This is a genomic window from Microbacterium sp. T32 (genome assembly GCF_001619615.1).
Taxonomy (GTDB): Bacteria; Actinomycetota; Actinomycetes; order Actinomycetales; family Microbacteriaceae; genus Microbacterium.
Window position 1 is genome coordinate 331,500 of the sequence record NZ_LQQP01000012.1, and the last position, 55,713, is coordinate 387,212.

Here is a 55,713-nt window from a genome sequence, read left to right on the forward strand (position 1 = left end):
GCACGGGCAGAACGAGACGGGCCGCCTTGAGTCGTAAGACCGAGACCGCCGGGCCCAAGGTCGCTGTCATCGGCGCGGGCAGCTGGGGGACGACGTTCGGCAAGATCCTCGCCGACGGCGGTGCCTCCGTCGTGATGTGGGCGCGCCGCCCCGAGCTCGCCGCCGAAATCACCGAGTCCAAGCGCAACAGCCGCTACCTCTCCGGGATCAACCTGCCGCGCACGATGACCGCGACGACGAGTCTCGCCGAGGCGCTCGACGGCGCCCAGCAGGTGTATCTCTCCATCCCGAGCCAGGCGCTGCGCGAGAACCTCGCCGCCGTGAAGCCGCTGGTCGACCGCACGGACGCACCGATCGTGTCCCTCATGAAGGGCGTCGAGAAGTCGTCCGGGCTGCGGATGAGCCAGGTCATCGAGCAGGTGCTGCTGTGCGACCCCGCGCGGATCGCCGTGGCATCCGGCCCGAATCTCGCCCTCGAGATCGCGCGGGAGCAGCCGACGGCCGCGGTCATCAGCTCGCTGAGCCCCGAGACCGCCGAGGCCGTCGCCCGGCGCGCGCGCAACCGCTACTTCCGGTCGTTCGTGAACACCGACGTCATCGGCACCGAGTTCGGCGGCGTGCTGAAGAACCTCATCGCCGTCGCGATCGGGATTGTGGACGGCGTCGGCTACGGCGAGAACACGAAAGCCTCGATCATCACGCGCGGTCTCGTCGAGATGACCGACTTCGCCGTCGCCCAGGGCGCTCAGCCCGAGACGCTCCAGGGCCTCGCGGGCCTCGGCGACCTCATCGCGACGTGCCAGTCGCCGCTGAGCCGCAACAACACGGCCGGACGCCTGCTCGGGCAGGGCTACAGCTACCAGGATGTCGTGAAGCAGATGCAGCAGACCGCGGAGGGACTGGCATCCGTCGCCCCCGTCCTGCAGCTGGCACGCGAGGTCGGCGTCGACATGCCGATCGTGCGACAGGTGAAGATGGTGCTCGACGGCACCATGAATCCGCGCGACATCGCGCCCCATCTCACGACCGACGACGACCAGCCGCAGGGCGAGAGGACGCAGAATGACCAAACCGGCGGTGGCGGTGCTCTTCGGCGGGCGCTCCAGCGAGCATTCGATCAGTTCCGCCACGGCGGGCGGGGTGCTGCGGGCGATCGATCGTGACCGCTTCCGGGTGATCCCCGTCGGGATCACTCGCGACGGCGCCTTCGTGCTCGAAGACGACGACCCCGACAAGTTCGCGCTTCGCCCCGAGGCTCTGCCCGAGGTGCGCGACAACGGCACCCGCGTGCGACTGCCCGATTCGGTGCTGTCGCGCGAATGGACAGTGACGGATGCCGACGGCGAACGGTCGCTCGGCGATGTCGATGTCGTCCTCCCGATCCTGCACGGCCGCTTCGGTGAGGACGGCACGATCCAGGGGCTCCTCGAGCTCCTCGGCATCCCGTACGCCGGCGGCGGAGTGCTCATGTCGGCGATCGGCATGAACAAGAACGTCACCAAGCGCGTCCTGCGTTCGGCGGGGGTGCCGGTGGTGCCGTGGGTCGCGGTGACGCGGGCCGACCTCGCGCGCAACCGCGACCTGTGGGAGCGGCGCATCCGCTCCCTCGACCTGCCCGTGTTCGTGAAGCCGAACGAGGCCGGGTCCAGCGTCGGCGTGACGAAGGTCTCAGCGTGGGAAGACCTGGATGCCGCCCTCGACACGGCCTTCGCGGAGGACCGTCTCGTCCTGGTGGAGCAGGCGGTCGTGGGGCGGGAGCTGGAGGTCGGCGTGCTGCCCGGCCGCGACGGTGGTCCGGTGCGCGTGAGCGTCGCCGGGGAGATCGTCGTGACGGGCCGCGAGTTCTACGACTTCGAGGCGAAGTACATGAACGCTCCCGGTGTCGACCTCGTGTGCCCCGCCGACCTGCGCGACGGCGAGCTCGCCGAGATGCAGCGGATCGCCGCCCAGGCGTTCGAGGCGCTCGGCGGCGAGGGTCTCGCGCGCGTCGACTTCTTCTACACGGGCACCGAGTTCTACGTGAACGAGGTCAACACGATGCCCGGGTTCACGCCGATCTCGATGTTCCCGACGTGCTGGATCGCGTCCGGGCTGTCGTATCCCGAGCTGATCAGCGACCTGCTCGACGCCGCGCTCGACCGCGCCTGACGCGCGGCGGCCCGCTCAGGGGGTCGTGCTGGGCGTAGGCGCCGGGGTCGCGTCGTCGGGGGACGTGCACACCTGGCCTGTCGCGGGCAGGTAGTCGCGAATGAGCGGCGCGAGGGCCGACGCGATGTCGGCGCTGCTCGCCTCGGCGTAGTCGAGGTAGACCTGGACGGCGGGAGTGCGGCCGAACGTCGTCAGCGTGTAGCGGTTCTGATCGGCCTGTGACTCGTCGACCAGCCAGTCCACGCCGTCGAACGGGCGGCAGGGGAGCGTCGACGGCCCGGGGGCCTCGAGCCCGCACGTCAGCAGGATGCTGGCGGGATCGCCCCACGCGCCGGTCGCCTGGGCGTCGGTCCAGCGGCGCTCCTGACCGGAGATCGACTTCGGCAGTCGCGCGATGATCTGCGCGCACGCGGGGTCGTTGGCATCCTTCGCCGGCTGCATCGAGACGGTCGACGTGCACGCGGCGAGCCCCGGAAGAAGAGCGAGGGTGGCGATCAGCGCGAGGGAACGACGGGAGCGGGGCACCCCTCCAGGCTAATAGCGTGGGAGGGTGACCGACGCCGAGACCACCGTGGGGGAGCTGTCCGAGGGGCAGGTGCTCCGCGGCATCCTGGACCGCCTTCCCGCCTCGACCGCCGCCGTGGGGCCGGGGGACGACGCCGCGGTGCTGGCCGTGCCGGACGGACGCGTCGTCGCGACCACGGACACGCTCGTGCACGGCCCCGATTTCCGGCTGGCGTGGTCGTCCGCGGTGGACCTCGGCTACAAGTCGGCGGCGGTCAACCTCGCCGACGTCGCGGCGATGGGCGCGCGGCCGATCGCGCTGCTCGTTGCACTCGCGATGCCGGACGACACACCGCTGTCGTTCGTCCGCGGGCTCGCCGACGGCCTCGCGCAGGCGTGCGCCGAGCTCGCCCCCGGCTGCGCGGTGGAGGGCGGCGATCTCACCGTCTCGGACACGCTGACGATCGCGGTGACGGCGCTCGGCAGCCTGGACGGGCGCGATCCGGTGCGCCGTTCCGGCGCGCGACCCGGGGATGCCGTGCACGTGATCGGCGAGCTGGGCGTGGCGGGGCGCGGACTCGATGTGCTCTTCACCCGCTTCGTCGACGCGTCCGGTGCGCCGATCCCGGTGACTCCCGAGGCGCGCGCAGCCCTCGACGCCGAGGACGCGGAGGGCCTGGACCGGCAGCTGCGGCCGCGACCGCCGATCGCCGACGCACTGCGGGCGGCTGACGCCGGTGCCACCGCGATGATGGACATCTCGGACGGACTGGCCCTGGATGCCGAGCGCCTCGCCGACGCGTCCCGAGTCACGATCGCGTTCGATGCGGGCGCGCTGGGGGATGACCTCGCGCGGGCGCTCGGCGGGGGAGAGGACCATGGATTCCTGGTGACCTACCCCGCGGGGGCGGTCGGCCCCGGGCGCCGCGTCGGCACGGTCGAGGGCCGCGGCGAGGTCGCCGTCACGGTCGACGGGCGCGCGTGGACCGGCCGCACCGGCTGGGATCCCTACCGCGACTGGGACGCCGGCCGCGGCTGACCAGCGCGGCTCAGTCGGCCGGGCGGCCCCACCAGAGGGTCGTGTCGCCATACGCCCGGTCGCGGTCGGCCTCGAGGCCGGCGGCCTCCCAGTCCGGGGCAGGCGACCGCTTCGCGCGCTCGACGATCACCGCGGCATCCGGGCTCAGACGGGGGGTCAGGGCGGCGAGCACGCGGGTGATCTCGTCGTCCGCGACGTCGTAGGGCGGGTCGATGAACACGAGGTCCCACGTCGCGGCGGACGATTCGACGAACGTCGTCGCGTTCGCCCGGTGCACGCGGGCCGCACCGCGGACGCCGGCCGTGCGGAGCCGCTCGGCGTTCTTTCGGATGAGGGTCGCCGCGGGCGCCGACAGCTCGACGAGATCGGCCGACACGGCACCGCGGCTGAGGCTCTCGAGTCCGAGCGCACCCGACCCGGCGTAGAGGTCCAGCACGCGCGCGCCCTCGATCAGGTCGGCCGACTCCAGCGCCCCGAACAGCGACTCGCGCACGCGGTCGCTCGTGGGCCGCGTGCCCTTGGCGGGGACGTCGAGAACCGTGCCGCCCGCGCGGCCGGAGATGATGCGGGTCACCGTTCCACCCTACAAACCGCGTGTCGGAGGGGATGCCTAGACTCGGTGCATGCTCGGTCTGTCCCTGTCGTCGCGACTCGACGGCGCCGTCGGCGGCAAGACCGCCGCGGCTTTCGAGCGCGCGTTCGGCATGAAGACCGTCGGCGAGCTGCTCGAACACTACCCGCGCCGGTACGCCAAGCGCGGCGAGCTGACCCCGATCGCCTCGCTGCCGCTCGGCGAGCCGGTGACGATCGTCGCCGAGGTGGTCAGCGCGACCGAGCGCCGCATGCAGAACCGCCGCGGGTCGCTACTCGAGGTGATCATCAGCGACGGCGACGGACGCATGTCCCTCACGTTCTTCAACCAGTCGTGGCGCCTCAAAGACCTGACGCCCGGCCGCCGCGGCATCTTCTCGGGCAAGGTGGGGGAGTACCGACGGCAGACGCAGCTGACGCACCCCGACTACGAGCTGTTCGACGATCTGGAAGAGGCGCGCGCCGAGGCCGAGGTGAACTCGAAGCGTCCGATCCCGATCTATCCCGCGACGAGCACCGTGCCGAGCACGCTCGTGCAGAAGACGATCGCCCTCGTGCTCGACGGCCTGGGCGCCATCGACGATCCGCTCCCCGACGACCTCCGCGAGCGGCACGGCCTCGTCAGCGCCCGCACCGCGCTGGAGCACATCCACCGCCCGGAGCACGACGACGAGATTCCACCGGCGGTCGCGACGCTGCGGATGCAGGAGGCGTTCGTCCTGCAGACCGCGCTGCTGCAGCAGCGGCAGTTCGTCCGCGCGCTGTCCGCGGCGAAGCGCCCCGCCGCGCCGGGCGGCCTCCTCGAACGCTTCGACGCGGCCCTGCCCTTCGCGCTCACCCCCGACCAAGAGACCGTCGGCGCCCGGATCGCCGCCGACCTCGTCGGCGATTGGCCCATGAACCGCCTGGTGCAGGGCGAGGTCGGATCCGGTAAGACGCTCGTCGCCCTTCGCGCGATGCTGCAGGTCGCCGAGTCGGGCGGGCAATCCGCTCTCATCGCCCCGACCGAGGTGCTCGCGGCACAGCACGTGCGGTCGATCGCGAAGATGCTCGGACCGCAGCTCGCCCCCGAGCTGATGCCGACGCTGCTCACCGGACAGCTCCCGGCTGCCGAGCGTCGCCGCGCGGCCCTGCGGGTGGCATCCGGTCAGGCCCGGATCGTCGTCGGCACCCACGCGCTACTCAGCTCCACGACGACGTTCGCGGATCTCGGTTTCGTGGTGGTCGACGAGCAACACCGCTTCGGGGTGGACCAGCGCGAGGCGCTCCGCTCCAAGGGTGACTCGCCGCACACGCTCGTGCTCACGGCGACGCCGATCCCGCGCACCGTCGCCATGACGGTGTTCGGCGACCTCGACGTCTCGACGATTCGCACCATGCCGGCCGGGCGAGCTGGCATCCAGACCTTCGTCGCCCCGCTCGCCGAGAAGCCGGGATGGTTCGCCCGGGTGTGGGAGCGTGTCGCCGAAGAGGTGGCGAAGACGCACCAGGTGTTCGTCGTGTGCGCCGCGATCGACGCCGAGAAGCTCACAAAGGACGAGGTGGGCGACGAGCCGTCCGACGGTGCCGATACGCGCACGCGCTGGGGCGTCGTTCAGGTGGGGGCGCTGCTCGACACGCTGCCGGCGTTCGCCGACATCCGCGTCGAGATCCTCCACGGCAAGATGCACGCGGACGAGAAGGATGCCGTCATGCAGGCGTTCGCGCGCGGCGACATCGACGTGCTGGTCGCCACGACCGTCATCGAGGTCGGCGTCGACGTCCCGAACGCCTCGACGATGGTGATCCTCGAGGCCGACCGGTTCGGCGTCTCCCAGCTCCACCAGCTGCGCGGGCGCGTCGGCCGAGGCGGACTCCCCGGACTGTGCCTGCTCGTGACCGAAGCGGCGCCGGGAACGTCGTCGCGTTCGCGCGTCGAGGCGGTCGCCCGGACGCTCGACGGCTTCGAGCTCGCCGAGGTCGACCTCGAGCTCCGCGGCGAGGGCGACGTCCTGGGCGGCGCGCAGTCCGGCGTGCGGTCGTCCCTCCGGCTCCTGCGTGTCGTGACGGATGCGGATCTCATCGTCCAAGCGCGGGCCGCGGCCGAGACGGTGCTCGCCGACGATCCCGCACTCGTGCGGCATCCGGGACTCGCCGCTGCTCTCGAGCGACGTGTCGGCGTCGAGGAACGCGCGGCCCTCGCCAAGTCGTGATCGGTAGGCTGGCGGAATGAGTCCGCGGATCGCCGTCGTACCCGGTTCCTTCGATCCCCCGACGCGGGGGCACCTCGATGTGATCCGCCGCGCGGCCGGCCTGTTCGACCAGCTCCACGTGCTCGTCGTCCACAACCCCGGCAAAGAGGCGATGCTGCCGATCGCGCAGCGTCAGGCGCTCCTCGAGCAGTCCATCCAGGACGAGGGCATCGAGGGCGACGTCATCGTCGCCGCGTGGAGCATGGGACTCCTCGTCGACTACGCCACCGACGTGGGCGCGCAGGTGCTCGTCAAAGGCATCCGGTCGCAGGTCGACGTCGCGTACGAGACGCCGATGGCCATCGTGAACCGCGACCTCGCGCACGTCGAAACGGTGTTCCTGCTGCCCGATCCGTCGCACGCGCTCGTCTCCAGCTCGCTGGTGCGGCAGGTCGCCGCGCTCGGCGGCGATGTGTCGCCGTACGTGCCCGCCGCGGTCGCCCGGTTCCTCGACACCGGCGCGCGCGGACTGTAGCGATCGCGGGCGGCCCGGCCCCGGCTCGGCCCTCGCCCGGGGGCGCGCGGGTAGCATGGACGACCGTGAGAACCCACCGACCCGGACCCTTCCAGCTCCCCGTGCGCGACATCGAGCGCCACCCGGGAGAGATGCGCGAGCACGAGCTCGACATCCCCGCGCCCGAGAAGTGGGGCGAGGGGCTCGTCTCGGTCGCCGCCGCCGAACCGCTCGAGATCGACGTGCGTCTGGAGTCCGTCCACGAGGGCATCCTGGTCTCCGGAACCGTCGACACGACGGCCACCGGAGTGTGCGGACGGTGCCTCACCGACATCGCCGAGCCTGTCGAAGTCGAGTTCCAGGAACTTTTCGCGTATCCTGGGGAGGAAGCGAACGACTTCGAAGTTCAAGACGACCACGTGGATCTTGAAAATCTGGTCCGGGATGCCATCGTCCTCTCGCTTCCGTTCCAGCCGGTGTGTCAGCCGGATTGCCTCGGGCTCGACCCGGTCACGGGTGAGAAGCTGACGGAGAGCGCCGGCGACACGGAGCAGACACCCGTCGATCCTCGGTGGGCGGCGCTCCAGCAGTACACCCCAGACGACGGCGATGCGCTCCGCGCCGCCCCCAAGACAGAGAAGAGCTAGTCATGGCAGGTAACCCCCCGAAGCGGAAGGTCTCCCGCTCGAACACCCGCTCGCGTCGCGCGCAGTGGAAGGCCGAAGCCCCCGCGCTGGTCAAGACCATCGAGAACGGCAAGGTCGTCTACAGCCGCCCCCACCAGGCGAAGGTCGTCACCGACTCGCAGGGCACCGAGCTCTTCCTCGAGTACAAGGGCCGCAAGGTCGCCGACGTCTGATCAACGTCCGGTGACGCGAAACACTGCGCTCATCGAGAAGCTCGGGGTCGACATCGACCCCGAGCTTCTTTCTCTTGCGCTGACCCATCGCTCGTTCGCGTACGAGAACGGCGGCATCCCGCACAACGAACGTCTCGAGTTCCTCGGTGACTCGGTGCTCGGGCAGGCGGTGACCGTGCGACTGTACACGGGGCATCCTGAGCTCGACGAAGGAAGCCTCGCCAAGCGGCGTGCGAGTGTCGTCTCGACGGTGGCCCTCGCCGAGGTCGCGCGGGGTATCGGCCTCGGTGACCACGTGCGGCTCGGCCGCGGGGAGATCCTCACCGGTGGCCGCGACAAGGACTCGATCCTCGCCGACACGATGGAAGCCGTCATCGGCGCGACCTACCTGTCCGCTGGACCGGATGCCGCCACGGCGCTCGTGCTGCGTCTGGTCGAGCCCCTGCTCGACGACCCCGATCGCTACGGTGCGGCGATGGATCCGAAGACGAGCCTGCAGGAGATCGCCGCGCGGCAGTCGCTCGCGGCGCCCGTATACGCCGTCGAGGCGACGGGCCCCGACCACGACCGGCGGTTCACCGCCACCGTGACCGTCGGCGACGTCGAGACGCACGGCACCGGCACGAGCAAGAAGCAGGCCGAGATGGCCGCCGCCCTCGCCGCGTGGCGCGAGCTCAACGCCCGTGCCTGAGCTGCCCGAGGTCGAGGTCGTCCGCGCCGGCCTCGAACCGGCGGTGACGGGTGCGCTCATCGCTTCGGTCGACGTCCGGGACGCCCGCGCGCTGACCCGCCACTCCGGAACACCGGAACATTTCGAGGCCCAACTCACCGGTCGCCGCATCGCCGCGGCCGTGCGTCGAGGGAAGTTCCTCTGGATGCCACTCGGCGACGACGAAGCGATCGTGACGCACCTCGGTATGAGCGGACAGATGCTCCTGCGCGTGCCCGGCGCGCCCGAGGAACGACACGAACGCATCCGTATCGAGCTCGAGCATCCCGTCCACGGTGCGCTGTCGGTGGTCTTCGCGGATCAGCGCACGTTCGGCTCGCTCGCGCTCGACGAGCTCGTCGACACCCCGGATGCCGCCCCCGGGGGCCGTGGATCATCGCTGCCGCGCGTGCCGACGCAGGTGGCCCACATCGCCCGCGATCCGCTGGACCCCGCGTTCGACGACGCGCGATTCCGCGCGCGCCTCGCCCGTACGTCGTCAGGGATCAAACGCGTGCTGCTCGATCAGACCGTGGCGAGCGGCATCGGCAACATCTACGCCGACGAATCTCTGTGGGCGGCGCGCATCCACCCCGAGACTCCTGGCTCCGATCTCCCGACCCGCTCGGTGAGCCGGCTGCTGGCCGAGGTCCGCGCGGTGCTCGAGAAGGCTCTCGCGGAGGGCGGCACGAGCTTCGACGCGCAGTACGTCAACGTGAACGGTCAGGCGGGGTACTTCGCGCACTCGCTCAACGCGTACGGTCGCACGGGCCAGCCGTGCCCGCGCTGCGGCCGCCCGATCGTGCGGGTCTCGTTCATGAACCGGTCGAGCCACTTCTGCCCGAGGTGCCAGCACCTGCGCTGACGTCGACTTGACTTCAAGTACTTGAAGTGTGCTGAGGTGGACACATGTCGATGCTCACCATCCAGCAGGCGGCCCGCCGGTCGGGTCTCAGCGAACCCACGCTCCGCTACTACGAGGACGTCGGGCTCATCGGCCCGATCGTGCGCGACGCGAGCAGCGGGCATCGGCGGTATCGCGAGCGCGACCTCGACGACCTGCAGGTGCTCGCGTGCCTCCGCGCGATGGGCGTCGGGATCGAAGACATGCGCACGTATCAGGCGAACCGCCGACGTGGCCGCGAGGCCGCTAGCGAGCAGCGCGACATCCTCCTGCGTCATGCGGAACGCGTGGAGATCGAGATGGCGACGCTGCGCGTGCACCTCGACTACCTCCGTCGCAAGGCTGACCTGTGGGATGCGCGCGATCGCGGCGACACGGACGCGGAAGCGCAGGCGCAGGCGCGCGTCCACGAGATCTACCCCGAGATCGAGATGCTGATCCGCGCTTGACCTCCAGCGCTTGAGGTTTGTTCGACTCGCCCCATGAACACTTCATCTCACACCGTCTTGGTCACCGGGGCCTCCGGCTACCTCGGAACCCGCGTCGTCGCCGACCTCCTCCAGCGGGGCACGTCCGTCCGCGCCGCCGTCCGCTCTCTCGACGCGGGGCCGGCGCTTCGCGACGCGGTACGCCGTGCCGGAGCCGACGACACCGGTCTCGAATTCACCGTGGCATCCCTCACGGAAGACGCCGGTTGGGATGCCGCCGTGGCCGGTGTCACGGGCGTCTACCACCTGGCATCCCCGATGACCCACGCCACGGAGGACGTCGACCTCGTCGTCACTCCGGCACGCGACGGGGCTCTCCGTGTGCTCCGAGCGGCACGGGATGCCGGAGTCGCCCGGGTCGTCCTCACCTCGTCGTTCGCGGCGGTCGGGTATTCGCCGAAACCTCTTAACGCTGACGGGATCCGCGAGTTCGACGAGAACGACTGGACCGACCCGGATGCGCCCGGGCTGCCGGCCTACCCGCGGTCGAAGGCCGTCGCGGAGCGTGCCGCGTGGGACTTCGTCGAGCGCGAGGGGAACGGGCTCGAGCTCGTCGTCCTCAACCCGACGTGGATCGCTGGCCCCACACTGACGGCCGACCCACGCTCGTCGCTGCAGGCGTTCCTCGGGATGCTCGACGGGCACATGCCCCTCGCGCCGCGCCAGCGGTTCGGGATCGCCGACGTGCGGGACGTGTCCACAGCACACCTCGCCGCGATGGACACGCCGGATGCCGCGGGCAAGCGATATCTCCTGCTCGCCGACGGGCCGACGATCTCGTGGTTGGGCGTGGCATCCCTCCTCCGAGAGCACCTCGGCGACCTGGCTGCGGCCGCGCCGACCGAGGAGGTGCCGGGCGACGACCTGCCGCCGCTCGTGATCCACAACGAGCGCGCGAAGGCGCAGCTCGGTTTCGCCCCACGCCCCGCCGAGACCACGATCTTCGAGACGCTGGACGACATGCGCGAGCGCGGGATGATCCGCCAGGGCTGACCCGCGGAGCCCGATGTCTGCCGAGACGACATCCGGCTGACGAAACCCCCGCGGAGCGCGGTAGGGATGTCAGCCGGATGCCGTTTCGGCGACACGATCAGCCGAGCACCTTCTGCCACGCGCCCTCGTAGGCGATGGGGACGAACCCGATCGCCTCGTTGATCGAGAGCATCGGACGGTTCTCTTCCGCGTTGTACGTCATCACGCGGGGGGACTCCGGAACGGCCTCGCGCCACGCCAGGAGCCCCGCGCACTTCACCAGCATGCCGAGCCGGTGGCCACGATGGGATGCCACGACAAGGGTGTCCTCCTGGTGGGTGACCGCCGTCCGGTCCTTGCCGATGGAGAGCTCGTTGAACGCCGCGAGCTCGCCGCTGTCGACGTGCTGCGCGACGGTGACGAGGACGTGCCGGTCGGCGTCGGTGTAGCGACGTTCCCAGTCGGCCACGCGGGCGGCATCCCACACCTCCTCGTCGTAGTCGAGGCCGGCGGCGGGGGCGTCGGTGATCATGCGCGACTTCATGTATGCGAAGGCGTCCACGAACTCCGGCGGCGTGGGGAGCGTCCACTGGATGACGCGGTATCCCGCCGCGGCAGCCTCGGCCTCCGTCAGGAGGGCCTGCAGGTGCGGCTCGGCGCCGGCGAGATCGAGCCGACTCTGCCGCACGATCTGCTCGAGCGTGTATCCGGCGTCGAGGTAGAACCGGGCGGCGCGGTCGAGGGGGATTCGGCCGAAGCCGGTCGGCGCCTCGAGGTGCGGACCGTCCGTGGCCGGATGCTCGGCCCAGGACTGCAGGATCGTCCGACCGTGCTCGCGCGCGGTGCGCTCGATCAGGTCGTGCGCGGCGCGTCCGATGCCGCGACCCCACGCGCTGCGTCGCAGCTCGATGAGCCAGAAGCCCGTGCGAGCACCGTCCTCCTGGGGGAGGTCGAGTCCGACGCGGCCCACGACCTCGCCGTCCCAGAGCGCGATCCACACGAGGCGGATCTGCGCGGCGGTCGGACGGTAGACGGGAAGAAGCTCGTCGGCGGGCATCGAGTGGTCGTCGTGGCCCGCGATCTCGCGGTAGACGAGGTTGCGCACGCGCGCCATCTCGCGGAAGTCGGCGGCATCCGGGGATTCGATGGATGCCGGAATGTGCAGGGGGCGCAGCTCGAGGCCGGCCGGGAGGGTGCTCATGTCAGAACTTTCGGTGGGAGGAAGAGGGAAGGTGGCGGGGCCGGGGATGCCGGCCCCGCCGGATCACAGCGGCGGGCGCGAGAGAAGCGCCTGCCGCTGCCAGTGGGCCTCGCGTCGCGAACGCTCGAGAGCGGCGCGGTTCGTGAGGTCGGCCTCCGCCGTGCGGTGCGCCCGCTGATCGGCGCGCGCTGCCGCGCGTGTCAGCAGCCACAGGCCGAGGCGGAGGGAGAGACGGTCGAGGAGACCGAGGCGGGTCTCGACGACGGGAAGGGACAACGCGGATGCCGTGTGCTGCGGCGCGCGCGTGAGCGAAGTGTTCATGCGGAGGCTCCGATGAGGAAGGACGAGCAGAGAGGCCACGGCCTACGGAAGGCGGGCGGTGGCGGAGGGGTCGGAGACGACCCGGGCGCACGGCATCCGGGAATCGGACGACGGTGCGGGAGCGGAGACGGACGAGCGTCTCAACGCGGCGGCGTCACGCCTGACGGACAGGCATGCCGACGGCGGTGGTCACTCCGCGCAGGGGTGCGGACAGCACGGGGACGGCGGTGAAGCCTGGGGCGGTGAAGCCGGTGGTGTTGCGAATCATGGGAGTGACCTCCTTCCTCAGTCGGTTGCGACCCCCGACGCTAGCGGGGTCGTTCAGCGGATGTCAAGCGAAGTTCCAGAAACGGGCGAGGCCCGGGCGCGTCGAGCGACGGCTCGATCGGCCAGCCACCGCGGGATTCCGCGGGTCGTCGGGTAGCGTGAGGCGGAAGTTCACCGGTCGGGAAGGCGCATCCGCATGCACCTCAAGAGCGTCACGCTCAAGGGCTTCAAGTCCTTCGCGCAGTCGACGACGTTCGCGCTGGAGCCCGGGGTCACGTGCATCGTCGGTCCGAACGGGTCGGGCAAGTCCAACGTCGTCGACGCGCTCGCGTGGGTCATGGGGGAGCAGGGCGCCAAGACGCTCCGCGGCGGCAAGATGGAGGACGTCATCTTCGCCGGCACGTCCACTCGCGGGCCTCTCGGCCGAGCGGAAGTGCAGCTGACGATCGACAACGCCGACGGCGCGCTCCCGATCGAGTACAGCGAGGTGACGATCAGCCGCACGCTGTTCCGGACCGGGGCGAGCGAGTACGCGATCAACGGGCAGACGTGCCGCCTCCTCGACGTGCAGGAACTCCTGAGCGACTCGGGTCTCGGCCGCGAGATGCACGTGATCATCGGCCAGGGGCGCCTCGACACGGTGCTGCAGGCCTCGGCGGAGGAACGGCGCGGGTTCATCGAGGAGGCCGCGGGGATCCTGAAGCACCGTCGCCGCAAGGAGAAGACCGTGCGCAAGCTCGAGGCGATGGAGACCAACCTCACGCGCTTGAGCGACCTCGCCGGCGAGTTGCGCCGCCAGCTCAAGCCGCTCGGCAAGCAGGCCGAGATCGCGCGGGAGGCGGCCACGATCGCCGCGGTCGTCCGCGACGCGAAGGCGCGGCTCTTCGCCGACGAGCTGGTGCAGCTCCGCCGCGAGCTGGCCGACGCCGCGGCGGCCGAGAGCGAGCGCCACACCGAGCGACTCATGCTGCAGGACCAGGCCGATGGCATTCGGCTCAAGGTCGAGAGGCTCGAGGAGGAGCAGCGCTCCGAGGCGGTCGACCGCGCCCGACGAGTCGCGTTCTCGCTCGAGCAGGTGCAGGAGCGCCTGCGCGGGCTCTACACGCTCGCGGGTCAGCGCCTGACGCTGCTCGCGGACGACGAGGGCGACGCCTCGGCCGCCGCGCCGACCGTGACCCAGTCCATGATCGACGACCTCCGCACCGAGATCGACGACATTGCGGGGGGTCTCGGGGAGGCCCAGGATGCCGCGGCGGACGCGGCCCGCGGAGTCGCCCGTGCCCGCGCGGAACTCGACGCCCTCGACGCGGACATCGCGGCGCAGAGCGCGCTGGTCTCCGAGCACGACATGAAGCTCACGGCACTCCGCGGCTCGGCGCAGGCCGCGGCATCAGGGTTGGCGGCGTCCCGAGGTGCCGTGGACCGGCAGCAACGAGCTCTGGATGCCGCGCGCGAACGCCTCGCCGAGGCCGAGGAGGCGCGCGCCGCCCTCGACCCCGACGTCACACCGGAGGAGTCCACGGCCGAGCATGCCGCGGCCTACGAACGCGCGCAGCGCGAGACGAACGAGACCGAGACCGAGGTCGCAGGTCTGCGCGAGCGCCTGCACGCCGCCGAGCGCGAGCGGGATGCCTTGACCGCGCAGACCGCGGCGCTCGGGCGGGCCCTCGACGTCCGCAACGCCGCGGCCGACCTGGCCGCGAGCGGGGCCGACGGCATCCGCGGCCTCGTCGGCGATGCCGTGAAGGTCACCGCGGGATACGAGGCCGCGATCGCCGCGGCGCTCGGCTCGCTCGCGGAGGGGTTGCTCGTCGATGATGACGCGGCGGCGTTCGCCGCGGCGCGGGCCGCACGCGAGGGGGACCTCGGCGTCGTCGAGATCGCGATCGCCGCGGCACCCGATGCGGGAGACGGCCCCGCGATCGCGGGCGGCGTGCGCGCGGTGGACGTGGTGTCGGCTCCGGCGGGGGTGCGTGGCATCCTGTCCGGCGTCGTGATCGTCGACGATCTCGTAGCCGCGGAGGCGGCCCGGCCGGCGTTGGAGGCCGCACCCGCCGGAACCGTCCTCGTGACGCGCGACGGCGCGGTGCTCACCGTCCGCACTTTGCGGGCCGGGTCGGGCGGCGGTCGTTCGCGTCTCGAACTCGCCGCGGAACGGGATGCCGCGGCCGACCGTCTCGCGGAGATCACCGTGATCGCCGACTCGCTGCGGGAGGCGCTGGCCGACGAGCAGCGGAAACTCGCCGAGGCGCGCGCCCGCACCAAGGAGACGCTCGCGACCCTCCGCGCGCACGACGCCGCCCTCGCGGCCCACGCCGAGAAGCTGAACCGCGTCACCGTGCGGCACGAGTCCGCGGTCGCGGAGTGCGAGCGGCTCGAGGCCGGCCTCGCGCAGGCCCAGGCCGCTGTCGCGGACGCGGAGGAGAAGGCGCGCGTCGCCGATGAGACGCTCGAGCGCGCGCTCGAGGTCCCGCGTCCGCTGCTCGACGCCTCAGCCCGCGAGGGCATGCTCGCCGACCTCGAGACAGCGCGCGAGGTCGAGATGCGCGCGCGACTCGACATCGAGACCCTGCGCGAACGTGTCCGCGCGGGGGAGGCGCGGATCGTGCAGCTCGAGCAACAGCGGGAGCGCGAGCGCGCGGCCGCCGCCGCGGCGGCCCGACGCGCCGAGATCCGTCGAGCGCAGCGCGAGATCGCGGCGGAGGTCGCCGGCGCGCTTCCCGCCCTGCTCGACTCGGTCGACCGGTCGGTCAGCCAGGCGCGGGTCGAACTCGCGGCTGCGGAGTCCGCGCGCTCGGCCGTCACCGCGGACCTCTCCCGCGCCCGGGCCGACGAGAACGCGGTGCGGGAGCGCCTCGCGCGCCTGACCGAGAGCGTCCACGGGCTCGAGCTGCAGATGCACGAGAAGCGGCTCCACGTCACGAGCCTGCTCGAACGCGTGCAGTCCGAGCTGTCGCTCGACGAAGACATTCTCGTTTCGGAATATGGCCCCGATCAGCCCATCCCGGCGGGCGAGGACGACGCGACCGAACCGTTCGACCGTGGGACGCAGAAGCGGCGACTGCAGGAGGCCGAGCGCAAGCTCGCCCAGCTCGGCCGCGTGAACCCGCTCGCGCTCGAGGAGTTCGCGGCACTGGAGCAGCGGCACGCGTTCCTCACCGAGCAGCTCGCCGACCTGCAGCAGACCCGCGCCGACCTGCAGACGATCATCGCCGAGCTCGACGAGCGGATGCAGACGATCTTTGTCGCCGCGTTCGAGGACACGCGTGCGGCGTTCGGCGAGATCTTCCCGATCCTGTTCCCGGGCGGCGCGGGCAGCATCTCGCTCACCGATCCCGACAACCCGCTGACCACCGGCATCGAGGTCGCGGTACGCCCGGTCGGGAAGAAGATCGAGCGGCTCTCTCTGCTCTCGGGCGGTGAGCGCTCGCTTGCGGCGGTGGCGTTCCTGACCGCGATCTTCACCGCGCGCCCGAGCCCGTTCTACATCCTCGACGAGGTGGAGGCGGCGCTCGACGATGCCAACCTCGGCCGCCTCCTCGGTGTGTTCGAGAAGCTGCGCGAGAGCAGCCAGCTCATCGTCATCACGCACCAGAAGCGGACCATGGAGATCGCCGATGCGCTCTACGGCGTGTCGATGCGTCAGGACGGCGTGTCGGCCGTCGTGGGTCAACGCGTCGGCGACCGCTCACGCGCTGTGGCGGAACCGGCCCCCGTAAGCTGAGGGAATGGCTGAGAACTCCTGGTCGCTCGGCCGCGCGCTGCGCGGGCTGTTCGTCAAACCCACGATCGACGAGACCACGTGGGACGACCTCGAGACGGCTCTCCTGACCGCCGACTTCGGTCCCGACGTCACCGAGCGGCTCATCGACGAGCTGCGAGAGAAGGTCGACCGCTACCGCACGACCGATCCGCGCGACCTGCAGCGCATGCTCCGCGAGACGCTCGAGGAGCACTTCGCGAAGTTCGACACCACGCTGCGTCTCACCGAGCGCCCGGCCGTGGTCCTCGTCGTCGGCGTCAACGGCGTCGGCAAGACCACCACGATCGGCAAGTTCGCGAAGTTCCTGCAGCGCTACGGCCGCACGGTCGTCGTCGGCGCGGCCGACACCTTCCGTGCCGCGGCCGTCGACCAGCTCGCCACGTGGGCCGAGCGCGGGGGAGCCACGATCGTGCGCCCCCAGCACGAGGGTCAGGATCCGGCATCCGTCGCCTTCCAGACCGTCGCGCACGCGAAGGAGACGGGCACCGAGATCGTGCTCGTCGACACCGCGGGTCGCCTGCACACCAAGGGTGGCCTGATGGACGAGCTCGGCAAGATCAAGCGCGTCATCGAGAAGCAGGCCCCGATCAGCGAGGTCCTCCTGGTCCTGGATGCCACGACCGGGCAGAACGGCCTGATGCAGGCCCAAGCCTTCCTCGACAGCGCCGGTGTCACGGGACTCGTGCTCACGAAGCTCGACGGTTCGGCGAAGGGCGGCTTCGTTCTTGCGGTGCAGGAACGCACCGGCATCCCGGTCAAGCTCCTCGGTCAGGGCGAGGGGATCGGGGACCTGACGGGCTTCACGCCGCACGTGTTCGCCGCGTCCCTCGTCGACTGACCCCCTTTACCGCACCCGGGCGCTCTGGCGGGTCGCCTTTCGCGAGGCGGGTCGGGCTGGTTTCATGGGGACATGGCGATCGAGCACGACTTCTTCGGACTCCTCGAGTCAGGACCCGACGGGTCGATCTTCTGGTCCGAGAACGTCGAGTTCGGTGATCAGAGCGTCACCGTCGATCTGACCGCTCCCGACCAGGACGACGTGTCGATCGACGCGCTCGACGTGGCCGCGGCGATGATCTCGTCGCTCGAGTCGATCGACCTCGCCGCGCGCAACGCCATGGTGAACGAACTCGACGACCGTACGAGCGAGGTCACCGAGTACATCCTCCAGCAGCAGGCGACCCTCGGCGACGAGCTCGACGACCTGCTCTCCGACCCGTCCGGGGACACGCATATCGACGTCATCAAGTCGCTGCAGCTGATGAGCATGACGATCCTGGCCGACGAGCACGGCGGCAGCGACCCCTTCGCCGTCCTCGAGTACGCCCTCGACCCCGACTCGACCGACGACGTGCTCCTGGTGAACCTCTCCTCCGACGGGCAGGTGCAGTCGGTCACGAGCGCCGACTGACGCCGAGGGACGAGCGCCCGCGACCGTCAGTGCCCGTGGAACGCGGGGATGACGAGGTAGACGCCGACGAGCACCGCGGCGGCGAACCCCGCGAAGCAGGCGAAGCCGCCGATCGTGGCCGCCACGGGCCGCGTCCCCACCCGCGCGGACACGACCGCGTCCTGCCCTTCCGGGTCCCCGTCCGCTCCGACTTGGATGTCGGGCGCCCCCACCGCCAGGAGCCGGATGCCGGCGGTGTAGAGCCCGACGATCACCAGGGTCGCGACGAGACCGACGACGAACACGAGGCCGATCGACCCCCAGTCCACCCCCAGCCACCCGGCCGACGCCGACGCGGTGTGCCGAATGCCGTTCATGCGCGTGCCTCCTGCGTGTTCTTGCCCTCGCGGCCGACGTGGTCGGCATCCAGGGACTCTTCGTTGACGTTCTCGGCCGAGACGGGCTTGCGGCGCGCCAGCAGGAACAGGCCCACGCACGCACCGAGACCCACGACCAGGACCGCGATCAGGCCGATGGTGCTCGCGTTGGCCGCCCAAGCCGCGAGTCCGCCGACGAGGGCCGCGGCCGGAAGGGTGACGATCCACGCGAACGCGATGCGCGCGACGACGTTCCAGTGCACCGACGCGAGCCGCTTCCCGAGCCCCGATCCGACGACGGCGCCCGAGGTCACCTGCGTCGTCGAAAGCGGGAAGCCGAGCGTGGAGGAGATGAGGATCGTGGATGCCGCGCTCGTCTCCGCCGCGAAGCCCTGGGGCGGCTTCACGTCGGTGATGCGTTTGCCCACCGTCCGCATGATGCGCCACCCGCCGAGGTAGGTGCCGAGGGCGATCGCGAGGCCGGCGCCGAGGATGACCCAGAACTGCGGGGCGGTGCCCGCCTCCTGGTAGCCCGCGACGATCAGCGTGAGCGTGATGACGCCCATGGTCTTCTGCGCGTCGTTGGTCCCGTGCGCGAGCGAGACGAGGGATGCCGACACCGTCTGCCCGTGTCGGAAGGCTGTGGTGGAGCCGGCGACCGTTGCCATGCGCGTCACGCGGTAGACGAGGTACGTCGCGACGAGCGCCACGGACCCCGCGATGAAGGGCGACAGGAGGGCCGGCAGCACGATCTTGGAGACGACCCCGCCCCACTCGACGGCGCCGAACCCGGCCCCGATGACCGCGGCGCCGATGAGGCCGCCGAACAGCGCGTGCGTGGAGCTCGACGGAAGGCCGAGCCACCACGTGAGGAGGTTCCAGAGCACCGCCCCCATCAGGCCCGCGAAGATCATCGGGACCGTGATGTCGGGCAGACCCTGGGAGTCCTGGGCCAGGATTCCCTCGGACACGGTCTTGGCGACCGCGGTGGACAGGAATGCTCCGACGAGGTTCAGCACGGCGGAGATGAGGACGGCGACCTTGGGCTTCAGCGCGCCGGTGGCGACCGAGGTCGCCATCGCGTTCGCGGTGTCGTGGAAGCCGTTGGTGAAATCGAAGAAGAACGAGAGTGCGACGACGAGAAGGACGGGGATGAGGACGGCGAGGTCCACCGGGGGCTCCGTTCGGTGAGGTGTTTCCCACGTGCGGTCGGATGACCGGGCGTCAGGCTAGACCTCGGAAACGAACGGAAGGGGTGCTTCCCCCGCGGGGGCGGAGAGGTCTACTCTCCGCCGACACGGCGCGTGCGCGAAGTGTCTCAGACCGCCTGCGCGAAGCCGGCGTCGGCGGCAGCGATGTCCTTCGCGAGGTGCGCGAGGTGCGGCGGGATCTCGCGGCCCTTCGACACCATCGACTGCGCCCACAGGCGACCGGCGCGGTACGACGAGCGCACGAGGGGACCGGCGAGAACGCCGAGGAATCCGATGCGCTCGGCCTCCTCCTTGAACTCGACGAACTCGGCGGGCTTGACCCACCGCTGCACGGGGAGGTGACGCGGCGTGGGGCGCAGGTACTGCGTGATCGTGATGATGTCCGTCCCGGCCTCGTGCAGGTCGTGGAGCGCCTGCACGACCTCTTCGGGCTCCTCGCCCATGCCGAGGATGAGGTTCGACTTCGTGATGAGGCCGGCGTCGCGCGCCGCGGTCAGCACGCCGAGGGACCGCTCGTAGCGGAAAGCGGGCCGGATGCGCTTGAAGATGCGCGGAACCGTCTCGACGTTGTGCGCGAAGACCTCGGGCCGCGAGGAGAAGACCTCCTCGAGCAGCGCGGGGTTGCCCGAGAAGTCCGTCGCGAGGATCTCGACACCGGTCCCGGGGTTCTCGGCGTGGATGCGGCGGACGGTCTCGGCGTGCAACCACGCCCCTTCGTCGGGCAGGTCGTCGCGGGCGACGCCCGTGACGGTGGCGTAGCGCAGCTGCATCCGCGAGACGCTCTCCGCGACGCGGCGCGGTTCGTCGGTGTCGTAGTCGGCGGGCTTGCCGGTGTCGATCTGGCAGAAGTCGCAGCGACGCGTGCACTGCGAGCCGCCGATGAGGAACGTCGCCTCCCGGTCCTCCCAGCATTCGAAGATGTTGGGGCAGCCGGCCTCCTGGCAGACGGTGTGCAGCTCCTCGGTCTTCACGAGATTCTGCAACGCCGTGTACTCGGGCCCGAGGCGCGCCTTGGTCTTGATCCACTCGGGCTTTCGCTCGATCGGGGTCTGCGCGTTCCGCACCTCGAGCCGGAGGAGCTTGCGTCCGTTCGGAGCGGTGGATGCCGCGCCCCCGGCGCTCCCGGTCCCGCAGGCGCTCACGCGGCCACCGCCGAGTACTCGGCGCGGAAAACGGACTCGATGCTGTCGACGATGTCGGCGGGGGAGACCTCGGCACCGACGACCTCGCTCACCGTCGTCACCCCGGCATCCGTGATCCCGCACGGGACGATGCCCCGGAACCCGGCCAGCGTGTTGTCGCAGTTCACCGCGAACCCGTGCATGGTGACACCTCTCTCGACGCGGACTCCGATCGCCGCGACCTTGTCGACGCCGAGCGGGCGGCGCACCCACACGCCGCTACGCCCCTCGACGCGGAAGCCCTCGACACCGTGCGTCGCGAGCGCTGCGATGAGCAGCCCCTCGAGCCGCCGGACGTGGGCGACGACGTCGAGCGGCTCCGGCAGCCGCATGATCGGATACCCGACCAGCTGCCCCGGGCCGTGCCACGTGATCTTTCCGCCGCGGTCCACGTCGATGACCGGGGTGCCGTCGGTGGGCCGCTCGTGGGCCTCGGTGCGCTTGCCCGCGGTGTACACCGGCTCGTGCTCGAGCAGCAGGAGCGTGTCGGGCCGCGTCCCCGCGACGACGTCGGCGTGCACCACGCGCTGCAGAGCCCAGCCGTCCAGATACGGCACGTAGTCGGGGCCGAGCCCCGCGCGAAGAATCTCGAGCATCACCGCTCCCCGTTGTTGGATTGCGTCCAAGAATACATGGATGCCGCACCCTAGGCTGTCGGCATGGCCACCGAATCCCGCACGGGACGCCCGCGCGCGTCGTCGCGCGAGGTGCTGTCGGAAGCCGCGTGCGAGCTCTTCCTCGAGAAGGGCTACGACGCCACCTCGGTGTCGGACATCACCCGCCGTGCGGGCGTGAGCCGCTCGAGCTTCTTCAACTACTTCTCGGCCAAGAGCGCCGTGCTGTGGTCGGGGTTCGACGAGCGGGTCGACGCCGCGGTCGCAGACCTCCGCGACGGAGGCGCCGTGTCGGAGGTCCTCCTCGCCATCGGCGACGGGCTCGCCCCCGACGCGCTCGCGCTGGCCATCGTGAATGCGGATGCCATGGGAATCGCCGCCGAACTCGACCGCGACCGCGCGATCCGGCAGTTCCGCCTGCAACGCGAGACGGCCGCGCGGCTGATCCGCGACGGGGCGTCACCGCTGACCGCACAGGTGCGCGCGGGGGCCCTGGCCGCCGCGGTCCTCGCCGCCGTATGGGCGTGGGCCGACCACACGGCGGGCCGTCCGCTCACCGAGACCCTGTCGGAGGCGCTGGCCGCGGCGTGAGGGCACGGCATCCGGTGTCGCATTCTCCGCGGTCTGCACAACCTCAGCCGCGGGAACCGGATCTGGGCTGAGGTTCCGCGGATCGCTGAGGATGTGCCGCAGCGCGGCACCGCCCGGCGGCAGTCCGCGGCAGGGCCGCGTAAACTCGTCGCATCATGGCGACTTTCGGCACCCTCTCCGACCGGCTCACAGAGACCTTCCGCAACCTGCGCAAGAAGGGGCAGCTGACCCCTGCCGACGTGGACGGGACGGTCCGCGAGATCCGGCGTGCCCTGCTCGACGCCGACGTCGCGCTCCCCGTCGTCAAGGAGTTCACCGCCGCGGTGCGCGAGCGCGCCCTCGGCGACGAGGTCAACCGCGCCCTGAACCCGGCGCAGCAGGTCGTGCAGATCGTCAACGACGAGCTCATCGGCATCCTGGGTGGCCAGCAGCGTCGACTGCAGTTCGCCAAGAACCCGCCGACCGTCATCATGCTCGCGGGTCTCCAGGGCTCCGGAAAGACGACGTTCGCGGGCAAGCTCGCGAAGATGCTCGAGAAGGACGGCCACACGCCCCTCCTCGTCGCGTGCGACCTCCAGCGCCCCAACGCAGTGAACCAGCTGCAGGTCGTCGCGGAGCGCGCCGGTGCCGCGATCTACGCGCCCGAGCCCGGCAACGGCGTCGGTAACCCCGTGAAGGTCGCCCGCGACGGCGTCGAGTACGCCAAGCAGAAGCAGTACGACACCGTCATCATCGACACCGCCGGCCGTCTCGGCGTCGACGCCGAGCTGATGAAGCAGGCGGCCGACATCCGCACCGCGACCCAGCCCGATGAGGTGCTCTTCGTCATCGACGCGATGATCGGTCAGGATGCCGTGAACACGGCGAAGGCGTTCCAGGACGGCGTCGATTTCACTGGCGTGGTCCTGTCCAAGCTGGACGGTGACGCGCGCGGTGGCGCGGCGCTGTCCGTCGCCTCGGTCACGGGCCGTCCCATCATCTTCGCGTCGACGGGTGAGGGTCTCGACGACGTCGAGCCGTTCCACCCCGACCGTATGGCATCCCGCATCCTCGACCTCGGTGACATCCTCACCCTGATCGAGCAGGCGCAGCAGGCCTTCGACGAGGCCGAGGCGATGAAGGTCGCCGAGAAGCTCGCGACCGAGACCTTCACGCTCGAGGACTTCCTCGAGCAGATGCAGCAGATGAAGAAGATGGGCTCCATGAAGAAGATGCTCGGGATGCTCCCGGGCATGGGGTCCATGAAGCAGCAGCTCGAGGACTTCGACGAGCGCGAGATCGACCGCACCGAGGCGATCATCCGGTCGATGACCGTCGCCGAGCGTCGCAACCCGAAGATCCTCAACGGCTCGCGGCGCCTGCGCATCGCCCGCGGTTCCGGCATGACCGTCACCGACGTGAACCAGCTCGTGCAGCGCTTCGAGCAAGCCGCCAAGATGATGAAGACCGTCGCGCGAGGCGGCGTGCCCAACATCCCCGGCATGGGTCCGATCGGCGGCAAGCCCGGTGCGTCGTCCAAGCGCGGCAAGCAGCAGAAGGCGAAGGGCTCGCGCTCGGGCAACCCCGCGAAGCGCGCGGCCGAGAACGCCGGAATCACCGCGGCGGCTCCGGCGACCGGTTCGGGCTTCGGCCTCGGAGGTCAGAAGGCGCCGAGCGAAGCCGACCTCGCCGAGCTGCAGAAGCTTCTCGGCCGCGGCTGAGGCCGGCGGCGCGGGGCTTCTCTCAGGGGAGCACGCCCGCGTCCTGCAACCGGGACACGATGGTCTGCTCGATCGCGATCTGTCCGCGGGCGGTGGGGTGCACGTCGTCGTCCTGAAGCCACTCGGGATGCCCGACGAGGGGCTGACCCACGTCGATGTACATGCCTCCGATGGAGTCGATCGCGTCCTTGAGCGCGTCCGACGTCGTCGCCGTGTCGTCCGGAACGTCCGGGTCGTCGTTCCAGATGGTGCTGAGTCCCACGATGCGGGCGTCCGGCGCCGCGTCGTGCAGTTGCGCGACCGTGTCGTCCGTGTCGGTGCGGATCGTGTCGGCATCCTGCCAGAAGTCGTTGCTCGAGGATTGCACGATGATCAGCTCGGGCTGCAGGGCGGCGATCGCGGGGGAGAAGCCCGCGTACGCGGTTCCGCACTCTCCCGTGACGACGAAGCCCATCCCCCCGCAGGCGAGATTGGTCAGCGAGATGTCCTCGCGCGTCGCCAGCAGGTCGGGCCATGCCTGGCCGTGATCCAGGCCCGCGCCGGACATCAACGAGTCGCCCAGCGTGACGACGCGGATCGGGGCCGGTGTCGGGGTGCGCTCCTCCGCGGCGGGCGAGGCGATGGGGACGAGAGGGGGAGCCGAGAACGTCAAGGGCTGCACCGCGCTCGTCGGCTCGGGGACGCAGCCGGCGAGGACGAGGACGCTTCCCGCGGCGACGGCGGCCGACAGCGGCAACGCGAAGCGACGCGGACGGGGCATGCCGTGATCGTACGGGCACCAACCTATGAGTCGGCGCCGAGGCCGCGGACTCAGACCCGCAGGGCGGCGAGGTGCTCGCGCAGCGTCGGCCCGCCGCGGAACTCCCGGATGAGGTGCTGCACGACCGCGCGAAGGTCGCCGTCGGCGGCCTCCGCCACCGCCAGCTGACGCGCGGAACTCCCGCCGGTCGCGAGGATCGTCTCCAGGCCCGCGAACTCCCGCGCGCACTTGAGTTCCACGGCGATGTCGGCGATCTCGGCCATGGTCGCCATCAAGTGTTCGCGAACCGGGACCTGCGTCCCCTGCCGGTCGACGATGACGCGCGCGTCCAGCCCGTACCGCGCGGAGCGCCACTTGTTCTCTCGGGCGAACCACGGCGGGATGCCGGGCAGCTCGCCGCCCTCGTCGAGAATTCGCGAGAAATGCTCGACGAGCGTCTGCGCGAGCGCGGCGACCGCCGCGAGCTCCGGCAGGGTCGACATGCCGTCGCACGCGCGGATCTCCACGGTGCCCCAGCGCGGCGCCGGACGGATGTCCCAGCGCACCTCGCTGGCATCCGCCATCACCCCGGTCCGGACCATGTCGTCGAGGTAGCGCTCGAACTCGGACCAGTCCTTCAGCTGCCAGGGGAGTCCCGCGGTCGGCAGCTGCTGGAACACCAGCGCCCGGTTGGAGGCGTAGCCGGTGCGCTCGCCCGCCCAGAACGGACTGGATGCCGACAGCGCCTGCAAGTGCGGGAGGAAGACGTTGAGCGCGTTGACGATCGGGATGACCTTGTCGACGTCGTCGACGCCCACGTGCACGTGGATGCCCCAGATCATCATGTTGCGGCCCCACCACTGGGTGCGCTCGATGAGCTTGTGGTACCGCGTCTTGTCGGTCACCTGCTGCTCGTACCACTGCGCGAACGGGTGGCTGCCGGCGCACAGCAACTCGATGCCGCGCGGTTCGGTCTGCGCGCGCAGCGCGCCGATGGCATCCGCGATGTCGTCCACCGCCTCGGCGACGGTGTGCCCGACCCCGCTGGTGACCTCCACGGTGTTGGTCAGCAGCTCGCCCGTCACCGTGAAACGCTCGAGGGCGGTGGCGTCCTCGACGAGCTCGAGGATCTCGGGGGCGCGGGGCACGAGATCGCCGGTCTCTCGGTCCGCGAGCATGAGTTCCCATTCGAGTCCCACGGAGGAACGCGTGGACGGGGCGAACGGCAGCGTCATGCGGTCAGTCTGACATGGCGACACGGGCGTCACCGGGTTCGCGACCCGCCGTGTCATCTGGCAGAATAGAGGGTCGGACCAGGTGCTCGACCCTCTATCCAGCGCCGGTCCTCCTCTTTGAGCTTCCGCCGGGTGTGCACCCCACGCTCCAGGCGACCGGTTCGTTCCCTTCCCACCACAGGAGAAATCGTGGCTGTCAAGATCCGACTCAAGCGTCTCGGCAAGATCCGTGCGCCCTACTACCGCATCGTCGTCGCCGACTCGCGCACCAAGCGCGACGGTCGTGTGATCGAGGAGATCGGCAAGTACCACCCGACCGAGGAGCCCTCGTTCATCGAGGTCGACTCGGAGCGCGCCCAGTACTGGCTCGGTGTCGGCGCTCAGCCGACCGAGCAGGTGCGCGCCATCCTCAAGCTCACGGGCGACTGGGGCACCTTCAAGGGCGAGAAGGACGCGAAGTCCACCGTCAAGGTGCGCGAGCCCAAGGCCGCGTTCGAGGCCGACTCCTCCAAGAAGTCGGTCGTCAAGCCCAAGGTCGAGAAGAAGACCGAGGCTCCGGCCGCCGACGAGGCGCCCGCTGCCGACGCCGAGACCTCGGCAGAGTAAGTCCCGTGCTGTCCGCCGCGCTCGAGCACGTCGTCAAGGGGATCGTCGATCACCCTGACGCCGTGACCATCCGTTCCGCCACGTCGCCCCGCGGCGAGGTGCTGGAGGTTCGCGTGCACCCCGATGACCGGGGTCGCGTGATCGGGCGCGGCGGTCGCACCGCCAAGGCGCTGCGCACGCTCATCACGGCCCTCGCCGACGGGCAGCGCGTCCGCGTCGACGTCGCCGACGACTGATGTCGGCCGGCGACGCCGCGGGCGCCCAGCCCGCAAAGACCCAGCTCCGTGTGGGCCGCCTGGTCAAGGCCCACGGCCTCAAGGGCGCGTTCAAGCTCGAGCTCTACACTGATGACCCCGAGGGACGCTTCGTTCCCGGCAACACCTTCACCCTCCAGGTTCCGGAGACCTCGCCGTGGCACGGCCGCGAGCTGACGGTCCGTGAATTCCGCTGGATGAACTCCCACCCCGTGGCCTTCTTCGAAGGCGTCGACGACCGCACGGCCGCCGAGGAGCTGGTGAAGGCGATCCTGTGGATCGACCAGGACACCGAGTCCGCTCCCGCCGAGGACGACGCGTGGTACGACCACCAGCTCGTGGGCCTCGACGTCGTGCGCGACGGGGCCGTGATCGGCCGTGTCGTGCGCGTCGACCACTTCCCCGCGCAGGACCTCCTGATCATCCGGCCCACGGGCCGCGGTGAGGACGCCGACGTGCTCGTGCCGTTCGTCAGCGCGATCGTCCCCGAGGTCGACGTCGAGGGCGGCCGCGTCGTCGTGACGCCCCCGGCCGGTCTGTTCGAGGAGATCCCCGGCGACGACGACGCTCCGCGGGAAGAGACCGGATCCGACGAGGATGCCGCTGCCGCGGACGACGCGTCGGAGGGCGACGAGTCCGACGAGGTCGCCGACTCCCGCGAGGACTGACGTGCGCATCGACGTCGTCTCGATCTTCCCGACGATCTTCGACGCGCTCGAGGTCTCACTGCTCGGTAAGGCCCGCCAGACCGGGCTGCTCGACGTCCGCGTGCACGATCTCCGCGACCACACGCACGACCGGCACCGCACCGTCGACGACACCCCGTACGGGGGTGGGGCCGGCATGGTCATGAAACCGGAGCCGTGGGGCGAGGCGCTCGATGACGTCACCCGCGACGCCGAGACGTCTCCCGTCATCATCTTCCCGTCGCCCGCGGGCGAACGCTTCACGCAGAAGATCGCGCGTGAGCTGTCGACCGAGCAGCATCTGGTCTTCGGGTGCGGCCGCTACGAGGGCATCGACGAGCGCGTGTTCGACTACGCCGCCGAGCTCGGCCGCGTGCGCCTGCTGAGTCTCGGCGACTATGTGCTGAACGGCGGCGAGGTGGCGGTCATGGCAATGGTCGAGGCCATCGGCCGGCTGATCCCCGGCGTCGTCGGAAACCCCGAAAGCCTCGTCGAGGAGTCCCACGAAGACGGACTGCTCGAATACCCGTCGTTCACCAAGCCCGCTTCCTGGCGCGGCCGCGACGTCCCGCCCGTGCTCCTGAGCGGCAATCACGGCGCGGTGGCGACCTGGCGCCGCGAGCAGCAGCTCGAGCGCACCCGCGAGCGCCGTCCGGATCTGCTCGCCGACTGAGCGGTCGGGGTGCCGCGCGTTTCGAGCGGGCTCTGGAACATGGCATCCGGACGCCGTATCGCCGCCGCGCGCCGGTCGAACGGCGTGAGGGTCATGGCATCCAGACTCCGGATGCCATGACCGACGCGATCAGTCGACGCCGAGGAACGACCGGTCGGTGAGGACGATGGGGCCGTCCTCCGTGATCGCGACCGTGTGCTCGGAGTGCGAACCGCGCGAGCCGTCGGCGCTGCGGAGCGTCCAGCCGTCAGGGTCGGTGACGAGCTCGTCGGTCGTCTGCAGGAACCACGGCTCGAGCGCCAGAACGAGGCCTGCTCGCAGCGGGTATCCGCGGCCGGCCTTGCCGTCATTCGGAACGTGAGGGTCACCGTGCATGGTGTGGCCGACGCCGTGCCCGCCGAAGTCGGTGTTGATGCTGAGGCCCTCGGCGTGCGCGACGGCGGCGATCGCAGCCGAGATGTCGCCGATCTTGTGGCCGACGGTCGCGGCGTCGATCGCGGCGGCGAGCGCGCGCTGCGTCGTGTCGATGAGCGCGAGGTCCTCCTCGCGCGGGGTGCCGACGACGAACGACACCGCCGAGTCGGCGACCCAGCCGTCGACGGAGGCGGCGAAGTCGAGCGAGACGAGGTCGCCGTCGCGCAGCGCGTAGTCGTGGGGGAGTCCGTGCAGCACCGCGTCGTTCACGGAGGTGCACAGCACCTTGCCGAACGGACTTGCGCCGAACGACGGGTGGTAGTCGATGTAGCAGGACTCGGCCCCGGCGGCGCGGATCATGTCGTGCGCGCGACGGTCGAGGTGCAGGAGGTTGGTGCCCACCTTCGTCTCGTCGCGCAGCGTCGCCAGGACCTCCGCGACGAAGCGGCCGGCCGGGCGCATGGCGTCGATCTCGGCGGGTGTGCGCAGTTCGATCATCGGTGGTTCCCTTTCCTCGAACCTCCATTGTCTCGTATCGGTACCCCCGGTCGACGCCCGCGGCGGGAGCTGCCGGGAGGTCGCAGTCCGGTCATCCGCCCGTCCGGGTGGCCGCCGTTCGGGTGGTCGCTGTCCGGGTTCAAAGCCGCCGCACAACTGACCGCCCTACCATCGGTTCATGGTGCTCCGCCGACTCTTCCTCCGCTGGCTCTTCCCGGCCGCCTTTGTGCTGCCGCTGTGGCTGTTCGTCGGGTGGATCGTGTTCAGCGGCGGCAGCGGATGGGCCCTGCTGTGGCTCTTCATCGCGGCACCGGCGGTCTTCGTGACGCAGATCATCACCGCGTTCCTCGTGCGGGCGCGGGGGAGCGTCCGTGTCGAGCGGGCGGCATCCTGGCGCGACGTGATCGCCATCGCCGTGTGGCAGGTCGTCGTCGTCGCCCTGGGGTTCTACGACTCGCGCACGTTCTTCCCCTTGCTGGTGCTGAGCATCGTGGGCGCGTTCGTGCTGCTGTGGTCGTCTCTCGCGCAGCTGTGGAACGAGGCGCGCGGCGGGGTCACCCTCCTGCGCACTGCCGACGGGACCGGATATATCCCGCCGACGCGCGAGCAGCCGCGTCCGCGCGTCGAGGGCGAGGTCATCGTGATCGCGGAGAAGCCCGCGACGCGCTGAGTGTCCGTCGCCCCGGCTGACCCGGTTTGGACGGTGTGCCCGTCCGTGGCAGAATAGGCGTTTGTGCCCTGACCGGCTCTGCCTCAGGGGAGTCCGCCGCTTCGCGGCTCGGGCACAATCCTTTTCTTTTCCCCAATCATCGTGCGATCGACCTGTGGCGGTCGCAGGAAGTGAAGATCATGCAGATCCTCGACGCCGTCGACGCGGCCTCGCTCCGCTCCGACATCCCCGTCTTCTCGCCCGGCGACACCGTCAAGGTGCACGTCAACATCACCGAGGGCAACCGCTCGCGCATCCAGGTCTTCCAGGGTGTCGTCATCGGCCGCTCCGGTGACGGTGTGCGCGAGACCTTCACGGTCCGCAAGGTCAGCTTCCAGGTCGGTGTCGAGCGCACCTTCCCCGTGCACAGCCCCGTGATCGACCACATCGAGGTCGTCACCCGCGGTGACGTGCGCCGCGCGAAGCTCTACTACCTGCGCAACCTGCGTGGCAAGAAGGCCAAGATCAAGGAGAAGCGCGACCGCTGAGTCCCGCTCTCCTCGAACGCCCCGCGATCTGTCGCGGGGCGTTCGTCGTTTGCGGGACGCGTGGTGGGCTCGGGTCCGCGAGACTGCAGGCGGCCGACGAGACGGCCGCGGGATGTCGCCGAGTCGTCAGCCAGATGCGGTCTCGGTGAGGAGGCGTTGGGCGATGGCATCCGGATGCCGATTCGCCCGGGATTCATAGGCGTCCGATGCCGTGTGACGTTCGGTGGGCGCGACGGAATGTGCGAGGCTTGTCCCCGCGGTCTTCCGGTGTGCGGTGAGCCCGGCGAAGGATCAACATGAGCGACGAGACCGCATCCCCTCCGGCTTCGGCCCCCACGACGCGTCGGCGGCGCGGCGCCTTGACGTTCCTCCGGGACGTCGTGGTGATCCTGTTGATCGCCCTGCTGGTGTCGTTCCTGGTCAAGACCTTCGTGGTGCGGTCGTTCTACATCCCGTCGGCGTCGATGACCGACACGCTGCAGCTGCAGGACCGCATCCTGGTCGACGAGCTGACCCCGCACTTCGGTGAGTACGGCCGCGGGGATGTCGTGGTGTTCCGCGACCCGGGCGGGTGGCTGCCGGCGAATCCGAAGCCCGAACAGCCGCCCGTGGTCGCGGCGATCGACTGGGTGCTGTCGCTCGTCGGCCTGTCCGCTCCCGACAGCGATGATCACCTGATCAAGCGGGTGATCGGCACGCCGGGCGACCACGTCGTGTGCTGCAACGCCCTCGGTCAGACCGAGGTGAACGGCTCGCCGCTGGTCGAGCCCTACGTCAAGCTCGCACCCGGCGCGACCGCCCCGACACCCGTCCCGTTCGACATCACCGTGCCGCAGGGATCGCTGTGGGTCGAGGGCGACAACCGCAACAGCTCGAAGGACTCACGCTTCAACCAGGACCAGCCGGGCAAGGGCTTCGTCCCGATCGACAACGTCGTGGGCCGTGCATTCCTCATCACCTGGCCGTTCAACCGGTTCGGGGCCATCGATTTCCACCACGACGTGTTCGCGGGGGTGCCGGCGCCGGAGTCGGCGCCGTGATCGAGCCGACCCTGACTCTCGAGCGGCGCCTGCTCAAGGAGCATGCGCTCATCATCGCGTGCGACGAGGTCGGCCGCGGCGCTCTCGCGGGTCCCGTCGCGGTGGGGGCGGCGGTCATCGATCCGTCGCGTTCGCGCAAGCGCGTGCCGCTCGGGCTCCGGGACTCCAAGCTCGTGCCCGAGGCCCGTCGGCGCGAGGTCGCCGCGCGCGCGGCGGCCTTCGTGCAGTACAGCGCCGTGGGCTGGGCGAGCTCCGAGGAGATCGACGAGGTCGGCATCATCCGCGCACTGGGGCTCGCGGCGGTCCGCGCGATCGCCGACCTGCGCGCGCACGGCGTCGTGCCCGAGGATGCGCTGGTCATCCTCGACGGCAATCACGACTACATCACCCCGGCGGGGGAGAGCGGTCTCCGCGTGAAGCCGATCATCAAGGCCGACCGGGACTGCGCGAGTGCCGCCGCGGCATCCGTCATCGCCAAGGTCGCGCGCGACACCGTGATGACCGGGCTGCACGACGAACTGCCCGCCTACGGGTGGGCGCGGAACAAGGGGTACGCGAGCCTCGACCACCGCGAGGCGATCGGCGTGCACGGCATGAGCGTGCACCACCGCCGCTCGTGGGCGATCGCCCCGGCTCCGACACTGTTCTGAACCGCGGGAGGTCGCCGGCGGCGGCCGGGTCTGCCGGGACGGCGTCACGCGCCTAGGATGGAGAGACCATGGATGACGACGTCTTCGAGGATTACGACCGCGAACTCGAACTGGCCCTGTACCGCGAGTACCGCGACGTGGTCTCCCAGTTCCAGTACGTGATCGAAACCGAACGCCGGTTCTACCTCGCCAACGACGTCAACGTCGTACGCCGAGACACCGAACACGACTTCTACTTCGAGATCTCGATGACCGACGTGTGGGTGTGGGACATCTACCGCGCCGACCGGTTCGTGAAGTCGGTGCGCGTGCTGACGTTCAAGGACGTCAACGTCGAAGAGCTCTCGCGCCGCGACTTCCAGCTGCCCGAAGAGCTCTCGCTCGACAGCTGACGGTTCCTCCCCAGGCAGTCCATCTTCCCAGCCATCCACGGATGGCGGTTTTCGCCCGTCGGGGCGTGACCCCTGGATGCCACGCTCTCGGGCATGGCAGCGAAAGACGACTTCGGGCGAGCCGGTGAAGAACGGGCCGCCCGCCACCTGACCGCGAACGGTTTCCGCATCCTCGACCGCAATTGGCGGTGTCCGCAGGGCGAGATCGACATCGTCGCCGAGACCGCGGAGATGCTCGTCGTGGTCGAGGTGAAGAGCCGGGCGAGCGAGGCATTCGGGCACCCGTTCGAGGCGATCGACAAGCGCAAGGCCCAGCGTCTGTGGCGCCTCGCGATGGCGTGGATCGCGGTGCATCCGATGGAGGCGCGGCGGCGGACCCTGCGCATCGATGCGATCGCGCTGATCGGCCCCGACCCGCGCACCGCGCGGCTCGAGCACCTCGAGGACGCGCTGTGACCGTCGCGCGCACGTGGGCGGTGGCGCTCACCGGGGTCCGGGGCGACCTGGTGGAGGTGGAGGCCGATCTGTCGCCGCAGACGCCGGAGTTCGCGATCATCGGACTGCCCGACAAGGCGCTGGGCGAGGCGGGGCGACGGGTGCGGAACGCCTGCAGCAACCGCGGGCTCGAACTCCCGAAGCGTCGCCTGACCGTGAATCTCTCGCCAGCGAGTCTGCCGAAACGCGGTTCGGCGTTCGACGTCGCGATCGCGGTGGCGGCTCTCGCGACGACCGGGACGATGGATGCCGCCCGCGTCGCCGACACGGTGCACATCGGCGAACTCGGCCTCGACGGACGATTGCGGCCTGTGCCCGGCGTCCTGCCGTCGGTGCTGGCGGCACACCGGGCCGGACGCTCGCGCGTGGTCGTGCCCGCCGCCAACGCGGCGGAGGCCGCGCTCGTCGAGGGCATCGAGGTGCGCGCGGCCACGTGTCTGGCGGAGGTCGTGCGCTGGCACGGCGGCTCGAGCGAAGCACCCGATCTCCCGCCGGTGGTGGCCGAGGAGCCTCCGGCGGCGCGCGAAGAGCCGCTCGACCTCGCCGACATCCTCGGGCAACCGGATGCCGTGGACGCTCTGATCGTGGCGGCCGCGGGCGGTCACCACCTGCTGATGAGCGGACCGCCCGGCGCCGGGAAGACGATGCTGGCGCGCCGGTTGCCCGGCATCCTGCCCGATCTCGACGACGACGCGGCGCTGTCGGTCGCGTCGGTGCGGTCACTCTCGGGTGAGATCGTAACGCGCTTGAGTCGGACGCCGCCGTTCGAGAGCCCGCACCACGGGGCGAGCGCGGCGGCGCTGATCGGCGGGGGATCGGGTGTGGTGCGGCCCGGGGCGATCGCCCGCGCGAGCGAGGGAGTCCTGTTCCTCGACGAGGGCGGGGAGTTTCCGGCATCCGTGCTCGATGCGCTTCGCCAGCCGCTGGAGAGCGGCGTGATCCAGCTGCACCGCTCGGGGGTGTCGGCGACGTTCCCGGCACGGTTTCAACTCGTCGTCGCGACCAACCCTTGCCCGTGCGGGCAATACGGAGTGCCGGGCGGGGTGTGCGAGTGCGCGCCGCAAGCCATCCGTCGGTACACGCGGCGGTTGTCGGGTCCGCTCCTCGACCGCATCGACCTCGATCTGCGGCTGCAACGCGTGTCGGACGCGCGCCGGTCGAGTGCGGCGCCCGTCGTGACCACGCGAGACGCGCGCGACATCGTGGGATCCGCGCGCGAACGCGCGGCGCGTCGGTGGGCCGAGACGCCGTGGCGACGCAACGCCGATGTGCCGGGGACATGGCTGCGCGGCGCGGCCGCACCCGACGCGGAGGTTCTGCGGCCGCTTGACACCGCGCTGCGGCGGGGCGCGCTGACGCTCCGGGGCTACGACCGCCTCCTCCGCGTCGCCTGGACCGTGGCAGACCTCGCGGGACACGACCGGTTGTCCGGGGACGACGTCGGCCGGGCGCTGTTCCTTCGGCAGGGGAGCGTGGCATGACGTACGCGGATCTGTCTGTGGATGCCGCGGCCGCGGCGCTGGCCGGAGTCGACCGGGCCTCGGAGGTCGACGCGAGCGAGACGTACGCGCGCGTCTGGTGGTCGGTGCTCGCCGAACCCGGTGACGGCGCCGCGGGTGAGCTGATCGCGCGGCTCGGGGCGACGGAAGCGCTCCGTATCGCTCTGTCGGACACCGATGACGAATGGGCCGGCGCCCGGGCGCGGTGGAAACCCCGCGCGGATCCCGGGTCCGTACACCGGGCTCTGGATGCCGCCCGTCGGGCCGACGCGACCCTGCTGGTGCCGTCCGATCCGCGGTGGCCGTCGCGGCTCGACGACCTGGGCGTGCACGCCCCGCACGCCCTCTGGGTCCGCGGAGACATCGAGGGTCTGGGAGGACTACCGACCGTCGCGATCGTGGGCGCTCGCGCGGCGACCCCCTACGGTGAGGCCGTGGCCGCCGATCTCACGGCCGACCTGGCGGGGTCGGGTGTGGTCGTGGTGTCGGGGGCGGCCTACGGCATCGACGGGGCGGCGCACCGGGCGGCGCTCTCGATGAACGGTCGCACCGTCGCCTTCCTCGCCGGCGGCGTCGACCGGGCCTACCCCCGCGGGCACGAAGCACTCCTCACCCGGATCGCGCAAACGGGCGCGGTGGTCAGCGAGACGCCCTGCGGAGCGGCACCGACGAAGTGGCGCTTCCTGTCACGCAACCGGCTCATCGCCGCCCTCGCGGACGCGGTCGTCGTCGTGGAGGCGGGGCATCGCAGCGGCTCACTGAACACCGCCGCGCACGCCGGTCAACTCGGCCGGGCGCTCGGCGCCGTGCCGGGGCCGGTGACGAGTGCGGCCTCGGCCGGCTGCCATCGTGTGCTGCGGGAGTTCGACGGTGTCTGCGTCACGTCAGCCGAAGACGTGCGGGAGATGCTCGGCGTGGGTGGCTCGCCACGACCGGCTGAAGGCGGGCGCACGGACGAGACCAGCCGGCTGCTCGACGCCCTGTCGCTGCGGGTGGGTCGCGAGGTCGCGGACGTCGCTCGCCGCGCGGGTTTCGCGTACGCCGACGCCCAGGCACTGCTGGGCCTCGCGGAACTCGAGGGTCGCGCCGCGCGCGGAGAGGACGGGCTGTGGCGGTCCGTGACGAGGAGGGAGCGACGCTGACGCGCGGGGGCCGCGGTCGAGCGCGTCGTACCGCCGGGTACCAGCCCGAGGACGCATCCTTGATCCGTGCGCATGTCCGAAGCGGTCGAAGGCTACCTGGGCCACCTCGCCGACGTGCGCCGCCTCTCGCCGGCGACGGTTCGCGCCTACCGGTCCGATCTCGCCGACCTCGCCCGAGCCTCCGGCGACCCGGACGTGCGCGACCTCGACATCGAGAACCTCCGGGAGTGGCAGTGGGATGCCACGACCGCCGGACTCAGCAAAGCCACGGCTGCGCGGCGGACCTCTGCGGTGAAGGGCTTCCTGGCGTGGGCGCGGGAAGAGGGGGTGATCGACTCCGACCCGAGCGGACGGCTGGTCGCGCCGAAGCGCGGTCGCACCCTTCCCGTGGTCGCCACGGCGGCTGCGCTCGACAGCGTCTTGGCCACCGCCGAGGCCGAGGCGAAGGGCGGCGATCCCGTCGCTCTCCGCGATCACGCACTCCTCGAGTTGCTGTACGGCACCGGCGCTCGGGTGTCGGAGGTCTGCGGCCTCGACGTCGACGATGTCGACCACGACCGCCGAACCCTGCGCGTGCACGGCAAGGGCGACAAGGAACGCGTCGTGCCGTACGGCTCACCGGCGGCTCGTGCTCTCGACGCGTACCTCGTTCGCGGTCGGCCGGCGCTGGCGGCCCGGAGCGAGGATGCCGGGGCCGCGGTCTTCCTCGGGGCGCGCGGCGATCGGCTGGGGCCCCGGACCGTTCACGCCCTCGTCTCCCGCGTCGTCGCACCGGTCGTGGGAGCGGAGTCCCTCGGCCCGCACGCCCTCCGGCACTCCGCGGCGACCCACCTGCTCGACGGCGGCGCGGACCTGCGCTCGGTCCAGGAGATTCTGGGTCACGCGAGCCTCGGAACGACCCAGATCTACACTCACGTCTCCGCCGAGCGACTCCGCGAGGCCTACCGGCTGGCCCACCCTCGCGCGTGACGCCAGGCCCGCTACAGCCCCGTCGTGAACGCGGCCGTGCGTCGCTGGCATCCCTCTCCCGGCCGCCGTACCGTGGGAACGTGGTCACCCGAACCCGACGAATGACCGCGGTCAGCGGTGCGATCCTCGGCGCCCTGCTCCTCGCGGGGTGCGGCCTCGTCCCTCAGCCGGTCGTCACCCGACTTCCACCCCCGGCTTCCGCCGCATCGGGTGATGCCACCGCGCCGAGCGCGGCCCCCTCCGTCGTGGTCTCCCCGTCGCCAACGGCGCCGACCGTGAGCGTCGCCCCGACGACCGCTCCGACCATCGCCCCGAGCGACGGATCCGTGGTCGACTGCGGTACGGGCGGTACCGGCACCGTCAGCGGTGCGGAACGATCCGTCCGTATCAGCGGCACGTGTTCCCAGCTCACCGTGTCGGGAACGGCGCTGACGGTGGATGCCGGCGCGGCGACCATCGACACTCTCACGATGTCGGGAGATCGAATCCGTGTCTCCGCCGCAGCCGTCGATTCCGCCATAATCCAGGGCAACGACACCGCGCTCACGGTCGGCGGCGCGCTCGGGCGCCTCGATCTCAGCGGCGACCGCGCCGCCGTCACCGCCGGGGGAGCGATCGGATCTCTGGTCATCCGCGGACAGGACAGCACGGTGAAGGCGGGTGGCGGCATCGGTGAGAGCACGGTCGAAGGCCGGGGCAACACCATCGGCTGAATCGGCAACGCGCGGCCCCGGGCACACGACACCGCCTCCGAACCCCACCACCTACGCAACGTCACACCCCGTACGCCCCCGTCGCCTCAGCAACACGGCAGCAGGATCGCGCGCGGCACCCCACCCAGAAGCCGCAGCGGGTTGACGTACTCGCCGTTCCACCGCACACCGAAGTGCACCGCCCCCGCCACACTGTGCCCACCCTCACCCACCTCGCCGACCGGATCGCCTCGCGCGACCGCGTCTCCGACCCCCATCGCCGTCGTGACCGGCTCGAACGTCGTGACCAGACCGTCGCCGTGATCGATCGTCACGACAGGCCGTCCAGCGACGGATCCCGCGAACGCGATCGTCCCAGCCGCGGGGGAGCGCACGCGCTCGACGCCACGGAGGTCCACACCGCGGTGCCCGGCCGCGTACCGATTCGCCGGTGCCTCGAACGGGCGCACGATCTGCACGGCATCCACCGGCCACACCCATCCGCGCACCGCCAAGGGGTCGTCCTCACCGGCCGTCGCGGGCGCGGCGCCGAGGACGGCCAGCACCACCCACAGCCCTAACGCAAGGAATCGCTTCGTCATGGCACCAGGCTGCCCGGGGGCGGGAGGCCCTCGCGGCCCGACTCCGACGATCCGTGAACGAACACGGCGGGAGACCTCCTGGGGAGGAGCCGTCCTGTATGCTGGAGGACGCATCTCGTGTATCGGGATGACTCCGCGTGCCCACAGCGCAGCGCACTGGCCTCCGGGTCAGCGCATCGCGCGGCATCCACACCCCACGGTCCTCCGCTCCGGCGGACGGCGGGTGTGCGCCGGGCACCAGGCTCGCCGGTCCCTCGATCGGCGCGAAACAACCGCAACCATGGCGCGAGAGCGCCCCAGAACAGGAGTACGACCATGGCCGTCGTCACCATCCGCCAGCTGCTCGACAGCGGCGTTCACTTCGGACACCAGACCCGCCGGTGGAACCCGAAGGTCAAGCGCTTCATCCTGACCGAGCGCTCCGGCATCCACATCATCGACCTCCAGCAGTCGCTGTCGTACATCGACAAGGCGTACGAGTTCGTCAAGGAGACCGTCGCGCACGGCGGCACCATCCTCTTCGTCGGCACCAAGAAGCAGGCGCAGGAAGTCCTCGCCGAGCAGGCGACCCGCGTCGGCCAGCCCTACGTGAACCAGCGCTGGCTCGGTGGCCTCCTCACCAACTTCTCGACCGTCTCCAAGCGCCTCGCGCGCATGAAGGAGCTCGAGGAGCTCGACTACGAGAACCCGGCCGAGAGCGGCTTCACCAAGAAGGAGCTCCTGCTCAAGAAGCGCGAGCTCGACAAGCTGCACAAGTCGCTCGGTGGTATCCGCAACCTGCAGAAGACCCCCTCGGCGATCTGGGTCGTCGACGCCAAGCGCGAGCACCTCGCCATCGACGAGGCCAAGAAGCTCGGCATCCCCGTCATCGGCATCCTCGACACGAACGCCGACCCGGACGAGTTCCAGTACCCGATCCCCGGCAACGACGACGCGATCCGCTCGGTGAGCCTGCTCACGCGCATCATCGCCGACGCCGCGGCCGAGGGCCTGATCCAGCGCCACCAGCCCGCGGGCGAGGACGAGGCCGCCGAGCCCCTCGCCGAGTGGGAGCGCGAGCTGCTCGAGACGAACGCCGAGACCACCGAGGCTGCGACCGAGTCCGCTGACGACGCCGCCGGCGCCGAGGCCCACGACGAGGCCGTCGCCGCCGAGTCCGGCGAGGAGACCGCTGAGGTCGCCGCCGCCGAGGCCGCCGACAGCAAGTAAGCGCGCCGCCGCGACACCGCGGCGTCACCCGCACAGGCTACGATCCGGCGGGGTCGTACGCGCCCCCAGGGGTGCGCGCGGCCCCGCCGAGCTCACATCAGAACCACCAACGACTTAGGAGACGCCACACCATGGCAAACTTCACGATCGCCGACATCAAGGCCCTGCGCGAGCAGCTCGGCACCGGCATGGTCGACACCAAGAAGGCGCTCGAAGAGGCCGACGGCGACGTCGAGAAGGCCGTCGAGATCCTCCGCCTCAAGGGCGCGAAGGGTAACGCCAAGCGCGCCGACCGCTCCACGAGCGAGGGCCTGGTCACCGCCCGCGAGACCGAGGGCGCCGTGACGCTGCTCGAGCTCGCCTGCGAGACCGACTTCGTCGCCAAGAACGACCGCTTCATCGCGCTGGCCGACAAGGTCGTCGCCGCGGCTGCCGCCGCCGGTGCCGACTCCGTCGAGGCCGCCCTCGCCGCCGACGCCGACGGCCAGACCGTCGAGCAGCTCATCTCGGACGAGGCCGCCATCATCGGCGAGAAGGTCGAGCTCCGTCGCGTCCGCACCATCCGCGGCGAGAAGTTCGAGGTCTACCTCCACAAGACCAGCAAGGACCTCCCGCCCCAGGTCGGCGTCGTCCTCGCCTACACCGGCGACGACGCGGAGACGGCTCGCTCCATCGCGCAGCACATCTCCTTCGCCAACCCCTCGTTCCTCACCCGCGACGACGTGCCCGAGGCCGACGTCGAGAAGGAGCGCGAGATCGTCACCGAGATCTCCCGCAACGAGGGCAAGCCCGAGGCCGCGCTCCCGAAGATCGTCGAGGGCCGCGTGAACGCGTTCTTCAAGCAGGTCGCCCTCCTCGACCAGGACTACGCGAAGGACAACAAGCTGTCCGTCGCGAAGGTCGCCTCCGACGCCGGTCTCACCCTGACCGACTTCGCCCGCTTCAAGGTCGGCGCGTAAGCACCGATGACAAGGCCCGGGATGCCATGGCATCCCGGGCCTTTTCCCTGCGCGCGCGGCGTATCGGTCGCGTCGGCGGGGGAGATAGTTTGAACCAGACGAGAGGACATGACACGTGATCGATGAAGCGACCCGGCGCCGCCGCGTTCTGCTCAAACTGTCCGGTGAGGCCTTCGGTGGAGGACAGCTCGGGGTCAATCCCGACGTCGTCAGCCAGATCGCCCGAGAGATCGCCGAGGCGGTGGATCGCGTGGAGATCGCGATCGTCGTCGGCGGCGGCAACTTCTTCCGCGGAGCGGAGCTCAGCCAGCGCGGCATGGACCGCGGCCGTGCCGACTACATGGGCATGCTCGGCACCGTCATGAACTCCCTTGCGCTCCAGGACTTCCTCGAGCAGGCGGGGGCGGCGACGCGCGTGCAGTCCGCCATCTCGATGACCCAGGTCGCCGAGCCCTACATCCCCCGTCGCGCGCAGCGGCACATGGAGAAGGGCCGCGTCGTCATCTTCGGTGCCGGCGCGGGCCTGCCGTACTTCTCCACCGACACCGTCGCCGCTCAGCGCGCGCTCGAGATCGGCGCGTCCGAGGTGCTCGTCGCCAAGAACGGCGTCGACGGCGTCTACACCGCCGACCCCCGAGTGGATGCCACGGCCACCAAACTCGACCACCTGACGTACGGCGACGCCCTGCAGAAGGGTCTCAAGGTCGTCGACTCGACCGCGTTCAGCCTGTGCATGGACAACGGCATGGACATGCGCGTGTTCGGCATGGAGCCCGCGGGCAACGTCACCCGTGCTCTCCTCGGCGAGACCATCGGGACGCTCGTCACGTCGTGACCCGGCGCGCGGGCCCGGGTCCCGGGCCCGCGCGCGATTAGACTGAGACGTCAGCCCCAACGAATGGAGTCACCGTGATCGCCGATGTCCTGGCCGATGCCGGAGCCCGCATGGACCGCGCCGTGGAGGCCGCGAAGGAGGACTTCGCCACTGTCCGCACCGGGCGCGCCAACCCCCAGATGTTCCAGAAGGTCCTGGTCGACTACTACGGCTCGCCGACCCCGCTGGCGCAGCTCGCGTCGCTGAACAACCCCGAGGCCCGGACGCTGGTCGTGAACCCCTACGACAAGTCGGCACTCAAGGCCATCGAGCAGGCGATCCGCGACATGCCGAACCTCGGCGTCAACCCGACCAACGACGGCACGATCGTGCGCGTCACGATGCCGGAGCTGACCGAGGACCGCCGCAAGGAGTACGTCAAGCTCGTGCGCAGCAAGGGCGAGGACGCCAAAGTGCAGGTCCGCAACCTCCGCCGCAAGGCCAAGGACGACCTGGATGCGCTGAAGAACGAGGTCGGCGAGGACGAGCTCGTCCGCGCCGAGAAAGAGCTCGACGGCGTGACCCGTTCGCACGTCGACGCGATCGACGAGGCCCTCAAGCGCAAAGAGGCCGAGCTGCTCGAGGTCTGACCGATGACCGACGCCCCCGACGCGGACGAGCCGTCGTCCGCCGCACCGCCCTCCCGCCGGAGGGGCGATGCCGCGCGTCGTGCACCGGCCACCGGTGAGACGGCGGCGGCGATCGAGTCCCAGCTGCGCGCGATGCGGACGGATGCCGAGCACCACATCGCCCAGGCCCGGGCGGAGTTCGATCAGGCCAACGAGCGCATCAAGCAGCGCACGGGGCGCGATCTGATCCTCGCGATCCTCATCGGCGTCGCGATCGGCGTCGTGGTCGTGGCGTCTCTGATCTTCGTCAAGTGGCTGTTCGCGTTCTTCGCGCTCGGCGCGATGGTGCTCGGGGTGCTCGAGTTCTCGCGCGCGTTGCAGGTGTCGGGTCGTCGGGTGGACCTCGTTCCCCAGCTGGCCGCCGGCGTGCTGCTGCTCGCGAGCGGCTACCTCACGGGCCTCTGGATGCACTGGGTGGCGACCCTCGTCGCGGTTGCGCTCGTTGTCGTCTGGCGTCTGGTCGCGCAGCTCCACGCGGGCGATGGACGAGCCCACAACGAGGTGTTCGCGGACGTGCTGGTCGCGGTCTTCGTCCAGCTCTACGTCCCCTTCCTGACGAGCATGGCTCTGATCCTCCTCGCTGAGGACGGGGGCGAGTGGTGGGTGCTCGCGTTCCTCGTGCTCGCCGTCGTGGCCGACACCGGCGCGTACGTGTCGGGACTCACGTTCGGCCGAGGCGGACGGCATCCGATGGCCCCCCGCATCAGCCCGAAGAAGACGTGGGAGGGCTTCGCGGGTGCGTTCGTCGCGGCCCTCGCCGCGGGCGTGCTGCTGGCGGTGTTCATGCTCGGAGTGCCGTGGTGGGCCGGTCTGATCTTCGGTGCTGTCGTGCTGGCCACGGCGACGGTGGGTGACCTCGGCGAGTCGATGCTCAAGCGCGACCTCGGCATCAAGGACATGAGTTCGTGGCTCCCGGGGCACGGCGGTGTGCTCGACCGGCTCGACTCCATCCTGCCGTCCGCGACCGCGGCTCTGGCGCTGTACTACGTCCTCTCGCCCCTGGGAGTGTCATGACCGAGACCGAGACCTCACGCCCGGCACGCTCCACGCCGTTCCCCGACGCGCCCCGGCGCAAAAAGGGGTACGAGAAGCGCGCGGTCGACGCGTTCCTCGAGAAGGCCCGAGACGCGTTCGAGGCCGACGAGCCCGGCGCCCTCCGGTCGACGGAGGTGCGCGAGGCATCCTTCCCGCTGGTGCGCGGCGGCTACGCCGTCGGACCGGTGGATGCCGCGCTCGGGCGCGTCGAGGACGCTTTCGCGGCGCGGGAGCGCGAATACGCGCTCTCCCGGCTCGGTGCTCGCGCGTGGGTGGCCGAGACGCGCGACACCGCCCAAGTCGTGCTCGACCGGCTGTCACGGCCGCGTCGGGCTCGGTTCGAGAGAGTCGGCATCCTCAACTTCGGCTACGCCGTCGACGAGGTCGACATCGTCGCCGACCGCATCTCCCGGTACCTCTCCGCGGGCGACCCCGTCACGGCCGAACAGGTACGTTCCGTGGCGTTCCGGGTGGAGCGTAACGGCTACCGCGAGGCGCAGGTGGACGCCGTCCTGGACGCCGTCGTCGAGGTCATGCTCGCGATCGGCTGAACCCTGCCTCCCCTGATCACGATCCCATCGGTAGAATCGACCCCACTGTGACTTCCGGATCCGACCTCACGCGTGCGTCTTCCCGACGTGTGGCCCGTCGCGGCCACACCGTGGTCGATGTCGTGCACACGGCTCCGTCGGGCCGTCGCGGGCCGCACTGGTCGCGTCGACGCGGGGTCGTCACCGTCTTCGCGGCGTGCGCGGCGTTGGCCTTCACGGGGGCGTACGTCGGCCCGATGGGCAGCGCGATCTCGCGGGCGCAAGCCGAGGAGCCGAAGACCGTCACCCTCTACGCCGAAGGACTCGGCGACGCACAGCAGGTCTCCGTGGGTGGCGATAAGCAGGCGCCGACGCTCGACCGCTCGAGCTACAACGTCTACGTCAAGCCAAAGCCCACCCCGACGCCCACGCCCACCGCGAAGAAGAGCACCTCCACGGGCTCGGAGGCCTCGAGCGGTGGCGGCGGTCCGGTCCTGTACTCCGGCGGCGGGGCGCCCGGCGAATGGATGGCGGCCGCGGGCATCTCCGAGGCCGACATGGGCTACGTCGACTACATCGTCAGCCGCGAGAGCGGCTGGAACCCAAACGCGACCAACCGCTCGTCGGGCGCGTGCGGCCTGGTGCAGGCCCTCCCGTGCAGCAAGGTGCCGGGCAACGGCTACGACCCGGTGGACAACCTGCGCTGGGGTACGGGCTACGCCACGAGCCGGTACGGCGGGTGGGCCGGGGCGTACGCGTTCTGGACCGCCAACAACTGGTGGTGACGGGCGGGTGCCCCGTTCCCGCAAGCGTCGGCCGTCGAGTGACCGCTCCGACGCCTCCCTCGATCGTCTGATCGCCGGCTGGAAACGCACGGAGGTCAAGCGCGGCGCGGAATGGACCGTGCAACCGCTGTCGGCGGCGCAGGCGCAGAAGCCCTACGTCTGCCCGGGGTGCGGCCGCACCGTCGAGGTGGGGGTCGCACATCTCGTCGTGTGGCGGGCCGACGGCGTCCTGGGCGACTCGGCGGACCTCGCCGCACGCCGCCACTGGCACACGCACTGTTGGAGGATCGCCTGATGGAGATACGCGGACCCGTCCTGCTTCCCGCTCGCCGGGAGGACATCGAGTTGACGACCGTCGACGGGCTGACGCTCGTGGGCGAACTGGCGCTCCCGGAGGAGCGGGAGCCCGTCGCGACGCTGGTGACTCTGCATCCGCTTCCGACGGCGGGCGGCTTCATGGACTCGCACATCCTGCGCAAGGCCGCCGGTCGCTTGCCCGCGCTGGCCGACCTGGCGGTGCTGCGCTTCAACACCCGGGGGACCACGTCTCCGCGCGGGACGAGCGAGGGCGCGTTTGATGGGGGAGCGTCCGAGGTCTTCGACGTGGCCGCCGCCGTCGACTTCGTGCGAGAGCGCGGCTTGCCACGTCCGTGGCTGGTCGGCTGGTCGTTCGGCACGGAGCTCGCGCTGAAGTACGGGCGCGATCACGACATCGAAGGTGTCATCCTGCTCTCCCCGCCGCTGCACCGCGCGACCGCCGAGGAGGTCGCGGCGTGGGCGGGCGACGGGCGTCGCATGGTCGTGCTCGTCCCCGAGTTCGACGACTACCTGCGCCCCGACGAGGCGCGGGCGCGGTTCGCCTCGGTGCCGCACGCGGATCTCATCGCCGTGGAGGGCGGTAAGCACCTGTGGGTGGGGGAGACCCAGACGCGGCGCGTGCTCACCGAGATCGTCGCGGCTGTGAATCCCGATGCGCTGCCGCTCCCGGTGGAGTGGGACGGGCCCGTCGCCGGCTGAGCCTCAGCGCTCGTTCTGCCGGGGGATGATGACCTCGCGGTAGATGATCAGGATGCTGGCGGCGACGGGGATCGCGATGAGCGCGCCCAGGAGATTGAGGAGCGCTCCACCCGCGAGGGCCGAGATCACGACGACCGATCCCGGCACCGAGACCGCGCGGTTCATGATGCGCGGCGAGATCACATACGCCTCGATCTGCATGTAGACGAGGTAGTAGATCGCTGCGATCAGGGCGATCGTGGGGGACCCGAGACCCGGGATCAGGCACGTCAGCACGATGATCGCGGAGCCGGTGAGGGTTCCCACGAGCGGGATCAGCGAGAAGAAGAACGCGATCACCGCGAGCACAGCGGGGAAGGGCGCCTTGATGATGCTGAGGAAGATCGCGCTCAGGATGCCGTTGATCACGCCGAGGCTGACCTGCCCCATGACGTAGTAGCCGACCGAGTCGGTGATCTTCTCGGACAGCTCGATGAACCGGGCGCGCTTGGAGGCCGGCACGAGCTGGTAGACGGCGGACTTGAGCGACGGCGTCGATGCGGTGAAGTAGATCGTCAGGATGAGCACGATGAACGCGCCGCCCAGGCCGGCCGCGACGGCCCCGCCGATCGTGAGCAGGCTGTTGCCGATCATGGTGGAGATCGATCCGACGTCCAGCGTCGAGAACCAGTGCTGGACGCCCGCCCACACCTCGTCCAGTCGCAGCCAGGGGAAGTTCGCCGTCGCCCATTGCTGAACGCCCGCGACGATCTCGTTCCACTTGCCGGGTTGCAGCAGGTTCTGGATCTGGTCGATGAGCTGCGTGATCTGGCTGACGATGATCGGGACCACCATGAAGATGATTCCGGCGAACACGCCGAGGACCCCGAGGATCGTGAGCAGCACGGCCGCCCAGCGCGGCAGTCCGCGCCGCTCGAGGAACGACACGACCGGATCGAGGCCCAGCGAAAGGAACAGCGCCGTTCCGACGTACAGCAGGATCGTCGAGAGGTTCTGCACACTGCCGATGACGAGCAGCCCGACTCCGACGCCGAGGGTCGCGAGCAGCGCGACCCGGAAAGGATTGTGGATCTTCATCCGCAGCGACTCCTGCCTCCGGAGGGCGACGTGCCCATCCGCACAGGATACTGAGCGCGGCTCGCAGAACGGGACCGCCAGGCCTACCCGCGAACTTTCAGCCGGGCTCGGCTAGTCTGAAACGTCGATTCTTCGGTGGCCGCCGGTGTCGCCGGTGAGGATGGTGTGTAGCGTGAGATTCGTCTGGGCCGTGGTGGCGTTCGTCATCGCCGCCGCCATGATCGGCGCGGGCATTGCTCAGCGCACCGTCTTGCAGGGGCCCGCGGAGGCCACGGAGGCGATCCAGACCGACGGGTCCACCGCGTACACGCTGATCGACGGGGCGGTTCTCACCAGCCTGCCGGGGGCGCAATCGCTCCGCGTCGAGGGCACGGGTGCCGTGTTCGTCTCCTACGCGCGCACCACCGACGTGAAGGCCTGGCTCGCGGACGTTCCGTACACGGCCGTGACCCCCGGCGGCGACCCGGCCACCGTCACGACCGCGCTCGTTCCCGCGTCGACCGCGACGCCGTCGAGCGACGCCACGACCGCGCGGACGCCCGTGGGCTCCGACCTCTGGCTGGACGAGTATCAGCAGACTGGTTCGGTCAGCACGACGCTGCAGCTCCCGTCCGACATGAGCGTCCTCGTCGCCAGCGACGGCAGTGCCCCCGCTCCCACGAACATCACCGTCACGTGGCCGATCGACAACTCGACGCCCTGGGCCGGACCCCTGATCGCGGGAGGGGGCGTCGCGCTGCTCGCGGGCATCGTGTTGTACCTGCTCGGCATCCTGCACGTCCGTCGCTCCCGTCGCCCGCGCCGCAAGGGTCTCCCGCTCCCCGTGACCGAGCCGATCTCGATCGCCGACACGGATGCCGAGGCGAAGGGCGTCATCAGCTCGACGCCGTCGCGACGCAGCCTCGGCGCCGCGGGCTCCCGGCGGCGCTCGCTGATCGCCGTGCCCGCGTTGGGGGTTTCCGTGGCGCTCCTCGCCGGTTGCTCGGCGGACGCGTGGCCGCAGATCGCCGCGAGCGACACCCCGAGTGCGTCACCGACCGTCATCGTCCCCGAGGGCCAGTTCCCGCCGGTCGTCACCGAGAGCCAGGCCGCGAGGATCGTGTCGCGGATCTCCGCGGCCGTCGCACAGGCGGATTCGGCCATGGACGAGAACGCCGCCGCGACGCGCCTCAGCGGCCCGGCGCTGGCCGAGCGCACGACCAATTACGCGCTCCGCAAGGCCATCCCCGACCGCCCGGCGCTGCCGGCGATTCCCGCTGAGCCGGTGCAGATCACCCTCCCGCAGACGACCGAGGGCTGGCCGCGCACGGTGATGACCGTCGTCGAATCGGCGGATGCCTCGGCCCCCACGACCTCGATCATGATGATGACGCAGGACGACCCGTGGTCGGAGTACCGCGTGTCCTACATCGGCAACCTCGAGGCATCCACGAATCTGCCCGAGCTCGCCGCACCGTACGTCGGCGCGACCCAGGTGCCGCCGGACTCCTCGTTCCTCGTGATGGCGCCCAACCAGGTCGCGACCGCCTACGCGGACCTCATCAACAACGGCCAGAACAGCGCGTCGTGGGGGTCCTTCGACACCGCGAACGATCTGCTCCTGCCGGCGATCGAGGACAACAAGAAGAAGCGCACCGACGAACTGAACCAGACCGGTGCGGGCACCGCGCAGATCAGCTTCTCGGCCGCCGCCGGTCCCGCGTCGCCGATCGCGCTGGCGACCCTGGACACGGGCGCGATCGTCGCGGTCAACGTCTACGAGAGCGACACGGCGAAGCCGACCAACCCGGATGCCGTCATCAAGCTCGACAACAACCCCGCCGTGAAGGCGCTGACCGGTGTCGACCAGTCCGCCACCGGGTTCACCACGACCTACACCGACCAGATCTTCTTCTACGTGCCCAGCCAGGGATCGAACGACAAGATCCGACTCCTGGGCTACCGTTCCAGTCTCCTCGAAGCGAAGGTGTCTCCGTGAGCACTCCGACCCCCGGTTCCGTTCTGCGCGGTGCCGTCGACCTCTCGTCGCTGCGCAACCGTCCCCAGCCGCCTGCCGCCCCCGCGCAGAGTGCCGCTGCGGGTGCCGCGGGCGGCGCCCCCGCGTCGTCCCTCGTGTTCGATGTCACCGACGCGTCGTTCGGCCAGGTGCTCGAGCTCTCGCGCAGCGTGCCCGTCGTGGTCGACCTGTGGGCCGAGTGGTGCGGTCCGTGCAAGCAGCTGAGCCCCGTCCTCGAGAAGGTCGTCGTGGAGCTCGCCGGCAAGCTCGTGCTCGCCAAGGTCGATGTCGATGCGAACCCGCAGCTCGCCCAGGGCTTCCGTGCCCAGTCGATCCCCATGGTCGTCGCGCTCGTCGCGGGGCAGCCGGTGCCGTTGTTCACCGGTGCCGTGCCCGAGCAGCAGGTGCGCGAGGTCTTCGCGCAGCTGCTGCAGCTCGCGGCGCAGCACGGCGTCACCGGAACCGTTCCGGTCGAGGGGGCCGACGCCGGCGCCGAGGAGCCCGAGGAGCAGCCGCTGCCGCCGCTCCACGCCGAGGCCTTCGCCGCCATCGAAGAGGGCGACTACCCGCGCGCGATCGCCGCGTACGAGAAGGCCCTCGCCGAGAACCCGCGCGACGCCGACGCCCGGGCCGGTCTCGGCCAGGTGCGTCTTCTCGACCGCGTGCAGGGCGTCGATCTGCAGGCGGCCCGCGCTGCGGCGGCGGCAGCCCCCACCGACCCCGAGGCACAGTTCGTGGTCGCCGATCTCGACATCGCCGGCGGCCACGTCGAGGACGCCTTCGCGCGCCTCCTCGACCTGTTCGCGGTGCTCCCGTCGGACGAGCGGGCACCGGTGCGCGAGCGTCTGCTCGAGCTGTTCGGCCTCATCGGCGACGAGGACCCCCGGGTGATCCGAGCGCGGTCGCGACTGGCATCCCTGCTGTTCTGACTCCACGAGAAACGGCCCCGCCTTCGGACGGGGCCATTTCTCGTTGTCAGGCTCAGCCCGCGCGGTGGTGCAGCCAGAGCACGCCGAGCGGCGGCAGAGTCAGGACCGTGCTGCCACGGCCGTCGGTGGTGACCGCGCCGAGATTGCCCTGGCCCGAGCCGCCGAACGCCTCGGCGTCGCTGTTCAGCACCTCGGTCCACGTACCGGCCTCGGGGAGATCCAGCGGGAAATCGCCCAGGGGCACGCCCGAGAAGTTGCACACGACGGCGATGGTGTTGCCGTGGTGGTCGCGGCGCGCGAACGCGAGGACGTTCGGGTTCCATGCCGGCGCGCCGAGGCGCGAGAACGCCGCGCCGTCGTGGTCGCGGGACCACAGCGGGGCGTGGTCTTTGTAGACGCGGTTCAGCTCGCCCACGAACGCGTGCAGTTGCGCGTGCGACGGCTGATCGAGCATCCACCAGTCGAGTCCGCGAGACTCAGACCACTCGGACATCTGCCCGAACTCCTGGCCCATGAACAACAGCTGCTTTCCCGGGTGACCCCACATGTACGCGAGGAAGGCGCGCATGTTCGCGAGCTTCTGCCAGTGGTCGCCCGGCATGCGGCCGAACAGGCTGCCCTTGCCGTGCACGACCTCGTCGTGGCTGATCGGCAGGATGAAGTTCTCGCTGAACGCGTACACGAACGAGAACGACAGCTCACCCTCGTGGTGCGAGCGGTACATCGGGTCGCGAGCGATGTACTGGAGCGAGTCGTTCATCCAGCCCATGTTCCACTTGAACCCGAAGCCGAGCCCGGCGTGCGCGGTGGGCGCCGTGACGCCGGGGAAGCTCGTCGACTCCTCGGCGATCATCGCGATCCCGGGATAGCGCTTGTACGCCGTGGCGTTGACCTCCTGCAGGAACCGGATCGCCTCGAGGTTCTCGCGGCCACCGAACTGGTTCGGCGCCCACTCGCCGTCGTTGCGGGAGTAATCCAGATAGAGCATGGATGCCACGGCATCCACGCGCAGTCCGTCGACGTGAAACTCCTCGAACCAGTACAGCGCGTTGGCGACGAGGAAGTTGCGCACCTCGTTGCGGCCGTAGTCGAAGATCAGCGTGCCCCAGTCCTTGTGCTCTCCGCGGCGCGGGTCGGGGTGCTCGTACAGGGCCTCGCCGTCGAACTTCGCGAGGGCGAAGTCGTCCTTGGGGAAGTGACCCGGGACCCAATCCATGATCACGCCGATGCCCGCTTGGTGCAGGCGGTCGATGAGGTAGCGCAAGTCGTCGGGGTCGCCGAACCGGCTCGTGGGGGCGTAGTAGCCCGACACCTGGTAGCCCCACGAACCGCCGAACGGGTGCTCGGCGAGCGGCAGGAACTCGACGTGCGTGAAGCCCTGCGCGCCCACGTAGGCGATGATCTCGTCCGCTGCGGCGCGATATGACAGCCCGGGGCGCCACGAACCGAGGTGGAGTTCGTAGATCGACATCGGGCGGTCGATGGGGGCGGTGCGGGACCGCTCTTCGATCCACGCGTCGTCGTCCCACCGATAGTCGGAGGTCGTGACGACGGATGCCGTCGCCGGCGGCGTCTCCGCCAGGCGTGCCATCGGGTCGGCCTTCTGGATCCACGCGCCGGCGCGGGTGAGGATCTCGAACTTGTAGCGGGCGCCGACTCCGACGCCGGGGACGAAGAGCTCCCACACACCGCTGCCGCCCATCGAGCGGAGGGCGCTGCCCGTGCCGTCCCAGCCGTTGAAGTCGCCGATGACGCGCACCGCGCGGGCGTCGGGCGCCCATACCGTGAAAGCCGTGCCGGTCGAGCCGTCGAGCTCGCGCACGTGCGCGCCGAGGACGCGCCACAGCTCCTCGTGCCGGCCCTCCGAGATGAGGTGCAGGTCGAGCTCGCCGAGGGAGGGGAGGTGCCGGTAGGGATCGTCGGCGACGTGGTCCGCCCCGCCGTCGTAGGTCGCCCGCACGCGGTAGGCGCCGGGGGCCTCATCGACGACGCCCTCCCAGATCCCCGAGCGGGTGTGCGTCAGCTCGACGGTGGTGCCGTCCTCGCGCTCCGCGACGACCTCCTTGGCGAGGGGCCGCCGCGTGCGGATCACCCAGCCGTCGGCGCTCTCGTGCACCCCGAGGACGCTGTGCGGGTCGTGGTGGGCGCCGTGGGCGACGGCATCCAGGAGTTCGGGGGGAAGAGCGGTCATCGGGACTCCTTCACGTGCAGGATGTGCACGGGTTCGGCGAATGCGTCCAAGCGCACGAAGTTGTGATCGGCCCAGGTCCAGACGGCGCCCGTGATGAGGTCTTCGACCTCGTACGGCGTGCCGGGCTCGATGCCCCAGATCGTGGTGTCCAGGTGCACGGTCGTCTCGCGCGCCGAGTGGGGGTCGACGTTGGCCACGACGATGATCGTGTCTGAGGAGCCGGTCGGCGAGAGGGCCGCGTCGAGGTGCTTGGCATAGACGAGGATCGCGTCGTCGTCGCTCCACTGCACGTGGAAGTTACGCAGCTGCCGGAGCGCCGGGTGATCGCGCCGGATGCCGTTGAGGCGACGCAGGTACGGGGCGAGGGAATCGCCCGCGGCCTCCGCGCCGGCCCAGTCGCGGAACTTGTACTCGTACTTCTCGTTGTCGATGTTCTCTTCCGAGCCCGGCCGCGCGATGTTCTCGTACAACTCGTACCCCGCGTAGACCCCGTACGTCGGGGCCGCGGTGGCCGCGAGGGCCGCGCGGATCTTGTACGCCGGGCGCCCGCCGAACTGCAGGTACTCGGTGAGGATGTCGGGCGTGTTCACGAACAGGTTCGGACGCAGGAAATCGGCCGTCTCATGGGCGAGGCCGTCGAAGAACTCCTCGAGCTCCTGCTTGGTGTTGCGCCACGTGAAGTACGTGTAGCTCTGCTGGAAACCGGCCATCGCGAGACCCTGCAGGGGAGCAGGGCGTGTGAAGGCCTCGGCGAGGAAGACCGCGTCGGGCTCTTCCGCGCTCACCGTCGCGATCAGCCACTCCCAGAACTGCAGCGGCTTGGTGTGCGGGTTGTCGACGCGGAAGATCTTCACGCCCTGGGCGATCCAGTGCCGCACGATGCGGAGGACCTCGGCCCGGATGCCGACGGGGTCGTTGTCGAAGTTGACCGGATAGATGTCCTGATACTTCTTCGGCGGGTTCTCGGCGTAGGCGATCGAGCCGTCGGGCAGCGTCGTGAACCACTCCGGGTGTGCGGCAACCCACGGGTGGTCGGGCGAGGCCTGCAGCGCCAGATCGAGGGCGACCTCGATGCCGTTCTCACGCGCCGTGTCGACGAAGGCGCGGAAGTCCTCGAGGGTACCGAGATCGGGGTGGACGGTGTCGTGTCCGCCGGCCGGGCCGCCGATGGCCCACGGCGAGCCGGGGTCGCCGGGGGAGGTGACGAGGGTGTTGTTGGGGCCCTTGCGGTTCTGTTCGCCGATCGGGTGGATCGGGGGCAGGTACAGCACGTCGAAGCCCATGTCGGCGACGGCGGGGAGGCGATCGGCGGCGGTGCGGAAGGTGCCGCTGATCACGGACCCGTCCTCGGCACGCGTGGCGCCCTCGGAGCGGGGGAAGAACTCGTACCAGGCGCCCACACCGGCGCGTTCGCGTTCGACGAGGAGCTCGGCATCCTTCCCGACCGACGTCAGGCCCATGAGCGGGCGTGCGTCGAAGATCGCCGCGATCGCGGGGTCGCGGACGACCTGCAGGGCGACGTCGTCGTGCGTGTCGGGGTCGCGCAGCGTGCGTGCCGCGTCGTACAGCAGGTCTTTGTCGGTACCCGGGCGCTTCTTCTCGCCGCGCGCGCGGTCGAAGAGCTGCGCCCCCATCTCGCGCATGAGCGCGGAGTCGACGCCCGCCGCGATCTTGAGGTCGGCGGCGTGCTCCCACGTCGCGAACTCGTCGGCGAACGCCTCGAAACGGAACCGCCACACGCCCTGCTCGAGCGGAGCGATCAGCGTCGACCAGCGGTCGAACCCGTCGTTCAGCGGCGACAGGCGGTGGAGCGACTCGTCGCCGGACGGCGAGAACAGTCGCACCTGCACGCCGATCTTGTCGTGCCCTTCGCGGAACGCCGTGACGGTGAACGGGACGGCCTCACCGACGTACGCGGACGGGCGGAACTTGCCGCCCGGGACGGACGGATGCGGCAGCGCCAGCGGAATCCGCGGCGTCACCACCCCCTTCGAGGGCGTCGGTGTGATCGGACGCACGGGGATCGAGGCGGCGCTGCGCCAAGCGGGAACGGGCGTCGGGGTCGTCGTCGTGGTGGCCACGTTCCGAACCTATCGTGGGGCACCGACGTTCCCGCAGGGCTTGCCCCGGGCCTTGACAGAGTGACCGGGTTCACGGACGGTGTGCGACGCTCGCCCGACGGCGGCCCGCGGGCGCGAAACGGGCGACCGCGGACGGCTCGCTCAGCGGGAACGGGCGTCCGGGCCCGGTTCGCGCACGTCGAACGGGTGCCCGAGCTCAGCCGGCAGCCCCGCCGTCAGTCCTGCGCGTCCACGCGGAAGAGCCGCATCGACGTGCCGACGAACGGTACGACGTCGCCGGGTGCGAACCGTGGCGAGTCGTCGGACGGCGCCTCGTCGGCGCTCGACCAGAGCGAGACGTACTCCACCTCGTCGGCGAGGACGGGCAGCGTCACGTCGATCGGACTCTCGTTCCCGTGCACGACGAGCAGGATGCGATTCGGTGCCTCGTTCTCGGGCGTCGAGGTCGCGAGGTACTGGAGCGTGCGGTGCGAGGGATCGGTCCAGCGCTCGCTCGACATCGTCTCGCCGTGCTCGTCGAACCAGTCCATGAGCGACGCGGACGGGATGTGCTCGCCGAGTCGCGCGAAGCGGACGGGACGCAGCGCCGGGTTCTCCCGGCGCAGCCGCAGCAGCCGCTGCGTGTGGGCGAACAGGTCTTCCTGCCACGGCGCGAGGTCCCACGAGACCCAGGTCAGCGGCGAGTCGTGGCAGTAGGCGTTGTTGTTGCCCCGCTGCGTGCGCCCCAACTCGTCGCCGGCCGTGATCATCGGCACCCCGGCCGACAGCAGCAGCGTGCCGAGCAGGTTGCGCATCGCCTTGCGGCGCGTCGCGAGGATGCGCGGATCGTCGGTCTTGCCCTCGGCGCCGTGGTTATAGGACCGGTTCGTGTCGGCGCCGTCGCGGTTCTGCTCGCCGTTGCCGAGGTTGTGCTTGACGTCGTACGAGACGAGGTCGCGCAGCGTGAAGCCGTCGTGGGCCGTGACGAAGTTCACGCTCGCGAGCGGTCCGCGCTCCTCCGAGAACGTGTTCGACGAGCCGGCGAGGCGCGTCGCGAAACCGCCGATGCCGACCGGCGCCGTACTCGCGCGTCGGGCGTAGTCGACGTCGCTGAGCCAGAAGTTGCGCACCCGGTCGCGGTAGCGGTCGTTCCACTCCAGCCATCCGTCACCGAACGCGCCCGTCTGCCAGCCGCCCATCCCGACGTCCCACGGCTCGGCGATGAGCTTCGTGCCCGCGAGCACCGCGTCGTCGCGGATCGCGGTCAGCAGCGGGTGGTCCGGCGTGAAGGAGTGGTTCTCGTCGCGTCCGAGCGTGACGGCGAGGTCGAACCGGAAGCCGTCGATCTGCACGTCCTCGGCCCAGTAGCGCAGCGAGTCGAGCACGAGGCGGGCCGCGGCATCCGTCGACGTGTTCACGGCGTTGCCGCACCCGGTCTCGTCGATGTAGACGCCCTCGTCGGTCTGGCGGTAGTACGAGCGGTTGTCGATGCCGCGGAAGCTCGAGCGGGGTCCGCCGATGCCCTCCTCGGCCGTGTGGTTGTAGACGACGTCGAGGATGACCTCGAGTCCCGCCTCGTGCAGCAGCCGGACCATGCCCTTGAACTCCCGCAGCACCGCCTCGGGGCCTTCCGCGCGGCTCGCGGCCGTCGCGTAGGCCGCGTGCGGCGTGAAGAAGTTGAGCGAGTTGTAGCCCCAGTAGTTCGTCAGCCCGAGCTGCAGCAGCCGAGGCTCCGTCGCGTACGCGTGCACGGGCAGCAGCTCGACGCTCGTGATGCCGAGCGAGAGATAGTGCTCGATCATGGCCGGGTGCGCGAGGCCGGCATACGTGCCGTGCAGGGCGGGAGGGACGAGTGGATGCCGCTTGGTCAGGCCTTTGACGTGTCCCTCGTAGATCACGGTGCGGTCCATCGGCACACGCGGCTTGCTGACCCCGCCCCAGTCGAAGCCACCGTCGACGACGACCGAGCGCCAGTCCGCGATGCCCCCCGACACGAGCCCGCGGGCGTAGGGGTCGAGGAGGAGCGTCTCGGGGTTGAACGTGTTGCCCGGCCCCTGCGGTCCCCCCACACGCACGGCGTAGCGCGCACCGGGGCGCAGCAGCGGGCTCGTGGCCTCGAACACGCCGGCCCCGACCGCCGCCATCGGGACCGTCTCCACCGCCCAGTCGAGGTCGACGTCGTCGAAGATCACCAGGTGCATGGCATCCGCGTGCGCCGACCACACCCGGAGGGTTCCGCCGTCGGGACCGAGTCGGACCCCGAGGTCGTCGAGCGATGACGAGAGCAGGGCGGGCTGGGCAGTCAGGGCCGCTTCGGGTGGGACCATGCGTCCTAGGGTAGTGAAGGTCACGGACGCGAAGCGGGAGGGTGCATGTCGGTCTATCTCGACCACGCCGCCACGACGCCGCTGCGGCCGGAAGCGCGCGACGCGTGGCTCGCCGCCCACGAGGTGCTGGGCAATCCGTCGTCGATCCACGGTGCCGGGCAGGCCGCACGCCGCCTGCTGGAGGACGCGCGCGAGAGCCTTGCCGAGGTCCTCGGATGCCAGCCCATCGAGGTCGTGCTGACCTCGGGTGGCACCGAGGCGACGAACCTCGCCCTCAAGGGGCTGTGGTGGTCGCGCGAACCCGCGACCGACACGGTCGTTCTGCCCGACGGCGAGCATCACGCGACGCTCGACACCGTGGCGTGGCTGACGACGTCGGAAGGCGCGAGCGTGCGGGCGGTGAGTCTCGACGGTGTCGGCCGGATCCCGGTCGCTTCCTTCGCCGATGCGCTGCCCGGGTCCGCGCTCGCGACGGCCCTGGTGGCGAACAACGAGGTCGGAACGGTTCAGGATGCCGCCGGACTCGCCCGTGTCGCGACCGACGCCGGCGTGCCCCTGCACCTCGACGCGGTGTCGGCGCTCGGGCAGGTAGAGGTGGACTTCGCGCGCTGGCGCGGGGACGGGACCGGTGCCGCGGGACTCGTCGCGCTGTCGGTCTCCGCGCACAAGGTCGGCGGCCCGGTCGGCGTCGGGGCCGCGGTCGTGTCGCGTCACGCGCGGCTCACTCCGCTGCTGCACGGCGGCGGGCAGCAGCGCGGACTCCGCGCGGGGACCCAGGATGCCGCGGGGGCCGCCGC

59 protein-coding genes (2 of these 59 running past the window's edge) are annotated in these 55,713 nt (G+C 70.6%); 43 read left to right on the forward strand and 16 right to left on the reverse strand.

The annotated features are described in order from the left end of the window. The 3 genes in view from AVW09_RS07815 to AVW09_RS07825 are tightly spaced (each overlapping or abutting the next) and all read left to right on the forward strand, a layout consistent with a single transcriptional unit that may run on beyond the window. Positions 1–37 carry the end of a lysophospholipid acyltransferase family protein gene (locus tag AVW09_RS07815; protein ID WP_063257524.1) on the forward strand. 704 nt of this gene lie to the left of the window's left edge, so 37 of the gene's 741 nt are visible here — the last part of the coding sequence; its start codon lies off the left edge, out of view; it ends in the stop codon at positions 35–37. Then, positions 27–1,163, forward strand: coding sequence for an NAD(P)H-dependent glycerol-3-phosphate dehydrogenase (locus tag AVW09_RS07820; protein WP_063257525.1), 1,137 nt, complete (start codon positions 27–29; stop codon positions 1,161–1,163). The genes AVW09_RS07815 and AVW09_RS07820 overlap by 11 nt, the downstream gene beginning before the upstream one ends. Further along, positions 1,063–2,148, forward strand: a complete 1,086-nt coding sequence (locus AVW09_RS07825; protein ID WP_082822865.1) for a D-alanine--D-alanine ligase family protein — start codon at positions 1,063–1,065, stop codon at positions 2,146–2,148. Before AVW09_RS07820 ends, AVW09_RS07825 begins: the two co-directional genes overlap by 101 nt. 15 nt (positions 2,149–2,163) lie before the next feature. Here the strand turns inward: AVW09_RS07825 and AVW09_RS07830 are convergent, their stop codons facing one another. After that, complete coding sequence (locus tag AVW09_RS07830; RefSeq protein WP_063257526.1) at positions 2,164–2,673, reverse strand: DUF3515 family protein; 510 nt, start codon at positions 2,671–2,673, stop codon at positions 2,164–2,166. A 25-nt stretch (positions 2,674–2,698) separates the two neighbouring features. Between AVW09_RS07830 and thiL the strand changes: the two genes are divergently transcribed. Next, complete coding sequence (thiL, locus tag AVW09_RS07835) at positions 2,699–3,691, forward strand: thiamine-phosphate kinase (protein WP_063257527.1); 993 nt, start codon at positions 2,699–2,701, stop codon at positions 3,689–3,691. A gap of 10 nt (positions 3,692–3,701) precedes the next feature. Here the strand turns inward: thiL and rsmD are convergent, their stop codons facing one another. Further along, the gene (rsmD, locus tag AVW09_RS07840; RefSeq protein WP_063257528.1) at positions 3,702–4,265 is read right to left on the reverse strand and encodes a 16S rRNA (guanine(966)-N(2))-methyltransferase RsmD; all 564 of its coding nucleotides are present in this window, start codon (positions 4,263–4,265) and stop codon (positions 3,702–3,704) included. Positions 4,266–4,314: 49 nt separating this feature from the next. Between rsmD and AVW09_RS07845 the strand changes: the two genes are divergently transcribed. From AVW09_RS07845 to AVW09_RS07880, 8 genes are all read left to right on the forward strand, one after another. After that, positions 4,315–6,474 (forward strand): ATP-dependent DNA helicase RecG, encoded by a 2,160-nt coding sequence (locus tag AVW09_RS07845; RefSeq protein WP_063257529.1) that lies wholly within the window; start codon positions 4,315–4,317, stop codon positions 6,472–6,474. A gap of 16 nt (positions 6,475–6,490) precedes the next feature. Beyond that, positions 6,491–6,988 carry a pantetheine-phosphate adenylyltransferase gene (gene coaD / locus AVW09_RS07850; RefSeq protein ID WP_063257530.1) on the forward strand — a complete coding sequence of 166 codons (498 nt, stop codon included), beginning with the start codon at positions 6,491–6,493 and terminating at the stop codon, positions 6,986–6,988. A gap of 131 nt (positions 6,989–7,119) precedes the next feature. Then, positions 7,120–7,614 carry a YceD family protein gene (locus AVW09_RS07855; protein ID WP_063257734.1) on the forward strand — a complete coding sequence of 165 codons (495 nt, stop codon included), beginning with the start codon at positions 7,120–7,122 and terminating at the stop codon, positions 7,612–7,614. Positions 7,615–7,616: 2 nt separating this feature from the next. Further along, complete coding sequence (gene rpmF, locus AVW09_RS07860; RefSeq protein WP_013586329.1) at positions 7,617–7,826, forward strand: 50S ribosomal protein L32; 210 nt, start codon at positions 7,617–7,619, stop codon at positions 7,824–7,826. Between the two features lie 10 nt (positions 7,827–7,836). Next, entirely contained in the window at positions 7,837–8,517 is a 681-nt protein-coding gene (rnc, locus tag AVW09_RS07865) for a ribonuclease III (protein ID WP_063257531.1), read from the forward strand. Next, a complete protein-coding gene (gene mutM / locus AVW09_RS07870) occupies positions 8,510–9,400 on the forward strand; it encodes a bifunctional DNA-formamidopyrimidine glycosylase/DNA-(apurinic or apyrimidinic site) lyase (protein WP_063257532.1) in 891 nt (296 codons plus the stop codon). Before rnc ends, mutM begins: the two co-directional genes overlap by 8 nt. A 44-nt stretch (positions 9,401–9,444) precedes the next feature. After that, a complete protein-coding gene (locus tag AVW09_RS07875) occupies positions 9,445–9,888 on the forward strand; it encodes a MerR family transcriptional regulator (RefSeq protein WP_063257533.1) in 444 nt (147 codons plus the stop codon). A gap of 33 nt (positions 9,889–9,921) precedes the next feature. After that, on the forward strand, positions 9,922–10,920 hold the full coding sequence (locus tag AVW09_RS07880) for an NAD-dependent epimerase/dehydratase family protein (protein ID WP_063257534.1): 999 nt from the start codon (positions 9,922–9,924) through the stop codon (positions 10,918–10,920). 97 nt (positions 10,921–11,017) lie between these two features. Here the strand turns inward: AVW09_RS07880 and AVW09_RS07885 are convergent, their stop codons facing one another. Beyond that, the gene (locus AVW09_RS07885; protein WP_063257535.1) at positions 11,018–12,100 is read right to left on the reverse strand and encodes a GNAT family N-acetyltransferase; all 1,083 of its coding nucleotides are present in this window, start codon (positions 12,098–12,100) and stop codon (positions 11,018–11,020) included. A gap of 63 nt (positions 12,101–12,163) precedes the next feature. Beyond that, the gene (locus AVW09_RS07890) at positions 12,164–12,421 is read right to left on the reverse strand and encodes a hypothetical protein (protein ID WP_063257536.1); all 258 of its coding nucleotides are present in this window, start codon (positions 12,419–12,421) and stop codon (positions 12,164–12,166) included. Between the two features lie 463 nt (positions 12,422–12,884). Between AVW09_RS07890 and smc the strand changes: the two genes are divergently transcribed. The 3 genes from smc to AVW09_RS07905 all read left to right on the forward strand — a co-directional run bounded on the left by smc (position 12,885) and on the right by AVW09_RS07905 (position 17,862). Further along, positions 12,885–16,412, forward strand: coding sequence for a chromosome segregation protein SMC (gene smc, locus AVW09_RS07895; RefSeq protein WP_063257537.1), 3,528 nt, complete (start codon positions 12,885–12,887; stop codon positions 16,410–16,412). A 4-nt stretch (positions 16,413–16,416) separates the two neighbouring features. Then, positions 16,417–17,289, forward strand: coding sequence for a signal recognition particle-docking protein FtsY (ftsY, locus tag AVW09_RS07900; RefSeq protein ID WP_063257538.1), 873 nt, complete (start codon positions 16,417–16,419; stop codon positions 17,287–17,289). 72 nt (positions 17,290–17,361) lie between these two features. Further along, complete coding sequence (locus AVW09_RS07905; protein WP_063257539.1) at positions 17,362–17,862, forward strand: DUF2004 domain-containing protein; 501 nt, start codon at positions 17,362–17,364, stop codon at positions 17,860–17,862. A 26-nt stretch (positions 17,863–17,888) separates the two neighbouring features. Here AVW09_RS07905 and AVW09_RS07910 read toward each other — a convergent pair whose 3' ends face one another. The 4 genes from AVW09_RS07910 to lipB form a co-directional block, all read right to left on the reverse strand. Next, positions 17,889–18,218, reverse strand: a complete 330-nt coding sequence (locus AVW09_RS07910; protein ID WP_063257540.1) for a hypothetical protein — start codon at positions 18,216–18,218, stop codon at positions 17,889–17,891. Beyond that, positions 18,215–19,390, reverse strand: a complete 1,176-nt coding sequence (locus AVW09_RS07915; RefSeq protein ID WP_063257541.1) for an inorganic phosphate transporter — start codon at positions 19,388–19,390, stop codon at positions 18,215–18,217. The genes AVW09_RS07910 and AVW09_RS07915 overlap by 4 nt, the downstream gene beginning before the upstream one ends. A gap of 146 nt (positions 19,391–19,536) precedes the next feature. Further along, complete coding sequence (gene lipA, locus AVW09_RS07920) at positions 19,537–20,571, reverse strand: lipoyl synthase (RefSeq protein ID WP_063257542.1); 1,035 nt, start codon at positions 20,569–20,571, stop codon at positions 19,537–19,539. Next, entirely contained in the window at positions 20,568–21,206 is a 639-nt protein-coding gene (lipB, locus tag AVW09_RS07925) for a lipoyl(octanoyl) transferase LipB (RefSeq protein ID WP_063257543.1), read from the reverse strand. The genes lipA and lipB overlap by 4 nt, the downstream gene beginning before the upstream one ends. A 63-nt stretch (positions 21,207–21,269) precedes the next feature. Between lipB and AVW09_RS07930 the strand changes: the two genes are divergently transcribed. Next, complete coding sequence (locus AVW09_RS07930; RefSeq protein ID WP_063257544.1) at positions 21,270–21,815, forward strand: TetR/AcrR family transcriptional regulator; 546 nt, start codon at positions 21,270–21,272, stop codon at positions 21,813–21,815. A gap of 155 nt (positions 21,816–21,970) precedes the next feature. After that, complete coding sequence (gene ffh, locus AVW09_RS07935; RefSeq protein ID WP_022877703.1) at positions 21,971–23,515, forward strand: signal recognition particle protein; 1,545 nt, start codon at positions 21,971–21,973, stop codon at positions 23,513–23,515. Positions 23,516–23,537: 22 nt separating this feature from the next. Here ffh and AVW09_RS07940 read toward each other — a convergent pair whose 3' ends face one another. Further along, positions 23,538–24,275 carry an SGNH/GDSL hydrolase family protein gene (locus tag AVW09_RS07940; RefSeq protein ID WP_063257545.1) on the reverse strand — a complete coding sequence of 246 codons (738 nt, stop codon included), beginning with the start codon at positions 24,273–24,275 and terminating at the stop codon, positions 23,538–23,540. Between the two features lie 50 nt (positions 24,276–24,325). After that, positions 24,326–25,489: a glutamate--cysteine ligase gene (locus AVW09_RS07945; protein ID WP_063257546.1), complete on the reverse strand. Its 1,164-nt coding sequence runs from the start codon at positions 25,487–25,489 to the stop codon at positions 24,326–24,328. Positions 25,490–25,678: 189 nt separating this feature from the next. On the opposite strand from AVW09_RS07945, the gene rpsP reads away from it, so the two are divergent. From rpsP to trmD, 4 genes are read left to right on the forward strand one after another with little or no spacing between them, the layout of a single operon-like run. After that, entirely contained in the window at positions 25,679–26,095 is a 417-nt protein-coding gene (gene rpsP, locus AVW09_RS07950) for a 30S ribosomal protein S16 (RefSeq protein ID WP_063257547.1), read from the forward strand. A gap of 5 nt (positions 26,096–26,100) precedes the next feature. Continuing rightward, positions 26,101–26,331 (forward strand): RNA-binding protein, encoded by a 231-nt coding sequence (locus tag AVW09_RS07955; protein WP_063257548.1) that lies wholly within the window; start codon positions 26,101–26,103, stop codon positions 26,329–26,331. Next, a complete protein-coding gene (gene rimM / locus AVW09_RS07960) occupies positions 26,331–27,017 on the forward strand; it encodes a ribosome maturation factor RimM (RefSeq protein WP_063257549.1) in 687 nt (228 codons plus the stop codon). Before AVW09_RS07955 ends, rimM begins: the two co-directional genes overlap by 1 nt. A gap of 1 nt (position 27,018) precedes the next feature. Next, positions 27,019–27,708: a tRNA (guanosine(37)-N1)-methyltransferase TrmD gene (trmD, locus tag AVW09_RS07965; RefSeq protein WP_063257550.1), complete on the forward strand. Its 690-nt coding sequence runs from the start codon at positions 27,019–27,021 to the stop codon at positions 27,706–27,708. Between the two features lie 129 nt (positions 27,709–27,837). On the opposite strand, the gene map is transcribed toward trmD, so the two are convergent. Then, positions 27,838–28,620: a type I methionyl aminopeptidase gene (map, locus tag AVW09_RS07970; RefSeq protein WP_063257551.1), complete on the reverse strand. Its 783-nt coding sequence runs from the start codon at positions 28,618–28,620 to the stop codon at positions 27,838–27,840. A 178-nt stretch (positions 28,621–28,798) separates the two neighbouring features. On the opposite strand from map, the gene AVW09_RS07975 reads away from it, so the two are divergent. From AVW09_RS07975 to AVW09_RS08020, 10 genes are all read left to right on the forward strand, one after another. After that, positions 28,799–29,290: a hypothetical protein gene (locus tag AVW09_RS07975; protein ID WP_063257552.1), complete on the forward strand. Its 492-nt coding sequence runs from the start codon at positions 28,799–28,801 to the stop codon at positions 29,288–29,290. 179 nt (positions 29,291–29,469) lie between these two features. Then, positions 29,470–29,817 (forward strand): 50S ribosomal protein L19, encoded by a 348-nt coding sequence (gene rplS / locus AVW09_RS07980; protein ID WP_022878871.1) that lies wholly within the window; start codon positions 29,470–29,472, stop codon positions 29,815–29,817. Between the two features lie 296 nt (positions 29,818–30,113). Continuing rightward, positions 30,114–30,857 carry a signal peptidase I gene (gene lepB, locus AVW09_RS07985; RefSeq protein ID WP_063257553.1) on the forward strand — a complete coding sequence of 248 codons (744 nt, stop codon included), beginning with the start codon at positions 30,114–30,116 and terminating at the stop codon, positions 30,855–30,857. Then, entirely contained in the window at positions 30,854–31,507 is a 654-nt protein-coding gene (locus tag AVW09_RS07990) for a ribonuclease HII (RefSeq protein WP_063257554.1), read from the forward strand. The genes lepB and AVW09_RS07990 overlap by 4 nt, the downstream gene beginning before the upstream one ends. Positions 31,508–31,575: 68 nt before the next feature. Next, positions 31,576–31,899 (forward strand): DUF2469 family protein, encoded by a 324-nt coding sequence (locus AVW09_RS07995; RefSeq protein WP_022878868.1) that lies wholly within the window; start codon positions 31,576–31,578, stop codon positions 31,897–31,899. A 93-nt stretch (positions 31,900–31,992) separates the two neighbouring features. Beyond that, on the forward strand, positions 31,993–32,355 hold the full coding sequence (locus tag AVW09_RS08000) for a YraN family protein (RefSeq protein WP_063257555.1): 363 nt from the start codon (positions 31,993–31,995) through the stop codon (positions 32,353–32,355). Beyond that, a complete protein-coding gene (locus AVW09_RS08005; protein WP_063257556.1) occupies positions 32,352–33,875 on the forward strand; it encodes a YifB family Mg chelatase-like AAA ATPase in 1,524 nt (507 codons plus the stop codon). The genes AVW09_RS08000 and AVW09_RS08005 overlap by 4 nt, the downstream gene beginning before the upstream one ends. Beyond that, on the forward strand, positions 33,872–35,035 hold the full coding sequence (gene dprA, locus AVW09_RS08010; RefSeq protein ID WP_063257557.1) for a DNA-processing protein DprA: 1,164 nt from the start codon (positions 33,872–33,874) through the stop codon (positions 35,033–35,035). The genes AVW09_RS08005 and dprA overlap by 4 nt, the downstream gene beginning before the upstream one ends. Before the next feature lie 66 nt (positions 35,036–35,101). Next, positions 35,102–36,004 carry a tyrosine recombinase XerC gene (locus AVW09_RS08015; protein ID WP_063257558.1) on the forward strand — a complete coding sequence of 301 codons (903 nt, stop codon included), beginning with the start codon at positions 35,102–35,104 and terminating at the stop codon, positions 36,002–36,004. Positions 36,005–36,084: 80 nt separating this feature from the next. Continuing rightward, positions 36,085–36,717, forward strand: a complete 633-nt coding sequence (locus AVW09_RS08020) for a DUF3060 domain-containing protein (protein WP_156496016.1) — start codon at positions 36,085–36,087, stop codon at positions 36,715–36,717. Between the two features lie 86 nt (positions 36,718–36,803). Here AVW09_RS08020 and AVW09_RS08025 read toward each other — a convergent pair whose 3' ends face one another. After that, on the reverse strand, positions 36,804–37,298 hold the full coding sequence (locus tag AVW09_RS08025) for a murein hydrolase activator EnvC family protein (protein ID WP_063257560.1): 495 nt from the start codon (positions 37,296–37,298) through the stop codon (positions 36,804–36,806). Positions 37,299–37,613: 315 nt separating this feature from the next. Between AVW09_RS08025 and rpsB the strand changes: the two genes are divergently transcribed. The 9 genes from rpsB (at position 37,614) to AVW09_RS08070 (ending at position 44,336) form a co-directional block, all read left to right on the forward strand. Further along, positions 37,614–38,507: a 30S ribosomal protein S2 gene (gene rpsB, locus AVW09_RS08030; protein WP_063257561.1), complete on the forward strand. Its 894-nt coding sequence runs from the start codon at positions 37,614–37,616 to the stop codon at positions 38,505–38,507. A 131-nt stretch (positions 38,508–38,638) separates the two neighbouring features. Then, complete coding sequence (tsf, locus tag AVW09_RS08035; RefSeq protein WP_063257562.1) at positions 38,639–39,466, forward strand: translation elongation factor Ts; 828 nt, start codon at positions 38,639–38,641, stop codon at positions 39,464–39,466. A gap of 115 nt (positions 39,467–39,581) precedes the next feature. Next, the gene (gene pyrH, locus AVW09_RS08040) at positions 39,582–40,301 is read left to right on the forward strand and encodes a UMP kinase (protein WP_063257563.1); all 720 of its coding nucleotides are present in this window, start codon (positions 39,582–39,584) and stop codon (positions 40,299–40,301) included. Between the two features lie 74 nt (positions 40,302–40,375). Next, positions 40,376–40,930, forward strand: a complete 555-nt coding sequence (gene frr, locus AVW09_RS08045; protein ID WP_063257564.1) for a ribosome recycling factor — start codon at positions 40,376–40,378, stop codon at positions 40,928–40,930. Positions 40,931–40,933: 3 nt separating this feature from the next. After that, positions 40,934–41,983 (forward strand): phosphatidate cytidylyltransferase, encoded by a 1,050-nt coding sequence (locus AVW09_RS08050; protein ID WP_063257565.1) that lies wholly within the window; start codon positions 40,934–40,936, stop codon positions 41,981–41,983. Continuing rightward, on the forward strand, positions 41,980–42,555 hold the full coding sequence (locus AVW09_RS08055; protein WP_063257566.1) for a DivIVA domain-containing protein: 576 nt from the start codon (positions 41,980–41,982) through the stop codon (positions 42,553–42,555). Before AVW09_RS08050 ends, AVW09_RS08055 begins: the two co-directional genes overlap by 4 nt. Positions 42,556–42,602: 47 nt before the next feature. Further along, positions 42,603–43,319, forward strand: a complete 717-nt coding sequence (locus AVW09_RS08060; protein ID WP_231901790.1) for a transglycosylase SLT domain-containing protein — start codon at positions 42,603–42,605, stop codon at positions 43,317–43,319. Positions 43,320–43,326: 7 nt separating this feature from the next. Further along, positions 43,327–43,614 (forward strand): hypothetical protein, encoded by a 288-nt coding sequence (locus AVW09_RS08065; RefSeq protein ID WP_063257567.1) that lies wholly within the window; start codon positions 43,327–43,329, stop codon positions 43,612–43,614. Next, on the forward strand, positions 43,614–44,336 hold the full coding sequence (locus AVW09_RS08070) for an alpha/beta hydrolase (RefSeq protein ID WP_063257568.1): 723 nt from the start codon (positions 43,614–43,616) through the stop codon (positions 44,334–44,336). Before AVW09_RS08065 ends, AVW09_RS08070 begins: the two co-directional genes overlap by 1 nt. Positions 44,337–44,339: 3 nt before the next feature. Here AVW09_RS08070 and AVW09_RS08075 read toward each other — a convergent pair whose 3' ends face one another. Then, positions 44,340–45,413 (reverse strand): AI-2E family transporter, encoded by a 1,074-nt coding sequence (locus tag AVW09_RS08075; protein WP_063257569.1) that lies wholly within the window; start codon positions 45,411–45,413, stop codon positions 44,340–44,342. A gap of 172 nt (positions 45,414–45,585) precedes the next feature. Between AVW09_RS08075 and AVW09_RS08080 the strand changes: the two genes are divergently transcribed. Together AVW09_RS08080 and AVW09_RS08085 are read left to right on the forward strand one after the other, a co-directional pair. Continuing rightward, positions 45,586–47,391: a glycosyl transferase gene (locus AVW09_RS08080; RefSeq protein WP_231901791.1), complete on the forward strand. Its 1,806-nt coding sequence runs from the start codon at positions 45,586–45,588 to the stop codon at positions 47,389–47,391. Further along, positions 47,388–48,338 (forward strand): tetratricopeptide repeat protein, encoded by a 951-nt coding sequence (locus AVW09_RS08085; protein ID WP_063257571.1) that lies wholly within the window; start codon positions 47,388–47,390, stop codon positions 48,336–48,338. The genes AVW09_RS08080 and AVW09_RS08085 overlap by 4 nt, the downstream gene beginning before the upstream one ends. A gap of 52 nt (positions 48,339–48,390) precedes the next feature. Here AVW09_RS08085 and glgB read toward each other — a convergent pair whose 3' ends face one another. The 3 genes from glgB to glgX form a co-directional block, all read right to left on the reverse strand. Continuing rightward, positions 48,391–50,529 (reverse strand): 1,4-alpha-glucan branching protein GlgB, encoded by a 2,139-nt coding sequence (gene glgB / locus AVW09_RS08090; protein WP_063257572.1) that lies wholly within the window; start codon positions 50,527–50,529, stop codon positions 48,391–48,393. Then, a complete protein-coding gene (locus AVW09_RS08095; protein WP_442922742.1) occupies positions 50,526–52,514 on the reverse strand; it encodes a maltotransferase domain-containing protein in 1,989 nt (662 codons plus the stop codon). The genes glgB and AVW09_RS08095 overlap by 4 nt, the downstream gene beginning before the upstream one ends. 311 nt (positions 52,515–52,825) lie before the next feature. Continuing rightward, the gene (gene glgX, locus AVW09_RS08100; protein ID WP_063257573.1) at positions 52,826–54,916 is read right to left on the reverse strand and encodes a glycogen debranching protein GlgX; all 2,091 of its coding nucleotides are present in this window, start codon (positions 54,914–54,916) and stop codon (positions 52,826–52,828) included. Positions 54,917–54,961: 45 nt separating this feature from the next. Here glgX and AVW09_RS08105 point away from each other — a divergent pair, with 45 nt between their 5' ends. After that, positions 54,962–55,713, forward strand: the 5' portion of a protein-coding gene (locus AVW09_RS08105; protein ID WP_063257574.1) for a cysteine desulfurase family protein. 433 nt of this gene lie beyond the right edge of the window; 752 of the gene's 1,185 nt are visible here — the first part of the coding sequence; the start codon lies at positions 54,962–54,964; its stop codon lies beyond the right edge, outside the window.

What these genes read in the sequence shown, in the direction of transcription:
- AVW09_RS07885 (WP_063257535.1), bottom strand. Translation starts at nt 12,100, where the DNA reads ATGAGCACCCTCCCGGCCGGCCTCGAGCTGCGCCCCCTGCACATTCCG.
- AVW09_RS08050 (WP_063257565.1), top strand. Translation starts at nt 40,934, where the DNA reads ATGACCGACGCCCCCGACGCGGACGAGCCGTCGTCCGCCGCACCGCCC.
- AVW09_RS07945 (WP_063257546.1), bottom strand. Translation starts at nt 25,489, where the DNA reads ATGACGCTGCCGTTCGCCCCGTCCACGCGTTCCTCCGTGGGACTCGAA.
- AVW09_RS07905 (WP_063257539.1), top strand. Translation starts at nt 17,362, where the DNA reads ATGGCGATCGAGCACGACTTCTTCGGACTCCTCGAGTCAGGACCCGAC.
- rimM (WP_063257549.1), top strand. Translation starts at nt 26,331, where the DNA reads ATGTCGGCCGGCGACGCCGCGGGCGCCCAGCCCGCAAAGACCCAGCTC.
- AVW09_RS07940 (WP_063257545.1), bottom strand. Translation starts at nt 24,275, where the DNA reads ATGCCCCGTCCGCGTCGCTTCGCGTTGCCGCTGTCGGCCGCCGTCGCC.
- AVW09_RS07855 (WP_063257734.1), top strand. Translation starts at nt 7,120, where the DNA reads ATGCGCGAGCACGAGCTCGACATCCCCGCGCCCGAGAAGTGGGGCGAG.
- AVW09_RS08075 (WP_063257569.1), bottom strand. Translation starts at nt 45,413, where the DNA reads ATGAAGATCCACAATCCTTTCCGGGTCGCGCTGCTCGCGACCCTCGGC.
- AVW09_RS07890 (WP_063257536.1), bottom strand. Translation starts at nt 12,421, where the DNA reads ATGAACACTTCGCTCACGCGCGCGCCGCAGCACACGGCATCCGCGTTG.
- dprA (WP_063257557.1), top strand. Translation starts at nt 33,872, where the DNA reads ATGACGTACGCGGATCTGTCTGTGGATGCCGCGGCCGCGGCGCTGGCC.
- AVW09_RS08000 (WP_063257555.1), top strand. Translation starts at nt 31,993, where the DNA reads ATGGCAGCGAAAGACGACTTCGGGCGAGCCGGTGAAGAACGGGCCGCC.
- lepB (WP_063257553.1), top strand. Translation starts at nt 30,114, where the DNA reads ATGAGCGACGAGACCGCATCCCCTCCGGCTTCGGCCCCCACGACGCGT.
- AVW09_RS07880 (WP_063257534.1), top strand. Translation starts at nt 9,922, where the DNA reads ATGAACACTTCATCTCACACCGTCTTGGTCACCGGGGCCTCCGGCTAC.
- lipB (WP_063257543.1), bottom strand. Translation starts at nt 21,206, where the DNA reads ATGCTCGAGATTCTTCGCGCGGGGCTCGGCCCCGACTACGTGCCGTAT.
- map (WP_063257551.1), bottom strand. Translation starts at nt 28,620, where the DNA reads ATGATCGAACTGCGCACACCCGCCGAGATCGACGCCATGCGCCCGGCC.
- AVW09_RS07930 (WP_063257544.1), top strand. Translation starts at nt 21,270, where the DNA reads ATGGCCACCGAATCCCGCACGGGACGCCCGCGCGCGTCGTCGCGCGAG.
- rpsB (WP_063257561.1), top strand. Translation starts at nt 37,614, where the DNA reads ATGGCCGTCGTCACCATCCGCCAGCTGCTCGACAGCGGCGTTCACTTC.
- AVW09_RS08055 (WP_063257566.1), top strand. Translation starts at nt 41,980, where the DNA reads ATGACCGAGACCGAGACCTCACGCCCGGCACGCTCCACGCCGTTCCCC.
- AVW09_RS07975 (WP_063257552.1), top strand. Translation starts at nt 28,799, where the DNA reads ATGGTGCTCCGCCGACTCTTCCTCCGCTGGCTCTTCCCGGCCGCCTTT.
- tsf (WP_063257562.1), top strand. Translation starts at nt 38,639, where the DNA reads ATGGCAAACTTCACGATCGCCGACATCAAGGCCCTGCGCGAGCAGCTC.
- AVW09_RS08070 (WP_063257568.1), top strand. Translation starts at nt 43,614, where the DNA reads ATGGAGATACGCGGACCCGTCCTGCTTCCCGCTCGCCGGGAGGACATC.
- AVW09_RS08025 (WP_063257560.1), bottom strand. Translation starts at nt 37,298, where the DNA reads ATGACGAAGCGATTCCTTGCGTTAGGGCTGTGGGTGGTGCTGGCCGTC.
- rplS (WP_022878871.1), top strand. Translation starts at nt 29,470, where the DNA reads ATGCAGATCCTCGACGCCGTCGACGCGGCCTCGCTCCGCTCCGACATC.
- rpmF (WP_013586329.1), top strand. Translation starts at nt 7,617, where the DNA reads ATGGCAGGTAACCCCCCGAAGCGGAAGGTCTCCCGCTCGAACACCCGC.
- AVW09_RS07995 (WP_022878868.1), top strand. Translation starts at nt 31,576, where the DNA reads ATGGATGACGACGTCTTCGAGGATTACGACCGCGAACTCGAACTGGCC.
- AVW09_RS07910 (WP_063257540.1), bottom strand. Translation starts at nt 18,218, where the DNA reads ATGAACGGCATTCGGCACACCGCGTCGGCGTCGGCCGGGTGGCTGGGG.
- glgX (WP_063257573.1), bottom strand. Translation starts at nt 54,916, where the DNA reads ATGGTCCCACCCGAAGCGGCCCTGACTGCCCAGCCCGCCCTGCTCTCG.
- smc (WP_063257537.1), top strand. Translation starts at nt 12,885, where the DNA reads ATGCACCTCAAGAGCGTCACGCTCAAGGGCTTCAAGTCCTTCGCGCAG.
- AVW09_RS07845 (WP_063257529.1), top strand. Translation starts at nt 4,315, where the DNA reads ATGCTCGGTCTGTCCCTGTCGTCGCGACTCGACGGCGCCGTCGGCGGC.
- ftsY (WP_063257538.1), top strand. Translation starts at nt 16,417, where the DNA reads ATGGCTGAGAACTCCTGGTCGCTCGGCCGCGCGCTGCGCGGGCTGTTC.
- coaD (WP_063257530.1), top strand. Translation starts at nt 6,491, where the DNA reads ATGAGTCCGCGGATCGCCGTCGTACCCGGTTCCTTCGATCCCCCGACG.
- glgB (WP_063257572.1), bottom strand. Translation starts at nt 50,529, where the DNA reads ATGACCGCTCTTCCCCCCGAACTCCTGGATGCCGTCGCCCACGGCGCC.
- AVW09_RS07875 (WP_063257533.1), top strand. Translation starts at nt 9,445, where the DNA reads ATGTCGATGCTCACCATCCAGCAGGCGGCCCGCCGGTCGGGTCTCAGC.
- AVW09_RS07825 (WP_082822865.1), top strand. Translation starts at nt 1,063, where the DNA reads ATGACCAAACCGGCGGTGGCGGTGCTCTTCGGCGGGCGCTCCAGCGAG.
- ffh (WP_022877703.1), top strand. Translation starts at nt 21,971, where the DNA reads ATGGCGACTTTCGGCACCCTCTCCGACCGGCTCACAGAGACCTTCCGC.